Below are 57,671 nucleotides of genomic sequence, written 5' to 3'. Positions count from 1 at the left end.
AATTGATTTTAAATATTCTGATGCTGTTAAGCATTGTGATGATATTCAAACATTTAAACTTGCAGTTAAAACAATTGCAAGGAAACATAATCTGCACGCAACATTTATGCCTAAACCATTGTTTGGAGTAAATGGTTCTGGTATGCATGTTAATATGTCATTATTTAAAGATGGCGAAAATAGCTTCTTTGATACAAAAGGAGATATGCAGCTTAGTGATGTCGCTTATCAATTTACAGCCGGTGTCATTAAACATGCAACAAACTTTACAGCAGTTACAAATCCAACAGTTAATTCATTTAAGAGACTTGTACCGGGATATGAAGCTCCTTGTTACGTCGCGTGGTCTGGGACAAATCGAAGCCCGCTTATTCGAATTCCGTATTCAAGAGGTTTGAGTACAAGAATTGAAGTTAGAAGTGTTGATCCTGCAGCTAATCCATATATGGCCATGGCCGTATTACTTGCTTCTGGATTGGAAGGAGTTAGTAAGAAATTAACACCACCTACTTCTGTAGACCGTAATATTTATATGATGGATAAAGAAGAAAGAGAGAAAAATGGTATAAAAGATTTGCCAGCAACACTTATGGATGCGTTACAAGAACTTCAAAAAGACAAAGTTGTTACAGATGCATTAGGCGAACACTTATACGAACACTTTATTGAAGCGAAAGAAATTGAATGGGATATGTTCCGTACGACTGTACACCCTTGGGAAAGAGAACAATATCTATCAACATATTAAAGAAAAAAAGGCTTTCGTCATTTTATTGACGGAAGCCTTTTTATTTGTTAAGCGTACTATAGAATTTAAGTGCTGTGGGATAACTGAACTTCAGAATCAGCCACGTCCAGCTCCGACGTACAGGACGTACTAGTGCCGGTGACGCCACAGGACGTGGCGTTTTCACCGGCCAGCGCCTAGCGCCTAGTGGACTTTCCTCCCCGTGTCTACGATAAGTCAACATCGAATCGCTTACGCTCTTCGTGTATCCTTTATCTCACACGGGTCAGTCCAGTCCATACGGAGCTAAACAGGCGCTTGCGCCTTTGTTCTATTGAATATTACGGTATAAGCCGATTACCTTACCTAGTATTGTTACATTTTGATAGATGAGAGGATCCATTGTGGCATTTTCTGGCTGCAAGCGAATTTGATTTTTTTCTTTAAAGAATCTCTTTACAGTTGCCTCGTCTTCATCAGTCATTGCAACAACAATTTCTCCGTTTTGCGCAGTATTTTGCTGTTTCACAATAACCATATCCCCGTCTAAAATACCAGCTTCTATCATACTTTCACCGTCGATGATGAGAACGAATAAGTTATCATCAGGTCCGGCGCTGGAACTAGGTAATGGAACGAATTCTTCGATGTTTTCTACCGCAGTAATTGGTATCCCAGCAGTAACTTTACCAATAACTGGTGCATATCTTGCTTCTTCCCTAGGAATATGACTTTCTTCAGATAGGTCTAAAACCTCTATAGCTCTTGGTTTAGTAGGGTCTCTTCTAATGAAGCCTTTACTTTCAAGCCTCGCCAAATGCCCATGCACAGTTGAACTTGAAGCAAGTCCGACCGCTTCTGCAATCTCTCTAACCGATGGTGGATAACCTTTGCCATCTACCTCTTCTTTAATATACTCAAGTATTGTTTCCTGTCTTTTAGAAAGTTTATTCATCTATCAAACACCTCACGCATAGGATTTATTAATGATAGTTTACCACCTATTTTTGGAAAAAGCAAACATTCGTTCGAGAAAACTATTGACAAGATCGTATGTTCGTATATAATGGTTAATAGAGGTTAATACGAACAAAGGTTCTTATATTGAAAAAGAAAGGACTGATTAATATGTTTGGAAAAGTAACAAAGACAGATGTATTTTATTTAGTTGCTTTTACTTTGGCATTAGGTTTCTTATATTTCTCCATGATAACAAGTGCATAGCGTAAGGAGCGAAAACTTTTGAAAGCAATAATATATTGTCGTGTAAGTACAGACAAAAAAGTACAAGAGACATCATTAAAGAGACAGAAAGAGGAATTAATGGCCCTTGCAAACAAACATATGCTTACCGTTGTGGATTGTATTGAAGAACAAGAGAGCGGGTATGAGATAAATAGAGATGGTATTTTTCGAATGCTTGAATTTTTTTCTGAAAAGAAGGCAGAATGTTTGTTAATACAGGATGAAACAAGGTTAGGGCGGGGGAATACTAAAATAGCCTTGTTTCATCAGTTACAGAAATTAGATATTTCCATATATACAGGAATGCAAGGCGGAGAGATTGAGTTGTCTGAGTCAGATTCAATGGTCCTGCAAATAGTTGGTATTGTAGAAGAATATCAACGTAAAATCCATAATACAAAAATTAAACGTGGGATGAGAAAGGCAATAAGTGAAGGATTCGATCCAAGTGAAAACTTATCAAACCGAAATCATGCACCTGGTAGAGAACGAAAAGTATTTCCAATAGAAGAAGTTGTGCGAATGAGGCAAAATAACTTAACATTTGAGGAAATCACAACTACATTAAATGGATTAGGTCACCCGGTTTCCAAAGCAACTGTTCATCGGAGGTATCAGGAGTTTGAAAAACTTGAATCTAATACCCATGTAAAGTAATATTAAAAGGCAGGGACATTAAAAATTGTTCTTGTCTTTTTAAGTGTTTTCTAGGAGGTTTTAAAGATTATATCAAAAGAAAAATTAGAACGTATAAATGAACTTGCAAAGAAATCAAAAGAAGAAGAATTAACAGAACAAGAAAAAGCAGAGCAAAAAGAGCTTAGACAGGAATATTTAAAAAATGTACGAAAATCATTTAAAAATCAGTTTAAATCAATGACTGTAATGGATAAGGAAGGAAATGATGTTACCCCTGATAAAGTACGTGATTTGCAGGATAGAAACAAAAAACATTGAGAATAAACAATCTTAATTTATTACTTGTTACAGGATATGTTTCATTATAGAATAAAAAGGGATGTTAATAACTTTTAAGTGGAAAGGGGAATTTTTTTGTCACAAGATATCGAACAATTATCTATTAATACGATACGTACATTGGCAATTGATGCAATAGAAAATGCTAACTCTGGTCATCCAGGCCTACCGATGGGGGCCGCTCCAATGGCTTATACCTTATGGACTGATTTTATGAAACAAAACCCGAGTAACTCAAAGTGGTTTAATCGTGATCGTTTTGTGTTGTCTGCTGGACACGGTTCCATGCTATTATATGGGTTGCTACATTTATCAGGATATGATGTAACTATTGATGATCTAAAGTCTTTTCGTCAATGGAATTCAAGAACACCAGGACATCCAGAAGTCCATCATACAGATGGAGTAGAAGCAACAACTGGTCCATTAGGACAAGGACTTGGAATGTCAGTTGGAATGGCAATTGCTGAAGCACATCTTGCAGCAAAATATAACCAGGATGAGTTATCAATAATTGATCATAATACGTATGCTCTTGTTAGTGATGGCGATTTAATGGAAGGCATTTCGCACGAAGCAGCTTCCCTAGCTGGTCATTTAGGACTTGGAAAGTTGATTGCATTATACGATTCAAATGATATCTCTCTAGATGGTGATTTGAATAGAGCATTTTCAGATAATACAGAAGACCGCTTCAAGGCTTACGGGTGGCAAGTTATACATGTAGAGGATGGTAACGATTTAACAGCTATACGAAATGCAATTAATGAAGCAAAACAGAATACTGAACAGCCAACGTTAATTGAGATAAAAACTGTTATAGGTTACGGTTCACCAAATAAATCTGCTTCTGCAGCATCCCATGGTGCACCACTTGGTGAAGATGAAGTGAAACTAACAAAAGAGTATTATAAATGGTCACATGATGATTTCCAAGTTCCAGATGAAGTCTATGCAGACTTTAAAGAGAAGATTGGAAAAGATGGTGCTGATGCAGAGGATAAATGGAATAAGCTTTTTGACACATATAAAGAAAAGTATCCAGAGCTTGCAACTGAGTTAGAATTGGCAATAAATGATGAGTTACCTCAAGATTGGGATAAACATCTCCCTAGTTATGAGGCAGGGAAAGATTCAAGTGCAACTCGTGCTTCCTCCGGTGAAGTACTGAATGCAGTTGCAGATGCAGTTCCCTATTTCTTTGGAGGAAGTGCTGATTTAGCAGGTTCTAACAAGACTACAATTAAAGATGAAAATGATTTCTCCCGTAAAAACTATGCTGGGAAAAATGTGTGGTTTGGTGTACGTGAATTTGCCATGGCAGCTGCGGTAAATGGTATAGCATTACATGGTGGGCTGAAAGCTTATGTTGGGACATTCTTTGTATTTAGTGACTACATGCGTCCGGCAATTCGTCTTTCATCAATAATGAATGTACCTGTAACATATGTATTTACGCATGATTCAATTGCGGTTGGAGAAGATGGTCCAACCCATGAACCAATTGAACAGTTATCATCACTAAGAGCAATGCCAGGACTATCACTAATTCGTCCAGCTGATGGCAACGAGGTTCAAGCTGCTTGGCGCTTATCACTAGAGTCGAAAAACAAACCGACTGCACTTGTACTGACAAGACAAGGATTACCTACATTAGAAGGCACAAAAGAACATGCCTATGAAGGTGTAAAAAAGGGTGCATACGTAATAAGTAAAACAGAAAAACAAACACCTGATGCTTTATTATTAGCAACAGGATCTGAAGTGCAGCTGGCTATTAAAGCTAAAGATGCCCTTAAAGAAAAAGGTATTGATGTCAATGTTGTAAGTATGCCATCATGGGACCGTTTTAACGCACAAAGTGAAGCTTATAAGAATGATGTGCTTCCGCCTAATGTTAAAAAACGGTTAGCAATTGAAATGGCGTCACCATTTGGCTGGGAAAGATATGTTGGTGACCAAGGCTCAGTTTTAGGAATTGAAGGATTTGGTGCATCTGCAAAAGGCGATAAAGTTATTGAAGAATATGGTTTTACTGTTGAAAACGTTGTTGACCATGTTGAATCACTATTAAAATAAGTTTTGATATATTTAGGATGGCCCTTACTGGTAGGGTCATCTTAATTTAACAGTTAAGAAGGTATAAATAAATTCTTACTGCATAAGTGCAACTAAGGCAATTCGCCTAAGGTTTGGCGAATGACAAGTTTTCTAATTGTATAGGAAGTTATAAAATATAAGTACAGTGGATAACTGGACTTCCGAGTCAGCGACGTCCAGCTCCAGCGGCTAGCGCCTAGTGGACTTCCCTCCCCGTGTCTACGATAAGTCAACATCGAATCGCTTACGCTCTTCGTGTATCCTTTATCTCAGGGAAAAGGAAGATCGACTAAGACCGCCGCTTTGCGCGGCAACGTCGACCCACCCGCGATGCGCGGGCGCAGTCCATACGGCGCTGAACAGGCGCTTGTGCTTTTGTTCCCTTATCGACAAAACTAGTGCTTGTTTGCAACGCGGTATGACAAAATTTTAAACTAAAATGCGTATAATTGAAGGTAAATGAGGAGGGTTTTTGTTGAATCATTACTCTATTTACTGGATAAAAGAAGAATTTGCGCATCATTTTTTTCATAACAGTGAAGTATTGTACCGCTTTATAAAAGAATACCAAATGAACAAAAATAGAGAAGATCTTGAACGGCAATATGAGTATATTACGTTAGACTTCCCAAAATCATCACTAATCTCTCATATTACAAATAATCACCCAAATAACAGTAATATGAAAGTTGAAGGTGACCGACTTAAAATTTATAAAGATATCCAATATATTTCTTTACATATACAGAAAAAAAAGATAAACTTTCGAAGTGAAATGATACATGATGCCGAAGAATTATTATTTCCTGCTTTGCGGTTATTCCAACCGTACTTATTTATAGTGGGAAATGATTTAAGAAATTATGGTTGGATTTCTCCAGTTATACAAGGGAAGAAGAACAAGACAGGACAAGTATTGTATTCTTATCTTTGATTTACTATACTGTATGAGAGACAACACGAAGGAGGAAAGCTTGAATGGACATGATCTGGGTTATATTAATAGGTATTGGAGCATTAATTGCAGGTGTTGCTCTTGGATTTTTTATTGCAAGAAAATATATGATGAACTATTTAAAGAAGAATCCACCAATTAATGAACAAATGCTACGTACATTAATGATGCAAATGGGACAGAAACCATCACAGAAAAAAATTAATCAAATGATGCGTTCAATGAATAATCAAAACAATAAATAACACTTATTGATTATTTAAGTGGTAATGCATATAAATCCCTGTTACTAGAAGATAACAGGGTTTTTTTACTTCAAGGCAAGTGTTGGATAATTGTCAAATTCAATTGCTTTTGATTAGAGAAAGTTCTGTTAAAATGTATGCAGTATTCTAATTAGGAGGATTACCATGTCAGAAATAAATATATTCCTAGCGTTTGGAGCGGGATTCTTATCATTTATCTCTCCCTGCGTATTACCTTTGTATCCAGCTTTTCTATCTTACATAACAGGTATGAGTGTAAATGAGATTAAAGAAGACAACAAGATGCTTAATAGAAAAAGTTTATTACATACGATCTTCTTTTTACTTGGCTTCTCTGGTATTTTCATAATACTTGGTTTTTCCACTTCATTTGTATCAGAATTTTTAACAACGTACAAAGTTATTATAAGGCAAATTGGAGCTATCTTAATTATCTTTTTTGGCCTTGTTATTGTAGGTATCTTTAATTTTCAATTCCTTATGAAGGATAGGAAAATAACTTTTAAGAACCGACCAGCCGGTTTTTTTGGTTCATTTCTTATTGGTATGGCCTTTTCGTTAGGATGGACACCATGTATGGGTCCTATTTTAGCGATCGTAATATCACTTGCGGCCACCCAGCCTGACCTTGGTATGATCATGATGATAAGTTATATACTTGGTTTTTCATTGCCATTTATAATTCTTTCATTTTTTATTGGCAAATTAGGATGGATTAAGCGTCATAGTGTGAAAATAGTTAAAGTTGGGGGCTACATTATGATTTTTATGGGTATCGCCTTATTCTTTAACTGGATGACAAAATTGACAGCATTTTTAGCTGGTTGGTTTGGGTTTCAGGGTTTTTAGGTAAAGTGAGTAGATTTTTTGAAAGTTTTATATTACACTTTAATAAGATGAACTGTTAAGTAAATTTAAGAAAGTATCCACCAATATTCTTTATATTCAATTAAAAGGGGTATTAAATATATGTATAGACCAAATGATCTCATCTTGCGCACCACGACATCATTAATAGTTTTTATTCTATTAGGATTCTCCATGTATTTACTTCTAGTTGGTCATAATGCACCTGGTGGTGGATTTGTTGGTGGACTAATGACTGCATCAGCAATAGTACTGATGTATATGTCTTATGGATTAGAGGCACTTGAGAAAATCCTGCCTGTAAATTATCGAATTTTGATACCCAGTGGCTTATTACTTGCTGTTGGAACTGGTATCGGATCTTTCTTTTTTAATGAAACTTTTCTATCACATACATATGGTTACTTCCACTTTCCTATTTTTGGTAAAATAGAGCTTGCCACTGCAATGTTATTTGACATCGGAGTATATATAACTGTATTAGGAGTAACAATTACGATCATTCTATCAGTAGCGAATGATCGATAACGATTATTGGGGGTAATAATCTAATGGCAAGAATACTTATAGTTGATGATGCGAATTTTATGCGGGTTACTTTAGAAACAATTGTTAAAGAAGACAAACATGAGGTTATCGGCGGGGCAGAAAATGGTGAAGAGGCTATTAAACTGTACAAGGAAATGAAGCCAGATTTAGTTACAATGGATATTACAATGCCAGTTATGAATGGAATAGATGCCATTAAAGAAATTATGGAATATGATTCTGAAGCTAAAATCGTCGTATGTTCCGCTATGGGACAACAAAAAGTCGTAGTAGAAGCGATTGAAATTGGTGCTAAAGATTTTATTGTTAAGCCGTTTGATGAAAATCGGGTGTTAGATACAATAAGCAGGGTTCTACATGAATTCGAACATATAAGCTAGTTAATAAGAAAGAGTGATTCTTCATGTTTTGGTTAATAGCAAGTACAGTTGTTGCATGTTTTATGGCTGTTACGATGATATTTATACGGTTAAAGGCATCAAAACAGCCAGCTTCTGTGAAAAAGATTATCTTACCACCATTATTCATGAGTACTGGGGCATTAATGTTTATTTTTCCTGAATTTCAAGTTGATTGGGCGCAGGTTATTGAAGCATTCTCTGTTGGAGTTATTTTTTCTGTTTTTCTTATTAAAACATCCAAATTTGAAATCAGGGATCAAGATATTTATCTAATACCGTCAAAATCATTTATTTTTATTTTGTTTGGACTATTGTTTGCCCGAATAATTATGAAGCTTGCAATAGGTGCAACAATATCCTTTGGTGAGACCAGTGGAATGTTCTTCTTACTTGCATTTGGTATGATTGTGACATGGAGAATTGCTATGCTTTATAAGTTCAAAAAGCTGGAAAAACAGATTGTATACTCAGGAACTTAAAATCTAAAAACGCGTTTATACTTTAAGTATAAACGCGTTTTTTTATGCAGTTAAGAAAGTTAACTGCTAAGTTTCCTATTCAAATAAATACTCATACGGTGTAATATCTATATTCTTTTGTTGCATCTTTTTTCTTAAAAACTTATGATCTCGTTTTGGTGTAGCTAAAATATAACCTTCTATAAGTACATCCTGGCTGATCTTCTTTCTTTTTTTCTGTAATGCAATTTCTCCGATTTTACTGGCGATTTTTTGCCGTGCAATGTCCCTGAATAATTCAGGAACAGGGGATACAAGGTCTTCTAATAATTTTTTCTCTTCACTTTCCCACATATGACTTGTTTTTTCCATATAGTATTCTTCCCAATCCATGTTCGACTTGCCGTCTTCTTTTGGTAATCGCTTTAAAAACTTGCGAAACATAAAAAAGCCGCCAATACCCATTAAACATATTAGTAAAAAGCCCCACAATACAATTAAATAATCAACAATTACTGACATAATATCACCTGATTCTTTATTAGATAAGAAATCCATTTCCTCTATTTACAAGATATTCCATAAGAAACATTTATTTTTATCGTTATTTATAGTAACATGACAATAATTAGGTATATCACATTTTCCTTTTAAAAGAAATTTTTACAATCTACGTTAATTATACTATAATTTTATACAATTATAAAAGGATGAAATCATTCATATGTCTATCATATTTTAGTTTAATTTGTCATATTTATTAGTGTATAAAATTAATTTGTATAAAATTCCATAATAAGGAGTGAATGCCTTGGAGAATAAAGATAGTAACCAACAGGTAGAAAATAACAAAAATAAACAAAATCCCACCACTACTCCTGATCCTCAAGGTTTCTTTAATAATATTGCAGCGTTACCACCTTCTATACTTGAATGGATAGATAAAAACACAAATGGATTTATAGCTATATGGGATAAAAACGGAAGAATTATCTACATATCTAAATCAGTTGAACAATTGCTAGGTTATAAGGTAACAGATTTGCTTGGTACACAGTGGTATGAAAAAGTTTCTAATGAAGATGTAACATACATAAAAAATCATTTTGACACAAATCAGGACTCATCCCAACTTTTTAATATAATGATCCAAAACATTTATGGAAAAAATATATGGACTGAGAATTTGGTTTCTCAAATAAAAGATTCAAATGATAACATTTATTATGCTGCTGCAGTAAAAGATATTACTGATAAAAAAGAAGCAGAAGAAATGATGATTCGCTCGGAAAAGATGTCAGTTGCTGGTCAACTCGCTGCCGGTATCGCCCACGAGGTTCGAAATCCTTTGACTTCATTAAAGGGGTTTCTGCAGCTTCTGCAGGCTGGAGTGAATAGAAAAGAAGAATATTATAAGATCATGATTGATGAAATTGAGAAAATGGAAACTATCACCTCAGAACTACTTTTCATATCAAAACCCCTAACGGATAACAAGCAAATTGAAAAAGTACAAGAAATGGTTGTAGATGTTATTACGCTTTTACGACCCCAGGCCAAGCTCAAGAATATCGATATTCTCTTTGAACAAACGGGCAGTCAGACTGTTTATTGTGATCGTTCGCAAATAAAACAAGTACTAATAAATATCGTTAAAAATGCTATAGAAGCAATGGAAGAACCAGGTAATATCCAATTAAATGTTTTAACAAGTGAAGATAGTATTCTGTTGGATGTAATTGACGGAGGGCCTGGTATACCTGAAGAAATTATACATAAATTAAAAGAACCTTTTTTCACTACGAAGCAATCTGGTACAGGACTCGGGTTAATGATTACTACACAAATTCTTGAGAGGCATGATGGCAAGCTGGAGATACTGCAAAATGAGAATAAAGGAAGTACTTTTAGAATTATTTTACCAAAACAAAAAGAAGCAAAGTAATTTGAAATTATAACTATTATTCCAATTATATTTATTGTAGTATAAGTATTTATTATCACTTTTAATAATTTATTAATATATGGCATCGGGTAATAAACATTTGTTTTATATAATAATTTCATATAAGATATATTAGTAGAATAATATTTTTGTCAAAATCCCTTGAAGGATATGACAATTAAGGATGACAGAAAGGGGTATATCTTATATGGGAATTGATGCAAAAAAGCAGTTTGATTTGAATGGTAAAACGTATAATTACTATCAATTAAAAGCACTTGAAGATGCAGGACTCGGAAAAGTATCACGTCTGCCATTTTCGATACGGGTTCTTTTGGAATCACTTATTCGCCAAAGAGATGGTCATGTTATCAAAGATGATCACATCGAAGGGCTATCAAAATGGGGAACTAAGGATGGGGAAGGTGTAGATGTTCCTTTCAAACCATCACGTGTAATCCTCCAGGACTTTACTGGTGTTCCAGCAGTTGTTGACCTTGCTTCACTACGTAAGGCGATGGTGGACTTGGGTGGAGAGCCAAATAAAATTAATCCGGAGGTACCAGTTGATTTAGTTATTGATCACTCAGTACAAGTGGACCAATACGGTACACCGGGCGCACTTAAAGCAAATATGGATCTTGAATTTGAACGTAATGGTGAACGTTATGAATTTTTGCATTGGGCACAAAAGGCATTTGAAAATTATCGTGCTGTTCCACCAGCAACAGGTATCGTACACCAAGTAAACCTTGAGTACATTGCAAATGTTGTTCATGGCTTAGAAAATGATGATGGATCGTATGAAGCGTTTCCTGATACATTATTTGGTACAGACTCTCATACAACCATGATTAATGGTTTGGGAGTCCTTGGCTGGGGGGTAGGTGGTATTGAAGCAGAAGCAGGTATGCTTGGCCAGCCATCTTATTTTCCAGCTCCAGAAGTAATTGGTGTTAAATTTACTGGGAGCTTTCCACAAGGAACAACTGCTACTGACCTAGCGTTAAAGGTTACACAGGTTCTGCGTGAGAAGAAAGTAGTTGGAAAATTTGTAGAATACTTTGGACCTGGTCTAAAAGATATGCCACTTGCTGATCGTGCAACAATCTCAAACATGGCTCCTGAATACGGCGCAACATGCGGTTTCTTCCCAGTAGATGAAGAATCGTTAAGTTATATGAGACTAACAGGACGAAGTGAAGAACATATCGACTTAGTTGAAAAGTACAGTAAAGAAAATGATCTTTGGTATTCATCAGATCAAGAGGATCCTGAGTATTCTGAACTAGTGGAAATTAATTTATCTGAGTTGGAACCAAATCTTTCCGGACCAAAACGTCCTCAGGATTTAATTTCTTTGTCCAATATGAAAAAAGAGTTTAATAAAGCAATTACAGCACCAGAAGGTAACCAAGGTTTTGGTATGGACAAATCTGAGTTTGATAAAGAGGCAATTGTTAAGCATACTAACGATAAAGAGTCTGTTATGAAAACAGGTGCACTTGCTATTGCTGCAATTACATCGTGTACAAACACTTCTAATCCATATGTAATGTTAGGTGCAGGACTATTGGCGAAAAAGGCTGTCGAAAAAGGTTTAACTGTGCCTGAATATGTGAAGACATCACTTGCACCTGGCTCTAAAGTTGTTACGCGTTACTTAGAGGATTCAGGTTTAAATGAATATCTTGATAACTTAGGATTTAACTTAGTAGGTTATGGTTGCACAACTTGTATTGGTAACTCAGGACCGCTTCGTCCGGAAATCGAGGAAGCTATCTCGAAAAGTGATCTGACTGTTTCTTCGGTACTATCAGGTAACCGTAACTTTGAAGGACGTATCCATCCACTTGTAAAAGCAAACTATTTAGCATCTCCTCCATTAGTTGTTGCATATGCACTCGCAGGAACTGTTGATGTTGATTTAACAAAAGAGGCACTTGGAACAGATGCAGACGGTGAGCCAATCTACTTAGCTGATATATGGCCATCAATGGAAGAAATCAAAGACACTGTAGAAAGTGTTGTAAAACCTGAAATTTTCCGTAAAGAATATGAAAACGTATTTAATTCAAATGAAAAATGGAATCAAATCCAAACAACTGATGAGCCTTTATTCGAATGGGATAATGATTCAACGTACATTCAAAATCCACCATTCTTTGAAGGCCTAACTAAAGAAAAAGGGGCAGTGGAGCCATTAAACAAACTTCGAGCTATTGGTAAGTTTGGAGACTCTGTTACTACTGACCACATTTCACCAGCTGGTGCTATTGCAAAAGATATGCCAGCAGGAAAGTATCTGCAAGAAAAAGATGTATCACCAAGAAACTTTAACTCCTATGGTTCACGTCGTGGTAACCATGAAGTAATGATGCGTGGTACGTTTGCTAATATTCGTATACGTAACCTATTGGCACAAGGAACTGAAGGTGGTTACACAACCTATTGGCCAACTGAAGAAATTATGCCGATTTATGATGCTGCAATGAAATATCAGGAAAACGGTACAGATTTACTAGTAATAGGTGGCAAAGATTACGGTATGGGATCTTCACGTGATTGGGCTGCAAAAGGTACAGATTTACTTGGTATTAAAACTGTTATTGCAGAAAGTTTCGAGCGAATTCACCGTTCAAACCTTGTAATGATGGGTGTACTTCCATTACAGTTTGAAGCAGGTGAAAGTGCTGATAAACTAGGCTTAACTGGTAGAGAAACATTTGATGTGAAAATTGATGAGAACGTAAAACCTCATGATCTTGTTAAGGTTACAGCAGTTGCTGAAGATGGCAAGACTACTGAATTTAATGTAATTGCTCGTTTTGACAGTGATGTTGAAATTGATTATTACCGTCATGGTGGTATTCTTCAAATGGTCTTACGTAACAAACTTAAATAAAATTTTAAGAGCCAATGTATCGGACTAACGATACATTGGCTCTTTTACATTGATAGGAAATTAATAAGAAATTTAGAAATCAGTATAAACCAAGTTTTCTGATATGAAGTATTTATGAACAATATTCCAATATGCTTTACATATACATAAAATAGCAATACGATATGAGTATTGAAGGATATAGGCAGGGGATTCATAATGATAAAACAATTACTTGGAATAGCAGTATTAGTCACACTTAGTATCATTGTTATTTTTAGCTTTGTTGATGATAATACGAAAGAATCAAGTGGTTCAGGTACAACTGAGAGCAATGCTGAAGGAGCTGGTATTAAAGCTCCCGGACAGACTGGGATTAAACCTGGAAAAATGGCTCCAGATTTTGAACTGCAGACACTTTCAGGTGACACGTTCAAACTATCTGATTTACGCGGGAAGAAAGTTATTTTAAATTTTTGGGCATCATGGTGTAACCCATGTAAAAAAGAAATGCCTGAAATGCAAAAGTTTTATGAAGAACACAAAGATGAAGTAGAAGTTGTTGCTGTGAATCTTACAGGGAATGAAGTTGGTGTTGATGCAGCCAAAGAATATATTAAGAAACATAACTATACTTACCCAGTCCCTTTAGATAAGAAAATGGATGCCAGTGAAAAATATGGTGTTACTATCATCCCGACAACCTATTTTATTGGAACGGATGGCAAGATTCAACAGCCTCATAAATCTGGTCCGATGACATATGAGTATATGACTAAAATGTTAGACAAGTTAAAATAAATTATATATTTACTAAGAAATGGTAATACTACTTGTAAAAAGGAGTGGATTACTATTTCACTGAAGAAAAGACTCTCTTTTGATGAGCTGGTAAAAGAAAATAGAAGGCAGATTTTAGAAGACCGAACACGTTTAGAAGAAATTGAGGAAGGTTTTGAAATGAAGCACCGTTTGCTTAACAAAAAGAAAACGGAACAATAATGGCATTGGTCTCCTTAAATTAAGTGGTTCGGTTTTGGAGAAGCAATCAATAAGTTGAGCATTAAATTGTAACCCAATTTGATGCTCTTTTTAATATTGTATAATATCCGGTTTAAAGTAAAAATTAAGAAAAGATCACCGTAAAAGGTGGGATATAATTTTAATAAAAAGGAGTAGTCGAATGACTGATAAACATAACAACAAACCGAAACCTGATGATCGCAGTGATAACGTGGAAAAACTCCAGCACATGGTGCAGGATACACTCGAGAATATGGAAGAAGCCGATGAAACAATGGAATTTTCATCTGGTAAAGAAAAAGAAAATATAAAAGCAAAAAACGAACGGCGAGAACAAGCTGTTGAAGGAATGCGACAGGAAATCAGCGACGAATCAAGGTCATGATCAGATAAACCTCAAGCCATGAAATGGTTTGAGGTTTTCTATGGCCGTTAGGTAAAAACGCTTTCTTCTGCATAAGTGACACGCCATGCCATAAGGACTTGGCGATAAGTCAAGTTTCTAACTAAGCAAAGTATCCTATTTAAACATAGATTTGTGATAAAATGTTGGATGTAATGGTAATGAAAGGGTGGATATTTGTTGAATAAAGTACGTACACCAATAGAAGTAAGGTATCAGGAAACAGACCAAATGGGGGTTGTCTATCATGCAAACTATTTGGTTTGGTTTGAAATCGGTCGTACAAAGTTTATAAAAAACTTAGGGTTGTTATATTCAGATATCGAAGAACAAAATATTGTATCCCCGGTTGTAGACGCGCAAATCTCATTTAAAAAACCAATTCGTTATGGGGAAGATACTGCAGTAGAAACCTGGGTTGAAACATATGATGGAATTCGTACTGTTTATGCTTATAACATTATAAATCAAGATGGTGATATTGCTGTTAGCGGGACAACCAAACATGTTATTGTACATAAAGATACATTTCGTCCGATATCTTTAAGAAAAGCATTCCCTGAGTGGCATCAAGCATATATGAAACAAATAAATGGGGAATCCTAATGGCTTTCGGTTTAGCTAGAAAAGACCTAATAGAATGGAAATCAGAAGTAAGTAGTGGCCGCATTGCTTTTTTAACACATTACTGGATGGATGAACGATTTCCGGGATGCTATACTGTCACAAAAGTTGGCTGTAGCGATTTAGATAAATTAATTGCTTGGGGAAAGTTATACAATCTTCAGCCTAATTGGATTCATATGGACGAAAAATATCCCCATTTCGACTTATTTGGTGAGAAGCAAAAATCGATACTAACGAGTGAGAAGCAATGGAGTCATCTTAGAAAATTTAACTTATAACAATAACTAAAGAGAGTGACCCAAAAGTAATTTCTCAAAATCTAAAGCCCCACTAGTGTAAGTAAAATCAGTGTTAAACAAGTAACCCCGTACCATTCTTATAGCGGTACGGGGTTATTTATTTGGATTTTGTTAACTCAAATTATCCTTTTGAGTCGGTCTCTTACAAGTATTTAAATTCAGGTTCTTGTGCTTGTTTATTTAATTCTATTTTTAAATCTTTATCATCAAAATACCAAGCATCTTTACTCTCAATAAAAAACTTTATTCCTTCTGCATTGCATGAAGTGTGCACATCTTTTGGAGTGTCATAGCTAACCCCTAATGAGAATCCTGGTATAAACCCACCAAACCCATATCGGACATAAAATCGTAATTGTGTTTGATGATCTATTTCGAATTCCTTTTTATACCACTTTGCAGCTTCGTTAGTTATTTGTATATTCAATCCTTTCAACTCCTTGAAGAATTACGGATTACTATTCTTTCTTATCTGGTACTACATCAACCCCACCTGGGTGAAAAGGATGGCATTTACTTATACGCTTAATAGTTAAATAGCCTCCTTTAATAACACCAAACCTTTTAAAGGCTAACAATCCATATTCTGAGCATGTTGGAAGAAATCTGCAGGTTGGTGGCTTAAATGGGCTAATGGCTTTTTGATAAAATTTTATTAAACCAATGAAGATGTACTTCATATAGCTAGCCTTCATTCATTTCGTTTTGCAGTTTGTCATATGTCACTGATGCTATGGCATCATGCATATGGATAGATTCTTCATTGCGACATTTTACGCTGAACTTGGTGACAAAAGGCATTTCATATATATCAGCTGCAACCAAGCGCACCATATCTTCCACAAACCGTGGATTCTCGTATGCCTGCTCAGTAACCATTTTTTCATCGGGTCGCTTTAATACCGGATGCAGTCTGGAGCTTGCATTGCTTTCAGCTGCTTCTAGTAATGTTTCTTTCCAATCTAATAATCTTTCGTCAAAGTCATCAGCTAGTGATACAGTCATTTTAACAAGTCCACGTTGGTTGTGCGCACTATACTCACTTATTTCCTTGGAACAAGGACAGAGTGTTGTAATAAGTGATGCCAGTGAAGCTTGTATAGTATAGCCTTTAACGTCATCATATTTCACGTTGAGCGTAATGTCAGCGTGGTTCATTCCTGGGAGATTCGATTGTGGTCCCTTTCTTTCATAGAACCAGGGAAAACTGACCTCAACTTCAGCGTCCGATTGCTTTAAACGATCTGCTAAATCTTTCGTAAATGTTTTAAGTGTCAAAAGGTCAACTGTAAATCCCTTTTGATAATATGATTGAAGCTGTTCAGTGAACCGGCTCATATTTGTACCTTTACTTGCTTTATCTATACTTGAAGAAAATTTAAATGTTCCAATTGTAGTTTGTTCATTTGGTACTAAACTGCTCGTAACAGCAATAGGATGTTTAACATTCTCAATACCTACTTCATCGAGGTCAAATAAGAAGTCTTTTTTTGTATTCTGTAAATCTGCCATTTCTTTTTTTTCACTAGGCTTCGTTCTTGGGCCGGGCTGTACAGAACCAAATAGTTTATGTCGTTGAGTTTTGTTCGGTAACTGCTTTTTTGGGAATGATTTTATTTTATCCATATCGGTGACCCCTTTCTAAACTTACATAACCACAGTATACTTAAGCAAAAATTAATATTCAATTTTTTGGCTTAATGGTGGTCTACATCCATTTAATTTTTGGTTCTGTTTTATTCTTAATTCGTTTAATATTTTCACTGTGACGGTAAAATACAAAAGCAGCCAAACCAACAGTAACAATAATAAGACCTATATCTTGTAAAATAATGGAGATAACGACTGCGACGATTCCTGTAATCATTGAAGATAGTGAAACATACTTGGAAACATATAATGTTAAGATGAAAGATGTAACTATAATTGCAAATAAGAGAGGATTGATACCTAATAAAATTCCTCCGGATGTTGCAACTGCTTTCCCTCCTTTAAACTTAGCGAATAAGGGATAAGTGTGTCCTAAAACTGCAAATAACCCGATTGCTAACCGGTACACTTCGACATCGAAGAATAGTGGGACAAGTGTCGCAGCCGTCCCTTTTAAAATGTCTGCTATCGTAACAATGATTCCAGCTTTTATTCCTAGGATTCGAAATGTATTTGTTGCACCCAGGTTGCCGCTTCCATGCTCTCGGATATCAATTTTGTAGCCAAGCCTACCAACAATAAGCCCTGATGGGATGGAACCCAATAAATACGCAATAATTGCAAATACTATATATTCCACACTCTTACCTTCCTTCCTGTAAAAATTAAGCTATATATTATTTTACCATGAAGTAGTTATTCAAAGAACCTTTAATGAACTAAATTAGTTCGGTATAATGTTTATAAGTAAGTAGTTAGGGGTAAAAGTTATTGCTATAAAACTAAAATCAATGTGTAAAGGAAGAGGTCTGTGATTGAATTTAAAAATGTGAAAAAAGTATACCCAGATGGTACCAAGGCTATAAAAGACTTCTCATTGAAAGTAAATGAAGGAGAGTTGGTAACTTTAATAGGACCAAGCGGGTGTGGGAAAACGACAACTATGAAGATGATCAATCGACTTATTGAACCGACAGCAGGTAATATATACATAAATGAAAAAAATATTAACGATTACAATATTCATGAGCTGCGATGGAACATTGGATATGTGCTTCAGGAAATTGCCTTGTTTCCACATTTGACAATTGAGGAAAATATAGCTGTTGTTCCCGAAATGAAAAGATGGAAAAGAAAAAAAATTCAGGAAAGAAATAAAGAATTGCTTAATATGGTTGGACTTGACCCGTCCACATACCAGAGAAGAATGCCTAATGAACTTTCTGGTGGCGAACAGCAGCGGATTGGTGTTATCCGTGCGTTAGCTGCTGATCCTGATATTATTTTAATGGATGAGCCCTTTAGTGCGCTTGATCCAATCAGTCGTGAACAATTACAAAGTGATATCAGAAAACTGCAAAAGGAAATTAAAAAGACAATCGTTTTTGTCACGCATGATATTGATGAGGCTATGGCTCTTGGGGATAAAGTATGTCTTATGAAAAATGGTGGAATTGTACAGGTAGACACGCCACAGCAACTTATTTTAAGACCAGCAACTCAATATGTGAAAGACTTTATTGGTGAAAGAAAGTCCCCATGGCAAACTGCTATTGATGTTATAGCAGATCAATCCCTATCGATTGTCATATCAAAAAATGAGTTTGAAGAAAATAATTTTCCAAGTCGAGGGTTGTTAATTGTAAAGGATGAAAATGATATGTTTGTTGGGGCTGTGGAGGATGGCCAAGAGCGATCTGTTCAATATCTAGATAATGATATGCCGCTTTATAAAGCAGCAGAGATTTTAGAAACTAGTGACCAACTTGTGTTCCCTGTACTAAAAGAAGGCAAGTTAGTTGCTACACTTAGCTATAAGGATATTGTTTCATTTCTAAAAAGCAAAACTAAAATGGAAAACGGGGTGATCCACTAATGCAGGAATTTATCTCCGTTTTTCAAAGAAGACAGGATATATTACTAGAGACAATTTGGGAACACTTACAAATCTCACTAATGTCATTAATAATTGCAATAATTATTGCCGTCCCATTAGGGCTGATTCTGACTAGGTACAAACGCGTGGCAGAACCAATAATTGGTGTATCTGCTGTTATGCAGACGATACCAAGTTTAGCTGTTCTGGCATTTTTGATCCCTTTCTTTGGTATTGGAACAACCCCTGCAATCATTGCCTTAACAGCATACGGTTTACTGCCAATTTTACGAAACACATATACGGGTATTAAAGAAGTGAATCCAGCTTTAAAAGAGGCTGCAACTGGTATGGGTATGAACTCATTAAAACGATTAACAAAAGTAGAACTTCCAATTGCTATGCCTGTTATAATGGCTGGTGTTCGCACATCAATGGTACTAATTGTTGGCACAACCACTATTGCCGCATTAATTGGGGCTGGTGGGTTAGGAGAACTTATCCTATTGGGTATTGATCGAGGAGCAGATTTAAACCTCATATTATTAGGTGCAATTCCTGCTGCGTTATTGGCAATCGCCCTTGATTTTATATTGCGAGGCTTTGAACGTGTCTCTAAGCGAACAGGCTTTAAATCTTTTATTGCAATGTTAATTATAGCTGTATTAGTTGTTGCATCACCCTTATTGTTTACTTCAGCCAAGAAGGCTGATTTAACTATTGGAGCAAAACTTGGTTCAGAACCAGCAATATTGATAAATATGTACAAACTTCTTATTGAAGAAGAGACTGATTTAAATGTTAAACTTAAGCCAGGATTAGGCAAAACGTCATTTGTATTTAGTGCTTTAGAAAATGGCAGTATAGATATATACCCTGAATTTACTGGAACAGCTATCGTAACTCACTTGGAACAAAAAGCGAATAGTAATAAAAAACATGAAGTTTATGAGCAAGCAAGACTTGGAATGATGGAAGAGTTCGGTATGGTTATGCTGGAACCTATGAAGTTTAATAACACATACGCTGTTGCAACAACAAAAGAGATTGCTAATAAGCATAACCTAAAATCGATTGGTGATTTGAATAAAATAGAGAATGATATAACTGCTGGTTTCACACTAGAATTTAAAGACCGTTACGATGGGTATGTTGGAATGCAGGAAATTTATAACTTGGATATCGCAAATGTGAAAACAATGGAACCAGGAATTCGTCAGGATGCATTATCGAATGGTGAAGTTGATGTTATTGACGCTTACGCAACGAGCAGTTATATGATAGAGCAAGATTTGGTGACGCTGGACGATCCAGAAAATTTATTTCCGCCGTATCAGGGTGCACCTCTGTTACGTCAGGACACACTTGAGAAATATCCCAATCTAGAAAAAATATTAAATCAACTCGGTGGTAAAATAACCGATGATCAAATGCGTCAGATGAACTACCAGGTTGATTATGAAGATAAACCACCAGAAACTGTTGCTCGTGAGTATTTAGAGGAGCAAGGTTTAATTGATAAATAGAGGAGGTATAACACGTGGAATGGGAAAATCCGACTAATGATAAAATTAAGGATGTTTTGGACTCGGCAAAAATTATAGCAGTCGTGGGTCTCTCCGATAATCCTGATAGAACATCTTATCAAATTTCAAAAATAATGCAGGATAAAGGTTATAAAATTATTCCGGTTAATCCTAAAGTTGATAATGTGCTCGGTGAAAAAGCCTATAATTCTTTATCTGATGTAAAAGAGTCGATTGATATTATTAATGTGTTCAGGCGATCAGAATTTTTGCCTGCAATTGCAGAAGAGGCTGCAAATACAGACTGCAAAGTGTTCTGGGCGCAGCAAGGTCTCAGTAGCCAGGAAGCATATGATTATTTAACAGAACGGGACTTTATGGTTATAATGGATATGTGCATAAAGGTAGCACATTCCATTCTCGTTTAAGAAGATTGATATGAGAATGGCCTTGATTGGTCATTCTTTTTTTGCGCTCTACTTAAATTATAGTATACTTATTATCGTATCTTAAGTTAGTATAGTTTTATATAGTTGCTATTAAAGAAGTAATTTTACATTTACAAACGTTTGTTCTAATATAAAAATATTAACAATAACAATTTTATAGTTCGGAGAGGAGTCTACAGCTGAATGGTAAAGCAATCATTACAATACACAGATGATTCAATTCAAGTACTAGAAGGTCTTGAGGCTGTAAGAAAAAGACCTGGAATGTATATAGGCAGTACGGATCAACGCGGATTACATCACCTGGTTTTTGAGATAGTCGATAATGCTGTCGATGAAGCATTAGCAGGTTATGGTAATGTGATTAAAGTGACAGTACATAAGGATAACAGCATATCTGTCGAAGATAATGGCAGAGGGATTCCAACAGGTATGCACAATACAGGGAAACCAACGACAGAAGTTATCTTCACAGTATTGCACGCTGGAGGTAAGTTCGGACAAGGTGGCTACAAAACCAGTGGTGGCTTGCATGGTGTTGGGGCTTCCGTTGTAAATGCGCTTTCTGAATGGTTAGAAGTAACCATTTTTCGAGATGGACAAAAATATATTCAGCGCTTTGAGAATGGTGGTAAGCCGGCCGGTTCACTGGAGAAAAAAGGTACAACAAAAAAGAAAGGTACTATTATTCACTTTAAGCCCGATCCTAGCATTTTTTCCGTAACTGTTTATAATTTTGAAACAATAACGGAACGCTTACGCGAAGCAGCATTTCTTTTAAAGGGATTGAAGATTGAGCTATCAGATGAGCGGTACCAAGTAAAAGAAGAATATCAGTTTCCAGATGGACTTGAATCTTTTGTTTCTTATCTGAACGAAGAGAAGGATACACTTCATCCTGTTGTATCATTTGAAGGGGAACAGCAGAGAATTGAGGTTGATTTTGCATTTCAATTCAATGATGGTTTTGCAGAAAGTATGCTATCTTTTGTGAATCATGTACGAACGCAAGATGGCGGAACTCATGAATCCGGTGCACGAACAGGGATTACACGAATATTTAATGATTATGCCAGAAAGAATGCACTCCTTAAGGAGAAAGACAAAAATTTAGAAGGTACAGATATTCGTGAAGGTTTTACAGCTATTGTATCCGTGCGAATACCTGAAGAAAAACTACAATTTGAAGGTCAGACAAAAGGAAAACTTGGAACATCAGAAGCACGTTCAGCAGTTGATTCAGTTGTCTCTGAAAAATTATCCTACTTTTTAGAAGAAAACCCTGACGTTGCGAGCATGTTAGTTCGAAAGGCTGTTAAAGCAAAAGAAGCACGTGAAGCAGCCAGAAAAGCAAGGGAAGATGCAAGGTCTGGAAAAAAGAAAAAACGTAAAGATTCATTATTAAGTGGAAAGCTTACTCCTGCTCAATCCAGAAATCCAAAACAGAATGAGCTTTATTTAGTGGAGGGTGATTCTGCTGGGGGATCTGCAAAGCAAGGCAGGGACCGCAAATTCCAAGCAGTACTACCATTACGTGGTAAAGTTATTAATACAGAAAAGGCAAAACTAGAGGATGTATTTAAGAACGAAGAAATCTCTACAATTATCCATACTATCGGAGCTGGTGTTGGAGGAGATTTCGACTTAGAGGATGTTCAATACGATAAGATTATAATTATGACAGATGCCGATACAGATGGCGCACATATTCAGGTACTGCTATTGACCTTCTTTTACCGATATATGCGTTCTTTAGTTGAAGCAGGAAAGATTTTTATCGCTTTACCACCACTTTATAAAATCTCTAAAGGTAAAGGTAAAAAAGAAAAGACTGTTTATGCCTGGGATGATGATGAAATGAAAGAAGCCATAAAGGAATTTAAGAATGGCTATATTATTCAGCGATATAAAGGTCTGGGTGAAATGAATGCGGACCAGTTATGGGAAACGACGATGAACCCAGAGAGCAGAACTTTCATTCGTGTAACGATTGAAGATTTAGCTCGTGCCGAAAGAAGAGTTACTACATTAATGGGTGATAAAGTTGATCCACGAAGAAAATGGATCGAGGGTAATGTCCAATTCGGTATGGCAGAAGACGCTAGTATTTTAGAGAACGATAAAATTCATACTTAATATAAATCTGAAAGGTTGTTTTCTAAAAGTTTGTTGTTTTTGACACAAAAATCTATAAATTGCGACGTAATGCGGAAAAATTCTTGAGCGATGATCACCGCTCCGGAAATACACTTCGCGCACCTCAGGGCTCGCGCCAAGTCTCCTCACCAATTCATTCTTCACTGGCTTGTGAGGTCTTGGACTGTATCGCTGTCCCGCAGGAGTCTTCTTGTATTTCCTGCGCTATCGTGGGTCTGAGCGGAAATCAGTATTGTTGCAGTGTCTTAGTTTATATCATCCGCAAGGGTTCAAGAGCAATATATATGAAGAAGAGCCTTACAAAAAAAGATTACTGAAAGATATACAGACAATTTTGACAGAGATTAACAAGGGGGGATTGGTTTGTCACAACCTGAAAAATATTTAGACCTTCCACTCGAGGAAGTAATTGGTGATAGATTTGGAAGGTATAGTAAATATATAATTCAAGATCGTGCACTACCAGACGCGCGTGATGGTTTAAAACCTGTTCAGCGCAGAATATTATATGCAATGTACGAAGAGAAAAATACACATGATAAAAATTTTCGTAAGGCTGCCAAAACGGTTGGTACAGTAATCGGGAATTATCATCCACATGGTGACTCTTCCGTTTATGAAGCAATGGTTCGCTTAAGCCAGCAGTGGAAAGTTAGAAATGATTTAGTTGAAATGCATGGTAATAACGGTAGCATCGATGGTGATCCACCAGCAGCGATGCGTTATACAGAGGCAAGACTTTCCAGTATTGCTTCAGAGCTTCTCCGTGATATTGGCAAGGAAACAGTCGATTTTATACCAAACTTTGATGACACGATTTCAGAGCCTGTTGTATTACCAGCCAAGTTTCCGAATTTACTTGTAAATGGATCTACTGGAATTTCCTCAGGTTATGCAACAGATATACCACCTCACAACCTATCAGAGGTTATTGATGCAGTTATTATGAAAATTGATAAACCGACTGCTACTTTAGAAGATTTAATGTCATCTATAAAAGGACCAGACTTTCCAACCGGTGGCATTATACAAGGTATTGATGGAATCAAAAAAGCTTACGAAACAGGGAAAGGTAAAGTCGTTGTTCGCGGGAGAGCAAAAGTCGAGGATGTTCGCGGTAACCGCCAGCAGATTGTAATTGACGAAATTCCTTTTGAGGTTAATAAAGCTAATATGGTTAAAAAGATGGATGAATTACGAATTGATCGAAAAGTGGAAGGCATAGCTGAAGTACGTGATGAGACTGATCGTACGGGACTACGTGTAGTTATTGAATTGAAAAAAGATGCTAATAGTCAAGGTGTTTTAAATTATTTATATAAAAATACAGACTTACAGGTAACGTATCATTTCAACATGGTAGCAATTCAGGACAAGACTCCTAAGTTGTTATCACTGCCTCAGATTCTGGACGCATATATTGCACATCAAAAAGAAGTAGTAACAAGACAGACTATTTTTGATTTGAAAAAAGCAAATGATCGTGCACATATAGTTGAGGGCTTAATCAAAGCAATATCGATTCTAGACAAACTTATCGCAACAATTCGTGCATCAAAAGATAAATCAGATGCAAAAAAACGTATAATATCAGCATATGACTTTTCGGAGGCACAAGCTGAAGCAATTGTTATGCTGCAATTGTATCGTTTAACAAATACTGATATAACGTCTCTTGAAAAGGAAGCGGAAGAACTACGGAAGGCAATCGAAGAACTGGAGTCAATACTCGCCAGTGATAAGAAACTCTTCCAAACAATCAAGAAGGACCTAAAACAGTTAAAGAAATCATTTGCCGATAGCAGGAAAACAGTTATTGAAGATAAAATTGAAGAATTGACCTTTAATATTGAAGTAACTGTTGCAAGTGAAGATGTTTTAGTATCAACTACGAGGGATGGTTATGTAAAACGGACAAGTATCCGTTCGTATGGCGCCTCAAATGGAGAAGACTTTGCAATGAAGGAAGAAGATTACCTAGTTGGTTTAACTGAACTAAACACAACAGATAACTTACTTCTATTTACAAATAAAGGGAAGTACATTTATATTCCTGTACATGCCTTACCTGATATCAGATGGAAAGATCTTGGACAGCATATTTCTAATATCGTGAGCATTGACAAAGATGAACGCATTATTCAGGGTGTACCTGTACGCGAATTTAACGATGAAAATTATCTTGTTTTCTTCACTAAGAATGGTATGGTAAAACGAAGTGAATTGGCATTATATAATGCTCAGCGGCACTCAAAAGCGCTTATAGCTCTAAATCTTAAAGGTGATGATGAAGTAATTAATGTATTTCAGACAGATGGGAATTCTGACGTATTTGTTGCTTCGAATAAAGGTTTTGGTTTATGGTATCATGAGTCAGAGATATCTGTAGTTGGCCAGCGTGCAGCAGGCGTTAAAGCAATTAAGCTAAAAGAAAATGAGTATGTTGTAAATGGTCAAGTATTCGATGATTTGTCAGAGCCATCGATTGTTGTCGTAACACAACGTGGTGCCTGTAAACGAATGAAGCTTCGTGAGTTTGAGAAATCCAGTCGTGCTAAACGAGGATTAATCATGCTTCGTGAATTAAAAAGTAAACCACATCGTGTAAAAGGATTATTTATAGTCGATGAAAATGATACGATATGTTTTAGAACTGCTAAAGGCAATACACATAGCTTATACCCGTTAGAGTTATCCACAAGTGATCGCTACAGTAATGGGTCATTCGTTATAGACAGTGATAATGAAGGTGAAGTAAGTGAAGTCTGGAAGGAAGCTATTTACAGTAAACCATTTGATGAATCAGCCGAATAATTTATGAGAAAGGCTTGGGTTTCTACAAGCCTTTTTTCATTCTAATAGCTGTTGTTAAACTAAACACCACTTGTTTTCAGATAATTAGTGGACACAGGAGCTGCTATTTCGGGTTAAAGGGATATGCGGACACATGTGCCCTTATTTAACATATATCCAAGTGAAATAGGGGTAATTCTAGCAAATAAGGTATCTGGTGTCCGCTTAAACCCTAATATTGCTTGTTTTCCGTTAAATATGGCCCCTCATGTCCATTAAAGTACTTATAGGCAATGCTTTGTTATCGGCCGTTATTGGTTAGATTGGTTTTTAAATTAATTTAAGTGAATCTATCAATTTTTTAACTAGTAATTTTTTATGTTTGATTACATTTTCTTCCTCGGTAAAAGCATCTCATTTTTCTAATAACTTATTGGTAATACTAGTTATTAAATCCTATGATGCGCAGCCATTTTGGCCTGCTTGAAACCGCCTTCTGTTTCTAAATCATTCTAATTCCCCTTTCTATATTCAGAAAAATATGATAAGGTAAAATTAAATTTATGGAAGGAGGGTTTATAACGGATTTAAGAAATAAAATAATCCAAGAAGCATTATTAATGTTTGAAAAACATGGCTATCACGGTGTTACAGTTAATCAAATCGTGGAAAACGTAGGGACCTCCAAAGGTGGATTCTATCATCACTTTACATCAAAAGATGAATTATTATTTGTTATTCACGATACATTCATAACCTATGTTTTGGAAAAAGCTACAATTGCGAATGAAACGTATAAGTCACCAACGAAAAAGCTGCAAGCAATAATAAAGGATTTTGTTAAAGTATTCGATCTTTATAAACCACACATCTCTGTTTTCTATCAGGAGAATATTTACTTAAAACCAGAATATGAAATACTTATTAAGAAAAAACGTGATCAGTTTAAACAGATAATTATAAGAGCCATAAGGGAAGGTAAGGCATGCGGCGAATTTCGCAAGGATTTACCTGTAGAAATTACCGGAATGGCGATACTCGGAATGGTGAATTGGGCATATAAGTGGTATAAACAATCAGGTCCAAAATCGATTGATGAAATTGGCGATATATTCGTTGATTTAATCTTACATGCAGTATTAACTGTCGAATCTTTATCGGAAAGTAAATACGTAGATCAATTAATTGAAAAGCCTTTTTTTACCAATTAAAAGAAACCGCTTTCTTTTTTTATTGAAGCGAACAGACCAACCAGTCGGTCTTGTTCTTATAATAATAGGAGGTTTGACATGAATTTTGAATTAACAAAAGAACAAATGATGATCAAGAAAATGGTTCAGGATTTCGCTGATAATGTAATAAGACCTAGGGCAGTCGAAATTGATAAACAAGCTAAATTCCCAGAAGATATATTTAAACAAATGGGTGAGCTTGGATTAATGGGGATACCATTTCCTGAACAATATGGCGGTTCAGATGGGGACACGTTATCTTATGCACTAGCTGTTGAAGAAATTGGTAAAGTATGTGGAAGCACTGGACTAAGTTATGCAGCAACAGTTTCGTTAGGTGCAAGTCCTATTTATTATTTTGGAACAGAAGAACAAAAAGAGAAATATTTAACGCCAATTACACAGGGAAAAACACTTGCAGCCTTTGGATTAACGGAACCAAACGCTGGTTCTGATGCCGGTGGAACTAAGACTACTGCGGTTGCAGATGGCGATGATTTTGTAATTAACGGTGAGAAATGTTTTATTACTAATGCTAACTATTCAAATACAATAACCGTTACAGCTGTTACTGGTAAAGATGACAGAGGTAAAAATATTATCAGTGCAATAATTGTACCGACGAATACTGAAGGTGTAACAATAAATAGTAACTATGACAAAATGGGGGTACGTGGTTCAGATACAGCTGAAATTGTATTGGATAATGTACGTGTACCACAGAAAAATTTACTGGGAGATCCCGATAAAGGGTTTAAGCAGTTTTTGCACACCTTAGATGGTGGACGAATTTCAATAGCCGCACTAGGCTTAGGAATTGCTCAAGCATCTTTAAATAAGGCTCTGGAGTATGCCAAAGAAAGAACACAGTTCGGTAAATCAATTTCCAGTTTTCAGGCAATACAATTTAAGCTTGCTGACATGGCAATGGAAACTGAACTGGCTCGGAATATGGTTCACAAGGCCGCATGGCTGAAGGATAATAATAAGCCATTCTCGAAGGAAGCAGCATATGCAAAACTTTATGCTACCGAGACAGCATTCAAAAACGCAAACCAGGCAATACAAATTCATGGTGGATATGGCTATATGCGCGAATATGAAGTTGAAAGATATTTGCGTGATGCAAAATTATTGGAAATCGGGGAAGGAACATCTGAGATACAACGTATGGTAATTGCTAGACAGTTAGGATGCTGATAATACCTATGAGGGGAGAAAATTCATGTCTTTACTAAACTTAACAGTTGGAGAGCTATTGGAAAAGCAAGTGAATTTATATCCAGATCAAGAAGCAGTTGTCTACCCGGAACTAAATTTAAGAAAAACATATAAAGAATTTAATGAAATCGCCAATAAAGCTGCAAAAGGCTTGATGTCACTAGGAATTGAAAAAGGGGAAAACGTAGCTATTTGGTCCGATAATAAACCGGAATGGATCACCAGCCAATTTGCTACAGGAAAAATGGGTGCGGTTCTTGTTACAGTCAATACAAGCTATCAGGCGAAAGAGCTTGAATATCTATTAAAACAATCTGAATCAACAACACTTATTTTAGCAGAATCATATAAAGGAACATCTTATGTCGATGTGTTGAAGCAGGTATGCCCTGAGTTTGAGGATGCAAAAAAGGGAGAGTTACATTCTGAGAATGTACCGTTTTTAAAAAATGTCGTTATAATCAGCGATGATAACTATTCCAATGCCTATACGTGGGACGAAATGATCGAAAATGGAAATCAAATTTCCGACGAAAAACTTGATGAACGAAAAAAGACCTTACACCATCATGATGTTATCAATATGCAATACACATCGGGTACAACTGGATTCCCAAAAGGCGTCATGCTGACCCACTCTAATATCGTTAATAACGGGAATCAAATTGCTGACTGTATGAAATTAACTAATAAAGACCGGCTATGTATTCCAGTTCCGTTTTTCCATTGCTTTGGGTGTGTGTTAGGCGTTCTGGCGGCCGTATCCAAGGGCACAACAATGGTAATCGTGGAGCAATTTGAAGCCGAAAAAGTTATGAAAGCTGTTTCAGATGAAAAATGCACCGGATTGCATGGAGTGCCAACTATGTTTATTGCAGAATTGAATCATCCTAATTTTTCAAAGTATGATTTTTCTCATTTACGTACAGGTATTATGGCGGGGTCAACATGCCCAATTGAAGTAATGAACGATGTAATGAATAAAATGGGTGCGAAAGAAATCACAATCGCTTATGGACAAACCGAATCATCACCTGTGATTACCCAAACAAAGACAGATGATCCTGCCGAACTTAAAGCGAGTACAGTAGGAAAGGTTCATCCAAATGTTGAGGTGAAAATTATAGTACCAGGTACAAATGATGAGCAGGTTCAAGGTGTTCCCGGTGAATTATGCACCAGAGGCTATCATGTGATGAAGGGGTATTATAATAATGAGGAAGCAACAAACAATGCAATCGATAGTGATGGCTGGTTACATACCGGTGATCTTGCTGTCATGGATGAAAATGGGTATTTGAAAATTACCGGCCGCATGAAAGATATGATTATACGTGGCGGTGAAAATATATATCCACGTGAAATTGAGGAATTTCTTTATCAGCATCCAGAAGTTCTTGATGTTCAGGTTGTTGGCATTCCAGATAAAAAATATGGTGAAGAGGTAATGGCATGGGTAATATTAAGAGATGGCGCGAAGGCAACTGAAGATGATATTAGAGCCTTTTGCGAAGGCAATATATCAAGGCATAAGATACCAAGGCACATAGCATTTGTAGATGAATATCCAATGACTGCGAGCGGTAAAATACAAAAATTTAAGCTAAAAGAATATGCAGTCGAACAAATTCGGCAATAGGAGAGAGCTTATGATAAAAAAAGTACTTATAGCAAATCGCGGGGAGATAGCAGCTCGTATTATTCGGACTTGCAAGAAGCTGGATATACAAACAGTAGCTGTTTACTCAGAAGCAGATCAAAAAGCACCTTTTGTGTCAATGGCTGATGATAGCTTTTTACTTGGACCTCCACGTGTTAATGAAAGTTACTTAAACATCGATAAAATAATTTCAATTGCAAAAGAATCAAAAGTTGATGCGATTCATCCAGGCTATGGATTTCTGAGCGAGAGTGGAGAATTTGCTGAGAAATCCCAACACGCAGGTATTCAGTTTATCGGACCAACAAGCAAAGTTATGGAAAAAATGGGCAGTAAGATTGAAGCAAGAAATGCCATGAAATGGGCAGGTGTCCCTGTTGTTCCAGGAACTGATGGCGCTATTGCATCTGCGGAAGATGGGATTGAAATTGCGAAAGATATCGGCTACCCAATCATGCTAAAGGCTTCTGCAGGCGGTGGTGGAATCGGCATGCAGGTTGTACAAACAGATGAAGAGCTTATGAAAGCATTTGAAAGTAATTCAAAACGTGCTCAAACATTTTTTGGTGATGGTGCTATGTTCTTAGAGAAGAAACTGGAGAATGCCAGACATATAGAAATACAGCTTCTAGCAGATAACCATGGAAATGTAATCCATTTATTTGAGAGAGAATGTTCCATTCAGCGCAGGAATCAGAAAGTAATAGAAGAAGCTCCTTCATCGTTTATATCTGACAGAACTCGTAAATTAATGGGGGAAGCTGCAGTAAAAGCGGCAAAGTCCTTAGGATATACCAATGCTGGTACAATTGAATTTTTAGTGGATGAAGAGGAGAACTTTTATTTTCTGGAAATGAATACGAGAATTCAGGTTGAACATCCAGTAACAGAAGAAATAACTGGCCAAGATATTGTTGAACACCAAATTGCGATAGCAAACGGAGAAGAACTCTCGATTAAACAATCCGATTTACAAATTGATGGTCACGCAATTGAAGTACGAATCTATGCAGAGGATCCAGTTACATTCTTTCCATCACCAGGACATATTTCCGTATTTCAGATGCCTGACGGGAAGTACTGTCGTAATGAGGTTGCCGTAGCAGAAAATTATGATGTAACTCCATATTATGATCCTATGATTGGAAAATTAATAGTGAAAGGATCAACTAGAGATGAAGCTATCTCATTATTAAAAGAAGCATTATTAACATACAAAGTAGAAGGTATAAAAACGAATATACCTATGTTGCTGGCTATTATTGATAATGAAGAATTTAAAAAAGGAAACACGACGACAGGGTTTGTCCAAGAATATTATTTACCACAAGTTAAGACAAAATAAGGAGGAATTTATCATGAACGAAGTTAAAGCATCAATGGCAGGAAGTGTATGGAAAATAACAGTTAATGCTGGTGAAAAAGTTGAAGAAGGGCAAGATATCGTTATTCTGGAATCAATGAAAATGGAGATTCCAATTGCTGCTGAAGCGGGTGGAACAATAAAGGAATTGAAAGTTTCAGAGGGAGATTTCGTCAATGAAGGCGACGTAATTGCCATTATAGAGTAACAACTAACTTTGATCGCAGTTAAGATAGTCTAAATACTTTCTTACTGCATAAGTGTTTGCCACTAAAGCATGCACTCCAAAGTACAAGGGGTTTTAAGAAAGCAAAGTATGCTTTCATAAAGAATCCCTTTAACGAATGCAAAGTTTTCTAAGAATAGATAGGAGGGTTGCGATTGAACTTTCCAAACAAAGTTAAAATAAATGAAGTAGGTCCACGTGATGGGTTGCAGAATGAGGCTGAACTGGTTCCGGCAGCTGCAAAAATTGACTGGATTAATATGTTGTCTGAAACCGGGGCTTCCTATATTGAAGTTTCATCCTTTGTACATCCAGACTGGATTCCACAACTAAAGGATGCAACTGAAGTAGCAAAAAAAATTAAACGGAATCCTGATGTTACCTATGCCGCTTTGGTCCCTAATAATAAGGGACTTGATCGTGCTTTGGAAGTAAACGTCGATGAAATTTGTCTGTTTCTATCAGCGAGTGAGACACATAATAAAAACAATATAAACAAAACTATTGACCAAACTTTACCAATTATAGAAAATGTCTCCAGTAAAGCTAAAGAGTCTAATAAACAAGTTAGAGGATATGTGTCTACTGTTTTTGGCTGCCCTTATGAAGGTGATATTGATGTTGAAAAAGTAATATCTATTTGTGATAGATTGTTCACAATGGGTGTAGACGAGATTTCTATTGGTGATACGATTGGTGTAGCTGACCCCGTTCAAGTGGATAAAGTGTTAACAAAACTATTAAAATATTTTCCGAAAGATAAATTGGCAATGCATTTTCATGATACAAGAGGGACCGCACTCGCAAACGTTTTAGTATCATTAAATCACGGTATAACAAATTTCGATAGTGCTGTAGGTGGTCTTGGAGGTTGCCCTTATGCTAAAGGCGCTTCGGGAAACCTTGCCACAGATGATTTATTATATATGTTACATCGGATGGGAATTGAAACTGGCATGAATATTGATAAAGTGATTGAATCGGCATTATATATTGAAAATTATGTTTCGAGTCTTTCCAGTCATCAAATGAAAATAATAAATAGTGAACGATAGGAAGGGAGAATAGTAATAGTGGCAGCGCTTATAGATTATAAATTAGTAGAAGATCATATTGCAGTCTTAAGTCTTAATAGGCCTGAAGCTATGAATGCGATGTCAAAGGCACTACTCGATGAACTGAATGAGTATGTTCACCAAATAAACACGAATGATGAAATAAGGTGCACAATTATAACCGGATCAAAAGAAAAGTCTTTTTGCGCCGGAGCTGATCTTAAAGAACGAAAAGAAATGTCTGAAGATCAAGTGATTGGCGCAGTTAAATATATTGGTGAAACTGTAACAAACATTGAAAATATGAAAATGCCAGTTATCGCCGCTATCAACGGAATTGCTTTTGGAGGTGGTCTCGAACTAACATTAGGCTGTGATTTACGTATTTCAGCTGATCACTCTAAGTTAGGGCTTACAGAGACATCACTAGCCATAATACCGGGTGCTGGTGGAACACAGCGTCTTACACGATTAATAGGGCTAGGTAAGGCAAAACGACTAATTTTTACCGCTAAGTCTTTAACAGCTGATGAAGCGCTAGAACTTGGATTGGTAGAACAAGTCGTGGAATCACATGCATTACTAGATGCGGCTACGGAAATGGCAAAACAAATCACTAAAAATGGACCTATTGCGCTCAGACAAGCAAAAACGGCAATCAATAAAGGCATTCAAACCGATATGACAACTGGTTTGGCTATTGAACATTTATGTTATAAAGAAACAATACCTACCGAGGATCGAATAGAAGGTTTACAAGCATTTAAGGAAAAACGAAAACCTGTCTATCAAGGTAAATAGAAGCAGGGAGGGTACTAAATGTCATATATCGAAGAATTCAAACAAAGAGTTGAAGAAATTAAAAAAGGTGGCCAGGAAAAGTACCACCAGAAAAATGAAGAAAAAGGCAAGTTATTCGTTCGTAAACGTCTGGAGTTATTATTCGATGATCAGATAGATGTTGAAGATGCATTTTTTGCAAATTGTATGGATGATTCTTTACCATCTGATGGAGTTGTAACTGGAATTGGCCAAATTGGCGGTCAGGCTGTCTGTGTGATGGCAAATGACTCTACAGTAAAAGCTGGTTCCTGGGGCAAACGGACTGTCGAAAAAATAATCCGTATACAGGAAACAGCAGAGAAGTTGGAGATACCAATGCTTTATCTTGTAGACTCTGCTGGTGCAAGAATAACTGACCAAATAGAAATGTTCCCTGGTCGTCGTGGCGCCGGTCGAATTTTCCATAACCAAATAAAGCTGTCTGGCCGCGTACCACAGGTTTGTCTTTTATTCGGACCTTCTGCAGCAGGCGGTGCATACATTCCGGCATTTTGTGATATCGTAGTTATGGTTGAAGGAAACGCATCAATGTATTTAGGGTCACCACGTATGGCAGAAAAAGTCATCGGTGAAAAAGTAAGCCTGGAGGAAATGGGTGGAGCACAAATGCATTGTTCTGTTTCAGGCTGTGGCGATGTATTGGTTAAATCTGAAGAAGAAGCAATTGAATACACAAAAAAATATCTTGGCTATTTCCCAGCGAACTTCAGAAAAAAGCCTAACGTTGCTGATTCCAAAGAGATTAAAGTATTTGAAAAGTCGATTACAGATTTAATTCCCGAAAATCAAAATGCTCCATTTAACATGTACGATTTTATCAACAGGATTATTGACGAGGATAGTTTTTGTGAAGTTAAAAAGAAATTTGCACCAGAATTAATCACGGGACTTGCACGAATAAATGGCAAATCAGTAGGAATTATTGCAAATCAGCCTAGGATGAAAGGTGGCGTCTTATTCCCGGATTCAGCGGATAAGGCAGCTAAATTTATTCAATTGTGCGATGCATTTAATATTCCATTATTATTCCTGATGGATATTCCTGGGTTTATGATTGGTACAAAAGTGGAACGTGCAGGTATTATTCGACATGGTGCAAAAATGCTTGCAGCAATGAGTGAAGCAACTGTACCTAAAATCTCAGTAGTCGTGCGTAAAGCTTATGGTGCGGGATTATATGCAATGGCTGGTCCTGCATTTGACCCAGATTGCTGCATAGCATTGCCAACCGCTCAGATTGCAGTTATGGGACCTGAAGCAGCTGTGAATGCTGTATATGCGAATAAAATTGCTGAATTGCCAGAAGAAGATAGACCTGCATTTATAAAAGAAAAGCAGGAAGAATATAAAGACAATATTGATATTTATCGATTAGCGTCAGAGATGGTTGTTGATGCAATCGTAGATCCGGATAAGTTAAGGAATGAACTTATTAAACGCTACAACCTGTATGAGGAAAAAAATATAACGTTCACCGAAAGAAAACATGGCGTTTATCCAGTATAACTAGTTTATTTACGAGAAGGCTTTGGTAAAGTTACCAAAGCCTTCAATTACGTATTATAACAAAGTCATAATATATTAAAATACCTAAAAGCTAACCATAGTTTGTTATAATATTATTATGTAAACTACATATTACAATAAACACTATTTATTTCAATTTTCCCTTTATAAATGATATTCTAAATTAGAATGTTCTAGAAGGAAAGAGGGGATACTTCGTAATGGATAATAGACTTTTTCGTGATGCTATGGGTAAATTTGCAACAGGTATCACTATAGTAACAACCGAATACAATGGTGAAATCATGGGAATGACTGTAAATGCATTTATGTCTGTTTCATTGGATCCAAAATTGATTGCTATTTCAATTGATGAAAAAGCTCGAATGTATGATAAATTACAAGTTACTAAGAAATTTGGGTTAAGTATATTAACCGAGGACCAGAAGGATTTATCTATGATTTTTGCAAAACAAATCAATAATGACAGGGAGATAGCATATTTGAGACAAGACAATATTCCTGTTCTAGACGCTTCCATAGCAACGCTCTCATGCCATGTTAAAGAAACAGCTAATGCTGGTGACCATATGATATTCATTGCTGAAGTAACTGACGTAAAAATGAATGGTGGAGATCCTATATTATTTTATGGTGGTCAATATCATACGCTGGATTAACTCAAAGCCAACCGTATTGAACTGGTTGGTTCTTTTACATAATTAAGAAAGGGTGCCATATGAAAATAAAAGATTTTATGATCACAGATATAATTAGCATTACGAAAGATAAAACGATAAAACAATTATTAGAGACTTTAGTTACCAATAAAATCGGTGGGGTACCTGTAGTTGATGAGGAAAATCGTTTAATTGGTATGATAAGCGATGGAGATGTTATTCGTTGTATTCAACCTAAAGGTAGAACAGTATATGATATGTTTACAATTGTGCTAGTAAGTGAGGAAGAAGACTTAAGAGATAAAATTGAATATAATATTAATAACAAAGTGGACACAATTATGAATAAAAGACATACGCATACAGTGCACCCTAATGATAATCTGGAAGAAGCCCTAACTATTTTATCCAAATATCATTTTAAGAAAATCCCAGTTGTTGACGAAGATTCTAAAGTTGTGGGGGTTATTAGCAGAGGGGATATCATTCGGTCTATTTCCACAAAGATTATTTCACCTATCAATAAGGAAAAGTCCTAGATATTCACTAAAGTACGTCTCACGTTCTTTCGATGAAACGTTTACTCTTATAAATAAATTTAAATATAGAGGGTAGAAATAACGTCAGAAATTCAGTATAATAGTTGCTAGAATTGTTAATTGGAAGGGATTTTCTTCATGATCATAACAGAACAAAACCAAGCTCAAACTAATCTTCAGCACTTAGCTGCACTATATCAGGCAATGGTTGAAAATGATGACTTAAAACATGCTAATAAAATTCTGGATGTCTATGAAAAACTTAACAGACAAGAATTAATGATCAGCTTTGCTGGTCATTTTTCTGCTGGAAAATCATCAATGATCAATAGTCTATTAGGGAAGTCTATATTGCCGAAAAGCCCTATTCCAACAAGCGCAAATGTTGTTAAAATAAAATCAGGTAAAGGAATTGCCCGTGTTTATTTTCATGATACCTTGCCAGTGGAATATGAAGAACCTTATGATATTGAAATGATTAAGGAGTATGCAAAGGATAAAGCAAGCATCAAAGAAATAGAGATTAGTACAAAGGAAAATATTCTTCCAGATGAATGCGTTATTATCGATACACCAGGTATAGATGCAGCAGATGATGCCGATCGAATTATGACAGAGTCGTCATTACACCTTGTAGATGCATTGTTCTATGTTATGGATTATAACCATGTTCAATCAGAAGTTAATTTGCAATTTTTGAAAAAAGTGCAAGATAATAATATTCCGTTTTATATTATTATAAACCAGATTGATAAACATGATGAAAGTGAATTAACCTTTGAAACCTTCAAACAAAAAATTAAACAAACGTTTGATCAATGGAATATATTTCCAGAAGTAACCTATTATACTTCCTTAATAGATAGTAATGCAGCATACAATGAATTCCCAGTAATCAAAGATAAACTTAATACACTGATGACATCTGATAAGGAATTTACCTTAAATACAGAACGATCGGTTATACAGGTTATTGATGAACACAAACGTTATTTGGATAGCATTTATGAGGAAAGCCTGGCAGAAGTTTCACCAAGTGAAAGTGACAAATTTGAAACTTTATCAATACAATTAGAGAATATTAATAGTATTGTTTCAAACCTCAAAAGCAAACCTAAGGAAATGGAAAGAGATTTTTTAGCTAATCTAAATGCAACCCTAAAAAATGCGTATTTGTTGCCCTCGGATTTACGGGATAAAGCAGAACTATTTTTAGAATCACAAATAAAAGATTTTAAAGTAGGATTTTTTGCCTCTAAAAAGAAAACGGAAGAAGAGAGAGAAACACGTTTAAACAAGTTTTATAATCACTTACTGGAACGTATCGATGCTGCAATTCAGTGGAAACTTCGTGACAAGTTCCTGAATCTGCTGAAGCAGTACAATATACATGACCAAAATCTTGTACAACAAATTCAGCAATTTTCGATTGATTATGATAAAGAGGCGCTTCTATCTTTACAAAATCCTGGAGCAACAGTTAATGGCGACTATATATTAAATTACACAAATGATGTTAGTGCTGATATTAAGAAAAGGTTTAAAATGGAAGCATTGAAATTATGGGATTTAATTTACAATAGTTTTATAGATGAGATAAATGATGAAATTGTAAAGAATGAAAAGGAACAAGAACAGCTTTATCATCTTTATGAACAACAAGAAAGACAGGAAGAACTTAAAACAGATTTGCGTGAAAAATATCAGTTGGTTGATACAGCCTTGGATAACCCAAATCCAAGTGACCAAATATGGCATCAAATAAATGATGCAATTAAGCTAAGATACAAAGCGATCAAACAGACAACCGAAGACTTTAATTCCAAGGCTATACCACAAACAGAAGTTGTTAATGAAACGCAAGAACAGACACAAAATAAAACTGTTTCGATAGATAATGTACTAACAAATATCGAAAACACGATTGCAACAATTGATGAACTCCCAGGTTTTCAGTCCATCATTGACGATTTAACTAGAAAACAAGTTCGTTTAAATAATCGCACGTATACAATAGCTCTATTTGGTGCGTTTAGTGCAGGCAAGTCATCATTTGCTAACGCATTAATAGGCGAAAATATATTGCCCGTTTCACCTAATCCAACCACAGCGGTGATTAATCGTATTAACCCAGTAAATGAAGCGTATGGCCACGGAACTGTTGTTGTTAAATTTAAAGATGAGCAGACACTTGTTGATGATATAAGATCATTAACCAGGCATTTTTCTCCCGAAGCGGTTAAAGTTGAAGATCTGGTTGATTGGATTATGAAGAATAATATTCATCAGAGTGAACAGCTTCATCAAACACATCAGACATATCTCAATGCGATTATCAATGGATTTAGTTACAATATGGATGCTATAGCACAAGAAGTGATAATTGACATAGGTGAGTTTTCAAGCTATGTAACCGATGAAACAAAAGCATGCTATATTGAATCGGTTGACCTTTATTATGATTGCTCATTAACGAGAGATGGTATCACCTTGGTTGACACCCCTGGAGCAGATTCGGTAAATGCACGCCATACAAACGTATCATTTGATTATATTAAGCATGCAGATGCCATTTTATATGTTACGTATTACAATCATGCATTAGCAAGAGCGGATAAAGACTTTTTAATGCAATTGGGAAGAGTGAAGGATGTCTTCCAACTTGATAAAATGTTCTTTATCATGAATGCCGCTGACCTTGCTGAAGATAACTCGGAACTTAAGATGGTAATGAATTACATTGAAGAGCAGCTAACACAATTAGGAATTCGTTTCCCAAGGTTATATCCGATTTCAAGTAAACAATCACTTCGGGAAAAGCTAAATAATGAAGTGCCAAATAAACAAATGAGAAATTTTGAGGAAACGTTTAACAACTTTATCCATTATGAATTAGCAGCACTCACGATCCAGTCAGTCGGCAGGGATATTTATCGTGCATCACAATCTATTAAAAATTATATAGATTCTTTACAATTAAATGCAACGGAAAAAGAAAATTATCGCGAGGATTTATATTCAAAACGAGCATCTTTAGAACAATTGGTAGATAAGATTGATAATAATATCTATGTACAAAAAATTAATCAAAAAATAGAGAAACAATTATTTTATGTTCTGGAACGTGAATCAATTCGTTTTCATGATATGTTTAAAGAAACGTTTAACCCAACTACTATCACCGAATCCGGCAGGAAAGCCCAAGTACAATTGGAACAAAGCCTAAGTAATCTGCTGGATTATGCTGGGTATGAGTTAATGCAGGAGTTACGAGCAGTCTCCCTTCGAGTAGAATCATTTATCACAGAGATGAAAAAAGATATACAGCTTGATTATTCTACCAAAAGCAACCTGATAGATAATAACTTCCTGCTTCCAGATTTCGACGATACTGAGCTTGAAACACCTGCCTATAATCAGGCTTTTACAGAACTCGATGTACAGACGTTTCATAAAGAGTTGAAAAGGTTTAATGGGACCAAAGCATTCTTTGTAAAAAATGAAAAAGAACAAATGAAGGAAGACATATTTAATCGCTTATCTCCATTTGTAAAAAGATATATTGAAGAAAGTCATCAGAAAATGAGCGATGTTTATACTGAACAATGGAATGTTATACTTGATTATATGAAAGAGGAAATAAAACGTATCGTAAGAACACACATTGATAATTACTTATCAATGGTAACGGATCAGCCTGTGGATATAGATACATTGCAAGATAAGAATCGTATTGTAAATTCAATAGTAGCTGTACAGGAGAAAATGGAGGCGTGACACTATGTCAAAACAAAGCAATGTATTGCTAGTTGACGGAATGGCATTACTTTTTCGTGGATTTTTTGCCACATCATTTCGGGGAAACTTTATGAAAAACAGTAAAGGCGTACCAACAAATGGTATCTATCAATTTTTACGCTATTTTTTAGACGCAGTAGATAAGTTTGAACCGACACATGTAGTTTGCTGCTGGGATATGGGCAGTAAAACATTTCGAACAGAATTATTTGATGGATATAAAGCGAATAGATCGGCTCCGCCAGAGGAGTTAATTCCTCAGTTCGATCTTATAAAAGAAGTAGCAGAGGCATTTAATTTGCCGAATATCGGACTGGAAAATTTCGAAGCGGATGATTGTATTGGAACACTGGCAAACCAATATGCATCTGAGAATGATGTTATAATTCTTACTGGCGATCAGGATATACTCCAGCTTGTAGATGACGGCATCAGTGTTGCGATCATGAAAAAAGGGCAAGGAAACTATGATGTATTCAGTCATGAAACATTCTACGAGAAAAAAGGTATTCGACCAAAGCAAATGATTGATCTTAAAGGATTAATGGGAGATACGTCTGATAATTACCCTGGAGTTAAAGGAATAGGTGAAAAAACTGCCTTAAAATTGATACAGGAATATGAAACCATTGAAAATATACTGGATAATATTGATAGGTTGCCAAAAGGAGTACAAACAAAAATAAGTGAGAATTTAGATATGCTTCACCTATCACGAGATTTAGCTGAAATCAGGTGTGATGTACCTATTGAATGTTCCTTAGAGCGAGCAAAATGGAGTTATGATAAGAAAAAAATAGAAGAAAAGTTTACGGATTTGGAATTTAATAATTTAATTAGCGTAGTTGAAATGCAAAGCATGCTTTGCATTTTTTTATTTTCAGTTAATAAACAAATATGTCTGCCGGATGCGCAGCCACCACCTATGAGGTTTTGCGGACACCAGGGACCTTATTTAACACAAACGCCCTCTATTAACCATGATATATGTAAAATAAGGGCTTCTGTGTCTGGATAACTTCGAAAATGTCACTTTTATATAGAAATAGCGTCTCCTGTGTCCACTAAAAAATTAAAGTTTTAGATCAAAAGAATAAATCCTTTCATACTGCATAAGTACAACTAAGGCTTATCTATATTAGGGCTTGCCGATATGCAAAGTTTTCTAAGCTTTTGGCGCATAGCCGTTACTATTAATACAATCAGACGGTATATACATATAGGCGCAAGGGTATAATTTATATCGGTTAAAACATACCCATGGGTGTACTGGTATATACCCATTGGAATGTTTGCAGTTAATGGTTGCAGGGCATATACTAATAGGTGTATAGGTATGTTAGAATGGTGGTTGAAAGAGAAAAATTATGCTTAGAAGGAGGCATTTAAATGTTTAACTATACCGTTGAGACATCTAAGAGTATTGACGATGCTGTTGAATCACTTGAATTAAAATTAAAAGAGGATAGTTTTGGGGTACTTTGGGATTTTGACGTAAAAAAAACCTTAGAGAGTAAGGGACTAGATTATGAACCGAATTATCGTATTTTGGAAGTGTGTAACCCTAAAGCTGCAAAAGAACTACTTGAAAAAAATCACATGGTTGGTTATTTTCTTCCTTGCAAAATTACGATCTATGAATCTGAAGGTAAGACTTTTATAGGTATGCCCCGACCATCAGAGTTGATTAAACTTACTAAAGATAATTCACTTTATGATTTTGCCTATGATATTGAGAATACATTGATAAAGGTTATGGACGCTGCAAAATAGAGCAATTTAAAAAGGAACTCATATAAGGCTATATGAGTTCCTCTTTTTATCTCGTGGACATAATTCTTCCTTCTATAATTATTGCAAAGAGTATAGTTCCTATGGCAAGGTGTAACACTGCCATGGAAAGTAATACAAAAGAAAGTATCGTTGCAATACCTGCAATTACTTGTAAAATTACTACGACAAGAGCAACCATTATCCGATTCTTTAATGGGTGGTTATGTTCTTTGAATATCTGAACAGCTAAAAATATAATGTAACCTGTTACAATAAAGGCTAGAGCACGGTGAGATGTTTGTAATAATTCGGGCAGTGAGGCAGGTAATACACTGTCATTACATCCAAGCCATCCACATGCAAGACCGTAATGCTGGTGCTTTATATATGCTCCTAATCCGATCGTCATAAATAATAATATACTGAGTATATTTATTTAAATGTTTTATCAAAGGGCTTCCTATTTTACCCTTTGGTTGATCACTTCGCCAGAACCAGATTAAAATCGCCATAAATATCATCGCGATAAGTAAATGAATTGTAATGATTATTGATGGAAGGTGATAAAAAACAACAATTGCTCCCATAATTAATTGCAGAATTAATAAGTCGAGCATCCAATTAGCAACTTTAACTTTGAAAAAGCTCTCATTTTCTTTTCTTATTTTGATAAATAAAATGATAGTCATGAAGAACAAAATAGCCCCAATAACACGATGACCAAATTCTATCAGTGTATCCCCTTGTAACCCTGGAATTATTTGACCGTTACATAATGGCCATTCAGGACCGCAGCCCATTCCGGATTCTGATGAAGCGACATAGCCGCCGAAGACAATTAATAGATACGTTAGTAACACTGTAATAAATGTAAACTTCTGTTTAGACATTACAACACCCCTTCATTTATACGAAAACATTCATAGTTTAGCAGAAAAAGGATAAAACGATTGTGCTCTGTATCACTTAAAGGACTTTTTGAAAAAATTCTAGGAATTTAAGCATACTTTCTTACTGGCATAAGTGTAATTAAGGCTTATCTAGAACATTAAGGCGTGCGATAAGCCAAGTTTTCTAATAAAATAAAGAAAAGAATAATTTTAGGAGGAACATGATGCCGAATGTATTTGTTTATGGAACGTTAAGAAAGGGAGAGCGAAATCACCATTTTTTAGATGGTGCTGCATGTATTTTTGAGCAATGCCGAACTAACGGATCTTTATATGATACGAATAATGGTTATCCGGCCATGAAAGAAAATAAATCGGATTGGATATATGGTGAATTATACGAGGTAACAGAATCACAGTTGAAAGCAATTGATAGTTTAGAAGGTTTTGAGGAAGGTTACTGGGATAATCTATACAATCGAACTACTGTTCCTGTATACAACGATTCAGGTGAAGAAATAAGGGCAATCATTTATACTGCTGGTCAAGCATTACATAAGTTCACTAAACGAATTCCTTCTGGAGATTGGCTAGTATACAATTATTTAAAACAAGATGAAATATTATATTTTGCCTATGGTTCTTGTATGGATGACGAACGATTTAAGCTGGCAGGTGCAGATCAATACTTTGCAAATTTAAAAGGTAGAGGAATCTTAAATGGCTTCGAATTTAAATTCTCAAGAAGTACACATGATGGTGGTAAGGCAGATTTGGTTGAAAATAGTAAGGAAAAAGTGGAGGGAAAAGTCTATCAAATACCACATGAGGCAATAGAATACTTGTATAAACGGGAAGGTGTTTATGCAAATGCCTATCGCCCTGCTATAGTGCCAGTTACAATTAACAGATTGATATATCATGCCATTACATTTATTGGTATGGAGAAATCAGCTGAAATGAAGCCGACTGAGTTGTATGCAACTGAAATTATTCGAGGCGGGTGCGGTCTGTTAAGCTATGAATATCTCCAAAGAATTCAGCAGAAAATCGATCGTTTTAATTAGAATTGGATTCCATGTCATGATAAAATTTGAATAGGAGATAGTAATAACAGGAAGGGTGATTTAAATAGTCTATTCACAGCAGGAACTAATCGAATGGAAAAATAAGTACCCTATACTAAAAGATATAATTGACTTAAAACCGGTAGTTTGGATGAATCCAAATTTACAAAACAAAGGAAGTTCAAGTATTTTTTCGTTAACAAGAGATGACATGGATAAAGCGGAGTTACTATGGAAGCGTTTTGCTCCATTTATAGTAAAAGAGTTTCCTGAAACAAAGCAGTCGAAAGGAATTCTGGAATCACCTTTACAAAGGATATCTCATATGGAAAGAGAAATTTCAAATTCTTTTAAAGGTGAGTTCTATTTAAAATGCGATAATGACCTGCCTATTGCTGGTTCAATTAAAGCAAGAGGTGGAATATATGAAGTATTACAGCATGCAGAATCACTGGCTATTGAAGCAGGATTGTTAACTGGTGGTGAGAATTATGAAATATTATCATCCAAGAAATTTAAAGAGTTTTTTAGTCAGTATTCAATTGGAGTCGGGTCTACAGGCAATTTAGGATTAAGTATTGGTATAATCAGTGCAAAGCTTGGATTCAATGTGTTTGTTTATATGTCAGCGGATGCAAAGCAATGGAAAAAGAACTTGCTTCGCCAAAAAGGAGCAACTGTACACGAATTCACAGGTGATTTTAGTGAAGCTATAAGTGCAGGAAGACAAAAGACAATTACAGACCCCAAAGCTTATTTTGTCGATGATGAGGATTCTAAGCATTTATTTTTAGGCTATAGTGTTGCAGCATTAAGGCTGGAGAAACAACTTGAGGAAAGAAATATAAAAGTAAATGAGAAACATCCGTTGTTCGTATACCTCCCATGTGGTGTCGGCGGGGCACCAGGCGGTATTACGTTTGGACTAAAACAAGTTTTCGGGGATCATGTACATTGTTTCTTTGTAGAACCGACTCATTCGCCGTCAGTATTGATCGGTTTACTTACTAGGAAAATGAGTAATGTGAGTGTTCAGGATTTTGGAATTGATAATCGGACAGAAGCAGATGGTTTAGCAGTAGGACGTCCATCTAGCTTTGCCACAGCAATAAGTGATCGATTAGTTAGTGGTATTTATTCAATTGAAGACAATGAATTATATAAATTGCTAGCAATACTAGCTGATTCTGAAGGAATATTTTTAGAACCATCTGCAACCGCTGGACTTGTTGGACCACAACGTATTCATAATTATGCCAACGATAAGAAGCTAGATGTTCAGAATGCAACACATATTTCATGGGCAACGGGTGGAGCACTCGTACCGGAAGAAGATATGAAGGATTTTTATGAAAAGGGAAAAAGATTATTATAGGAAGGTTGTCTTAACTTATGAGGGTAGCACAAAACATATCAGAACTAATTGGAGAAACACCTGTAGTTCGATTAAACAATATTGTACCAGAAGAAGCGGCAGATATTTATATAAAGCTGGAATCACAAAATCCCAGCAAAAGTGTAAAGGATCGTGCAGCTTATAATATGATAAAAGCTGCGGAAGATAAAGGGATAATTAAACCCGGTGATACAATCATCGAACCAACTAGCGGGAATACAGGAATAGGATTAGCGATGAATGCAGCAGCGAAAGGTTATCAAGCAATTTTAGTAATGCCTGACAATAGTACTCAGGAACGAAGAAATATTTTAAAAGCGTTTGGTGCGAAAGTTGTGCTAACACCAAGTAAAGATAAAATGCCAGGTGCAATTGAAAAAGCGAAAGAACTGCAGCAGGAAATTCCGGGAAGTTTTATACCACAGCAGTTTGAAAACAGCGATAATCCAGATATACATCGCTCAACCACTGCATTAGAAATTTTTGAACAGATGGATGGGGAATTGGATGCGTTTGTTGCTACGGCTGGAACTGGTGGCACTGTAACGGGTACTGGAGAAGTGTTGAAGGATAAAATCCCTAACCTTGAAATTACCGTCGCAGAACCAAAGGGATCGCCAGTTTTATCAGGTGGAAAACCTGGTAAACACAAATTAGTTGGAACAAGCCCTGGTTTTATCCCAGATATCTTAAATACGTCTATTTATGATGATATAATGCTGATTGATGATAAAGATGCAGTTGATATGTTTAAAAAACTACCCCAAACGGAAGGGATATTTATTGGATTGTCTGGAGCAGCTGCAGTCTATTCTGCAATTGAAGTAGCAAAACGTCTTGGTAAAGGGAAAAAAGTTTTATGCATGGCACCTGATACTGGGGAACGGTATCTTAGTATGAATCTGTTTGAAAATAAATAGTCCGATTTTAGAAGGAGAATACGTTTTGGAATATCTGATAAGGTTATTTGAGGAGAACCAGGATCTAGAACAGGCTATACCAATGAAGCGATATATGAAAGATAAATTCCCTTTTCTCGGTATTAAAACACCCGAGAGGAGAGCTATAATGAAAAAGTTTTACAATGAAAGCGGAATTTTAAAAGAGCCATTTCAAAAAGAATTTGTATTAATGTTATGGAAGAAGGAAGAGCGGGAATTTCAGAATGCCGCTCTTGACTATATTGACAGATCGTTAAAAAAACTTGAAAAAGATGATATCTACTTTATCGAACATTTAATTACAACAAAGTCATGGTGGGATACGGTAGATATGCTTGCTCAGAAACCTGTAGGAGAGATTGCCAGAAACAACCCTGATGTAATTTCTGAGACTATTGAAGGATGGGCATATGGGGATAATTTATGGCTTCGACGAACAGCAATTCTTTTTCAATTAAAGTACAAAAGCGAAACAGATGATAAATTATTGTATCGGTACATTAAACAAAATAAGGATAGCAAGGAATTTTTTATTCAAAAAGCAATTGGATGGGCCTTGAGAGAATATTCTAAGACAAATCCCAAGTCAGTAAAGCAATTTATTTCTGAAAATAAGCTGGCAAAACTAAGTGTTCGAGAAGGAAGCAAATATTTAAAGCAAACTACATAATTATTAGTAAAAAAGCTGGTGTTCCAGCAGTAAACTCTTGGAAGCCCCCAGTAAACCCAATAATCATGCAAAAGAGATGAACCAATAAATAGCATCATCTGCCAATCAAGATGTCTCATGGCATACTCCTTTCCACCTAACTTATTATACTTTCAAATAAACTTGTCTAAGAACAATCATTTTAAACAAGGCTCCTGTAACAGGCCAAATATACGGTGCATATATTATCTAGAATGTTCTACTTAAGATAGGAGGAAAAGTATGTTTTTTAATGATCCTTACAATATAAATGGATACCAGTATGTAAATAACCCCTATTATATGCAGCCACGTGGTCCATATAATCGATACTATTATGATTATTACAACCGTCAACAGCCAATTAGAGGTCAGGCAACCTGGACAGAGGGAGGTCAGGAAACTAAATGTGGTATTCCTTGGTCTCAAAACCGTTATATGACAGCAGCGGTTGGTAAAAATTCCCCGTATGAATGTCGTCAAACAATAAAAGTAAGAAACCCACAAACAGGGAGGGAACTTTTGTTAACTGTGGTGGATGAGGTTTCTGGTTATCCGCAAAACAAAATTAACCTTCATCGAAGAGCTTTTGAAGCACTAGGAGCAAACACAGCACAAGGAGTTATTGATGTTGAAATTATTGCTAACCCAGAATTAGAGCAGCAGAAATGGGGGAAATATTTACTGGAACTTACTCAATTAGCATATCCTGACTACAATATAAGAGAATACAACTTCATACGAGAAACTCAAGTATCTCCTACACAAACGCAGGAAACATATGAATATACTTTGCAATCACAACAGGAAAGAATTAAAGTTCGGGGAAATGTTGTTTATAATCCGAATACAGATAGAATTGTTTCTTTTGATATTAGTGAAGTATGAAAATTTTATTCGTAATATCTGCTTAGCGAACAGTATGAATTCTGTTCGCTTTATTGTGGCCATTTTTTCATACATTAGAAAGCTTGGCTTATCACCAATACTCAGTTGCACTTATGCAGTAAGAAAGAATTATAATTTCTTAACGGCACGGCTAAAATTAAATGCTTGATACCACAAGGTCCAAGTACCCTCTCAGTACTATTATAACGTTTTGTTTAATTTCTCCTGTTTATGTTTCTTCTTAAAGAAGTCGCATCAAAAGGATTAGCGAATTGGTTGCTTTTATTTGTTCTAATACCAATATATTTTTTCACCAGGGTCAGATATGAAACCTTCTTTTGCCTCATCACCATTAATTGTATTTCTTTTATCTGTCATTAAATCACCTCCTAATTTTAGAGTGCTTAAAAAGCATGGAAAAAATTAATACGAATTCTTATAGTAACTAATAAAAAAATTAAAAATAGGGATAATAAGAATTAATATACTTTACGGATGGAGGCATAAAATGAAAAAGCGAAATAAGTTTGAGAAACAAATTAAAAATGTAGAAGAGGAGACAGACAGTCCAGCCATATTAAATGATGTAATAGAAAGTGGATTTGAACAGTATCCAGGGCAGAATGAAAATCAGAAGGAAGATAGTCTGCTTTCGCCTCTTGAAGAGGCCGTGCAACATAATATAGATGGGAAAACGTGGATTACAACAGATGATGAATAGATAAAGGCATATATCTAATGTGCTTAAAGTTAGTCAAGCTATACCTTGACGGATTTCACTTATGAACTTATAATATTTTCAACGAAAAGATAATAAATGACGAAGCATTTAGTTGAAAATAGTATATACCGTTTAATTTATGGTTAGATCAAACTCAGATCGATCGGAAAAATTTCTTCCGTCCTTTGAAGGATGGGAGGTTTTTTAATACCTAAAATAAAACACTTAATTTTCCCACTGTTTTAACAATATAAGAAGGGGGGATCTATTTGGCAAAAGAGCGTATTGTCGTCAAAATCGGAAGCAGTTCATTAACTAATTCGCACGGTGGTCTTTCGAAAGAGAAAATTGCGGAGCACGTTGCAGCACTATCTAAACTGAAGCGAGAAGGCAATGAAGTAATACTCATAACTTCAGGAGCTGTTGCAGCAGGTTTTACTGTATTGGGATATCAAACAAGGCCAGTAACAATACAAGGTAAACAAGCTGCGGCAGCTGTCGGACAGGGACTCCTTATGCAAAGCTATTTTGAACAATTTCAAAAGGAAGATATCGTATCCGCACAACTATTATTGACACGTCATGATTTCTCACAACAAGAACAATACAATAATGCTTATTCGACACTTTCTGAACTTTTAAAACGTGGCATACTGCCGATTATTAATGAAAACGATTCAGTTATTGTCGATGAATTAACATTTGGAGATAATGATGTACTATCCGCTTTAGTCAGTGGTCTTATACATGCAGATTTACTAATTATTTTAACTGATATAAATGGTCTTTATGATGGGGATCCACGTCAGAATCCAAGAGCAAAAAAGTATAACTTTCTAGCAAAAATTACAGATGATCTTCTTGCTATTGCTGGTAATACAGGTTCAAAAGTAGGAACAGGTGGGATGCGTTCCAAATTGGAAGCTGCAAAAACAGCACTATTAGTTGGAGTTAAGGTTTTTATTGGAAAAGGCGATGGAATCAACAAACTACTTGATATTATCTCTGGTGAAGGCGACGGAACATATGTAGGATATATTCCAAATACATTATTAAAAAATAAAAAACAGTGGATAGGTATCCATTCAAACATTGCCGGACAAATTGGTATCGATTCAGGTGCTGAGTCTGCAATCATTCATCATGGTAAAAGCTTACTGCCGGCAGGTGTAAAAACATTAGAAGGATCATTTAAATCAGGTGATGTTGTTGAAGTATTAAATGAAAAAGGAGAGCTTATCGGTAAGGGGCAAACAAACTATACAGTTGATGAGCTTTTTCAGATAAAGGGCCTTTCCAGCAAAGAAGCTAAAGTAATAACGATGCAAAACAGACCAGAAGTTATTCACCGGAACAATTGGGTATCAGTGACAAAGGAGAGTGGGATAAAATGAATGAACTTAATGATAAAGGGCGAAAAGCTAGTGATCTGGCAACAACTATTGCACAGTGCACAACAAAGCAAAAAAATGATGCATTAAAACTGATAGCTAAACAACTGTTAGACGAGACAGCGTTTATTTTATCAGAGAATAACAAGGATTTAGAAGCAGGTAAAAATAATGGTATGAATGATAATTTACTTGATCGCCTAAAACTGACTAAGGAACGAATTCATGATATGGCGGAAGGAGTCCAGCAAGTAGCAGCCTTATCTGATCCAATTGGCGAGGTAGTAGAGGGATGGGATAACCCAAATGGGCTCCACTTTGAAAAAATACGTGTACCTCTTGGCGTTGTCGGGATGATTTTTGAAGCAAGACCTAATGTCACTGTAGACGCGTCAAGCCTTTGTTTAAAAACTGGCAACGCGGTTTTATTACGTGGCAGTTCATCAGCGATTAATTCAAACAAGGCTATTGTAAGTGTTATTCACCGGGCACTTGAGAAGAGTGAGTTACCAACTGAATCAGTTCAATTGTTAGAAGATACGAGTAGAGAAACGGCAGCAAAAATGTTCAAGCTCACAGAATATTTAGATGTACTCATACCACGGGGTGGTGCAAACTTAATTAAAACAGTGGTTGATAATGCTTCAGTACCTGTGCTTGAAACTGGTGTAGGAAACTGCCATGTCTTTATTGATGAAAGTGCTGGCAAAAATATGGCAGTAGAAATTGCAGTAAATGCAAAAACACAGCGTCCATCTGTTTGTAATGCAGCAGAAACAATTTTGGTTCATCAAAATTGGGCTGAACAGCACTTTGAGAAGCTAACTAAGGCACTTAGGGAAAATGACGTCGAAATCAGAGCAGATGAAAAGGCTAGACAACTAGACAGCAGTTTGCTCCCAGCCACCAATGAAGATTTTGAAACAGAATATCTTAACTTAACAGTTGCGCTACGTATTGTGGGTAGTTTGGATGAGGCAATTGGACATATTCAAACCTTTGGGTCAAAACATTCCGAAGCAATAATTACAGAAAACAAAGATAGTGTGGAAGCTTTTTTTAACAAAATAGATGCAGCTGCACTCTATCATAACGCTTCTACACGGTTCACCGATGGTTTTGAGTTCGGTTTTGGTGCAGAGATTGGTATTAGTACGCAGAAATTACATGCCCGTGGTCCAATGGGATTACCCGCCCTTACATCAACGAAATATATTGTTCGGGGATCAGGTCAAATAAAAGCATAAGAGCAACTAAGGCTATACTCATAAATTTTCACAATAAGCCAAGTTTTAATGGGTGAAATTTGTGTTTATTCAATCTCCGGTATATAATTAAACAGAACACATGTTCTTGTAATTATATATAGGGGGAAAGTAATTAATGGGTGAGAGGACTAAGAAGTTACTAAAAAGGACACTAACTGACCAGGAAGTAATTAAGTTATATGTAAAAGGTAAAAGTACAACTGAAATTGGAAAATGCGCTAATGTATCTTCCAGGTATGTAAGAATGGTACTGCATAAGCATAATGTAGAAATGCGTTCATTTGAAAGCGAAAGTATTCCATGAATGAAGATTATTTTAAAACGTGGTCTAATAATATGGCCTATATATTGGGTTTTTTCATTGCGGACGACACAGTTGCCCGTGATATGCAGTCTATTAGTTTTGCACAAAAGTAAATGTATATTCTAGAGGATATAAGGAAGGAAATTGGATCTGAACAGCCTATTTATAAAAATATGAAGACAGGTGTTCATTTTCTTACATTAAATAGTAAAATAATGAAAGAAGACATAATGACTATCCATGGGGTTATGCCGAATAAATCCAGTCAAATTAAATTTCCAGAAGTCCCAAAGGAATATATGAGTCATTTTATTAGAGGTTATTTTGATGGAGATGGATATATAAATTATCATAGGTATTTTATTACTTTTGTTGGAGGATCAGAGGTATTTATGGTTTCACTAAGAAACGAAATTAACAATTTAGGTTTTGAAACTAATTTTACAATGCACGATACTTATTATCGAGGGATTAAGGTACATAAAAATGCGATAAGGCAAAGGCTTGCTTAAACAAAAAGAACTAAAAGGGAACAGGAACAAACATTAAGATGTGAATCATCTTATTTTTTTAAAGATTATCGAGTTAACATAATATATATTCAATTCGTTGTAATTCCAAGTTATTCGGTTGAAGGTGGAATTATTGTATCGGACCTTTAATTTATCAGATGTGACCTCGTTCATTACGTTCATATTACCAATGAACTATAATTAGTAGTAATTTTGTCCATTTCTGAAAATAAAATACGCTACTTGACCTATTTGTTTAAGGTTTCTTTTCAACAATCGATTCACCATATATTATAAGTCTGATCGACCTCAAAGTGTAACCGGAATTTATCTTTAATAAATCCAGCGTCGGGTTATGTATTGGCCTATACAATCAAAAATCAGTTCAGGAACAATTGGATATTTATGTTAAAATATAAATAGATTGTGAAGAAATGTACTTAAACTAACGCAGCAGAATAGTTGAATAGCCATTTTACATCTTTCCTGTAGTAGTCTGGTATTAGAAAGTATCCATAATGTTAGGGGAATTAATATGCTAAAGACATTATCTCTTATCGGAGACAGAATAACTAACAAGAATATTATTTGGGGAGTAGGTGGTTCACTTCTACTTAATTTTTACAACTTAATTGATAAACCAAATGATATAGATATTTTAGTGGATGAAATGAATGCTACCAAATTGAATAAAATGATGACGTCTATTGGGAAACCGAAAGAAGTAATACGTTCTAACCCTTTTCGTACAACGTATTTCTCTAAATATAGTATTGAAGATATTGATATCGATATAATGGCTGGATTTGCTATACAACATAATGAAGGGGTTTATAAATTATCAATTCAACAGGGATCCATTGTTGCCCATAAAAAAATTAATGGGGTGGATATTCCTTTATATTCGCTTGAAGATTGGTATATCTTATACTGGTTAATTCCAAACAAACAAGAAAAAGCGATTCTTATTGAGAACTATTTCAAAACTAATGGAATAAAACATCCACAAATGTTAGAAGAAGCACTGAAACAATCTTTACCACTGGAAGTGAAAGAAAGGGTAATAAGTTTATTAAGCTAACAGGCGCAAGAGTTTAACAAGGGATCGTCGTTTACGGCGATCCTAATTTTGTATTTGAAGAATCATTGGAATTTTATGTTAAAATAAAATGTGAACAGATGTACTTAAATTAACGGTGCAGAAGAGTTGAAGAACAAGATTTGAATATAATGCCTTTTGAATAAATGGTCGTATTACTTATAAAGGGGGAGATTTATTTGAAAAATTATAAATTATTAGCAATCGCTTTTTTAACTTCACTTCTATTATTTATGGTTGGATGCACTGAAAACACAGAAATGAAAGCACAAGATGAAAACATACAGACAATTGAAACTGTATTACAGAATGCTCTTACGGGTCCAGATGATGAATTAAAGGAAATATTTAATAGTGAAGAATCTAGCATCGAAGATTTACTGCAATATGATAAAGCCCATTTTGAAGATTATTTTGCAAATGAAACATCCTATAGGGAATTTGTAAATAACAATAATGGTTCTGGAATACTGATTGAAGCAATGAAATATGATTACAACTTTAAAGTGAAAAATATCGAATACGAGAAAACAGAATCTGAAGAGATAATTTATGATTTCACCTTAGAATTACAGTACCAAAAAGAAGGCAGCGAATCATCAGAAGTTGAAACGGTTACTGGTCAAGCGAATTTAAATAAAGAACATAAAATTGAAGATATGTTAATTCGCATAGGTGACTTTTTGGGTTCCTTGAGTAATTAAAGTAATTTCATTAACGGGTGCTTTAGCTGAACAAGGAGTTGTAGATTTGGCAGCTCCTATTACTTATTGAAGTAAAGACGCAGGATAATTTAATATGGGTTAGAAATAAATATACCTTCTTAATCCGAATATTTTAATGAGGAGGAATACCTTATGGAGGAAGAAAAGTGGGGACAACCCAAATGGTTTTGGTGGTCAATAGGGTTGTTTTTGTTTTTAGAATACTGTTACCTTTTTGTGATGGTTTTAATGGACACAAAACCAATAACTCTTTTAATGAATAGCCAACCAGTTTCTTTTATTATTTTCCCGTTGTTCTTTGCCATAGTATTACTATTTTTACCGAAAAAATTTAGATTTGACATAAACACAATTTTTTATTTGCTTGTTCCATTTTTGTTATATCTGCCTAATTGGTCACTTATTTCCATTTACTTTAATGAGTTATTTAAATAAAAAATCACAACTTGTTCTTAAACAAATGGGTGCTTTCCTTGAATAAGGAATTGCACTTCTTGTTCAACTATAGAAGGAGAAAAGTTTAATAAGGACATATGGTTTTTTAGGGGAGGAATAAAAATGAAATACATTAATGAAAGTATCGAAGGGTACAAGGGAAAGAAAATACCTTATACTTTATACGGCAAAAGTGAAAACTCACAGGATTTAGTGATATTACTTCCAGGTGCAGGTTATACGGTTAACAGTCCAGTTTTTCACTATTCTACTGGTATATTTTTTAATAAATATAAAGATATCTTAGAAGTTAATTATCCTTATAATGATGGGTTTTACAACAATTTCACTCGCAATGAATTATATGAAGCGGTTAAAAGTGATTCAAAATTAGTCATAGATAAGGTACTAAACACTAACTCGTATACGAATTTTTATATTGTTGGTAAATCAATAGGGACAATTGCAATGAGTTCTGAATTGAAAAGAAATTGTTTCAGAGATGCTAAAACTATTTGGTTAACACCTATATTAGATTTAGATGAAGTTTTCACATCTATGGTAGATAGTAAAAATAAAGGTTTGTGCTTTATTGGTGATAAAGACCGTTTCTATACAGAGGAAAGGTTTAATAAAATAAGAACAAACAAAAATATTATTTCTAAATTAATTCCTGGGGTTAATCATAGTCTCGAATACGACGAAGACATAACTAATTCAATAGATGTTTTAAAAGGTATAGTAGCCGATATAGAAAAATTTTAAATTACCTTTTACTTAATTACTTGTGAAGAGCTGTACTTAAGCTAACGGGTGCTTTACTTGAATAAGGAAAAGGCATTTCTGTTCAACTATAGCAGAAGGATGTTTCAATAACCTTCAATAGGTAGATTGTCAATAAAAGTCCCAATAGAATGTTATAATATATACTGAAGGAACTTTAAATATCTAAGAGATATCTTCAATCATTTACACAAAATGGGGATGAGTAATTGATTAATTTATTTAAAAATAGAAATTTTCTACTTTTGTTTTTTGGAAGACTTATTACAAATATAGGAGATAGCATCTATTTTGTGGCTGCAATGTGGTTTGTGTTTGAGCTAGGTCAATCATCTTTTTATACTGGCTTAGCAGGATTTTTAATCTTACTTCCTCAGTCCTTTCAATTTCTTGTAGGTCCACTTATTGAACGTTGGGATAAGAAAAAAATATTAACCCTTACACAAGGCGTTCAAGCAATACTACTTTTAATTGTCTCCATTATGATTACATATGATTTATTAACTATTTATATATTTTTACTTCTAATATTTATTATATCAGTGACAAATCAGATTTCAGAACCAGCAGAATTTGCAATTATTCCCGAAATACTACCACAAAATGACCTTTTGAAAGGAAATTCCATATTAGCCTTTGCTTATCAAGGAGCTGATTTATCTTTTAATGCATTAGCAGGTGTATTAATTGCTCTGGTAGGAGTTAATATTCTCTTTTATGTTGACACTCTTACTTTCATTATTGGTTGTTTATTATTTTTGGGATTAAATGTATCAAATGAAAATATAAAAAGAGAAATAAATCATCCTAAAGATAGAGTTTATTTTCGAGAACTTAAAGACGGGTTTCGATATGTTTTAGGATTTCCATTATCGCCATTTATTTTAGGGATAGTAGTGGTCAATTTTGTTATTGGAGCAATGATGGCAAATTTACCTGCTTATGCTGACTGGCGAGGAGGACCAGAGGTATATGGGTTATTCTTGACTGCTTTATTTGGTGGTAATTTAGTGGGGGCATTAACAAGTTTCTTTCTAGGAAGATTTCCAATTGGAAAATTAATGATTGCTTCCTATTTACTGACTTTTATTTTTTGGATAAGTTCAGTATCTACTCCTAATAATCTAATTAGTATTTTACTTTTTGGTGCTTCCTGGATTCCTATAGGAGCAACAGGAGTACTTATGATGACAGCTATCCAAACTATTGTACCTACGAATTTTTTAGCAAGAATAATGGCAGTAATCACAAGCATAGCCACTTCATTGATGCCATTAGGCTCGATACTTGGAGGATTAATTGGTACAAAATTCTCCCAATCAATAGTTTTCATAATGCTAGGAATTTGCTTTTTATTTGTATCTGTTACCTATTTTATAAATCCTTCATCTAGAAACGCTTCTCTAAGTTCAAAATAAAAAACTCTATGAAAGTTTATGGACTTGTTCCACTAAAAGACGCTTAATTTAAATACCTGAAAATATAGATTGCGAAATAATATACTTAAAGTAACGGGTGCAATACTTCAATAAGAAATAAGGGGGTTCTTATGAGATTTTTTCTTGGGATTATTATGGTTATAGGTTTGCTGTTAACAGGGTGCGTAGACAATCAGACTGTGTCTGTTGAAGGAAAAATACACGGGGTAAACCATGACAATAATACGGTAGTAGTCTATGTAGGGGATACATTGACAGAAAAACAAAGAGAAACAGCGGATTTTGACGAAAACGAAAAAAACATTGAAGCGTTTCTAGTGCAGGCAGAGGAAGATACAGTAGTAAAAGGTGAAGTCGATTCGTTTAATGATTTGAAAATGGAACAAAAAGTATCCATTAAGATTAAAGGGGATTATGAAAAAGAACTGGTTACGATTGGTACTCTTTTTGATAACCATGAAAAACTGCCCGCCTATGATACAGAGCAGGTGACAGTCGTTCCCTATTCAAAAGAAGAAATCGTGGAGGAAATGACAGTGGATAAAGGAGGATACGGGGAATATGGGCTATATATTTACAATTTCAAATCTGACGAAAGCGGACAATACAGCCCCCCAGATTCGACTGAAATTATTCAATTTCAAAAAGTGGTAATGACGCATGCGAGTGGCGTTATGACCCCCAAAGAGTAAAGACTTTTTTTTGAAAACTAAACGCTGGATTTTCAGTTTAACAGTAATTTCTAAATTGCTTATTAAAGTAACGGGTGCAAAAGTGAAACAAGGAGTTGTCGATGAGGCAGTTCCTAATGATTTAGAAATAAAATGGCTAAGAAAAGCATAGGAGGTAGAAATGAAAAGAAAGAGAAGTTGGTCACAAGGTGTTTTGGTAGGACTCATTACTGGTCTATTTGCTTTTGCAGCAAGCATGTTCGTTCCAAATTCTAGTTATAGGGAAATTATAATTGGCTTAATTGCTGGTTTAGGTGCTTATATCGGCGCAAAATTAGCTGACAAATTCACCCGCAATGATAATGACTAAAAACTAGAA

At 35.5% G+C, this 57,671-nt stretch carries 60 protein-coding genes and 1 pseudogene (1 of these 61 running past the window's edge); 53 read left to right on the top strand and 8 right to left on the bottom strand.

Going from position 1 to position 57,671, the window contains the following annotated elements; all coding sequences use genetic code 11:
* Positions 1–748, top strand: the 3' portion of a protein-coding gene (gene glnA, locus BMY13_RS12125) for a type I glutamate--ammonia ligase (protein WP_092492863.1). Its footprint begins 590 nt before the window's first position; the window shows 748 of its 1,338 coding nt (coding positions 591–1,338); its start codon lies off the left edge, out of view; its stop codon occupies positions 746–748.
* A 310-nt stretch (positions 749–1,058) separates the two neighbouring features.
* Here glnA and lexA read toward each other — a convergent pair whose 3' ends face one another.
* On the bottom strand, positions 1,059–1,682 hold the full coding sequence (gene lexA / locus BMY13_RS12120) for a transcriptional repressor LexA (RefSeq protein ID WP_092492862.1): 624 nt from the start codon (positions 1,680–1,682) through the stop codon (positions 1,059–1,061).
* Between the two features lie 287 nt (positions 1,683–1,969).
* Here lexA and BMY13_RS12115 point away from each other — a divergent pair, with 287 nt between their 5' ends.
* The 9 genes from BMY13_RS12115 (at position 1,970) to BMY13_RS12075 (ending at position 8,567) form a co-directional block, all read left to right on the top strand.
* A complete protein-coding gene (locus BMY13_RS12115; protein ID WP_092504924.1) occupies positions 1,970–2,629 on the top strand; it encodes a YneB family resolvase-like protein in 660 nt (219 codons plus the stop codon).
* A gap of 66 nt (positions 2,630–2,695) precedes the next feature.
* Entirely contained in the window at positions 2,696–2,929 is a 234-nt protein-coding gene (locus BMY13_RS12110; protein ID WP_092492860.1) for a DUF896 domain-containing protein, read from the top strand.
* A 96-nt stretch (positions 2,930–3,025) separates the two neighbouring features.
* Positions 3,026–5,029 carry a transketolase gene (gene tkt, locus BMY13_RS12105; RefSeq protein WP_092492859.1) on the top strand — a complete coding sequence of 668 codons (2,004 nt, stop codon included), beginning with the start codon at positions 3,026–3,028 and terminating at the stop codon, positions 5,027–5,029.
* A 496-nt stretch (positions 5,030–5,525) separates the two neighbouring features.
* A complete protein-coding gene (gene sirA / locus BMY13_RS12100; RefSeq protein WP_175476796.1) occupies positions 5,526–5,984 on the top strand; it encodes a sporulation inhibitor of replication protein SirA in 459 nt (152 codons plus the stop codon).
* A 44-nt stretch (positions 5,985–6,028) separates the two neighbouring features.
* Complete coding sequence (locus BMY13_RS12095; RefSeq protein WP_092492857.1) at positions 6,029–6,250, top strand: YneF family protein; 222 nt, start codon at positions 6,029–6,031, stop codon at positions 6,248–6,250.
* A 165-nt stretch (positions 6,251–6,415) separates the two neighbouring features.
* Complete coding sequence (locus BMY13_RS12090; RefSeq protein ID WP_092504919.1) at positions 6,416–7,120, top strand: cytochrome c biogenesis CcdA family protein; 705 nt, start codon at positions 6,416–6,418, stop codon at positions 7,118–7,120.
* 120 nt (positions 7,121–7,240) lie between these two features.
* Positions 7,241–7,666: a Na(+)/H(+) antiporter subunit B gene (locus tag BMY13_RS12085; protein WP_092492855.1), complete on the top strand. Its 426-nt coding sequence runs from the start codon at positions 7,241–7,243 to the stop codon at positions 7,664–7,666.
* 23 nt (positions 7,667–7,689) lie between these two features.
* Complete coding sequence (locus BMY13_RS12080) at positions 7,690–8,067, top strand: response regulator (RefSeq protein WP_092492854.1); 378 nt, start codon at positions 7,690–7,692, stop codon at positions 8,065–8,067.
* A 23-nt stretch (positions 8,068–8,090) separates the two neighbouring features.
* Complete coding sequence (locus tag BMY13_RS12075; RefSeq protein ID WP_092504916.1) at positions 8,091–8,567, top strand: CcdC family protein; 477 nt, start codon at positions 8,091–8,093, stop codon at positions 8,565–8,567.
* 75 nt (positions 8,568–8,642) lie between these two features.
* On the opposite strand, the gene BMY13_RS12070 is transcribed toward BMY13_RS12075, so the two are convergent.
* Positions 8,643–9,068, bottom strand: a complete 426-nt coding sequence (locus BMY13_RS12070; RefSeq protein WP_092493239.1) for a DUF2621 family protein — start codon at positions 9,066–9,068, stop codon at positions 8,643–8,645.
* A gap of 289 nt (positions 9,069–9,357) precedes the next feature.
* On the opposite strand from BMY13_RS12070, the gene BMY13_RS12065 reads away from it, so the two are divergent.
* The 7 genes from BMY13_RS12065 to BMY13_RS12035 all read left to right on the top strand — a co-directional run bounded on the left by BMY13_RS12065 (position 9,358) and on the right by BMY13_RS12035 (position 15,706).
* Positions 9,358–10,491, top strand: a complete 1,134-nt coding sequence (locus BMY13_RS12065) for an ATP-binding protein (protein ID WP_175476795.1) — start codon at positions 9,358–9,360, stop codon at positions 10,489–10,491.
* Between the two features lie 208 nt (positions 10,492–10,699).
* Positions 10,700–13,396: an aconitate hydratase AcnA gene (gene acnA / locus BMY13_RS12060; protein ID WP_092492852.1), complete on the top strand. Its 2,697-nt coding sequence runs from the start codon at positions 10,700–10,702 to the stop codon at positions 13,394–13,396.
* A gap of 198 nt (positions 13,397–13,594) precedes the next feature.
* On the top strand, positions 13,595–14,176 hold the full coding sequence (locus BMY13_RS12055; protein ID WP_092492851.1) for a TlpA family protein disulfide reductase: 582 nt from the start codon (positions 13,595–13,597) through the stop codon (positions 14,174–14,176).
* A complete protein-coding gene (locus tag BMY13_RS19950; RefSeq protein ID WP_342729147.1) occupies positions 14,177–14,377 on the top strand; it encodes an FbpB family small basic protein in 201 nt (66 codons plus the stop codon). It abuts the gene before it with no gap.
* Positions 14,378–14,558: 181 nt separating this feature from the next.
* Positions 14,559–14,783: a small acid-soluble spore protein Tlp gene (gene tlp / locus BMY13_RS12045; RefSeq protein ID WP_092492850.1), complete on the top strand. Its 225-nt coding sequence runs from the start codon at positions 14,559–14,561 to the stop codon at positions 14,781–14,783.
* A gap of 198 nt (positions 14,784–14,981) precedes the next feature.
* Positions 14,982–15,407 carry an acyl-CoA thioesterase gene (locus BMY13_RS12040; RefSeq protein WP_092492849.1) on the top strand — a complete coding sequence of 142 codons (426 nt, stop codon included), beginning with the start codon at positions 14,982–14,984 and terminating at the stop codon, positions 15,405–15,407.
* Positions 15,407–15,706, top strand: coding sequence for a hypothetical protein (locus BMY13_RS12035; protein ID WP_092492848.1), 300 nt, complete (start codon positions 15,407–15,409; stop codon positions 15,704–15,706). Before BMY13_RS12040 ends, BMY13_RS12035 begins: the two co-directional genes overlap by 1 nt.
* Positions 15,707–15,869: 163 nt before the next feature.
* Here BMY13_RS12035 and BMY13_RS12030 read toward each other — a convergent pair whose 3' ends face one another.
* The 4 genes from BMY13_RS12030 to plsY form a co-directional block, all read right to left on the bottom strand.
* The gene (locus tag BMY13_RS12030; RefSeq protein WP_092492847.1) at positions 15,870–16,154 is read right to left on the bottom strand and encodes a HesB/YadR/YfhF family protein; all 285 of its coding nucleotides are present in this window, start codon (positions 16,152–16,154) and stop codon (positions 15,870–15,872) included.
* A gap of 31 nt (positions 16,155–16,185) precedes the next feature.
* Positions 16,186–16,407: a membrane protein insertion efficiency factor YidD gene (yidD, locus tag BMY13_RS12025; protein WP_092492846.1), complete on the bottom strand. Its 222-nt coding sequence runs from the start codon at positions 16,405–16,407 to the stop codon at positions 16,186–16,188.
* 4 nt (positions 16,408–16,411) lie between these two features.
* Positions 16,412–17,353 (bottom strand): GTP cyclohydrolase FolE2, encoded by a 942-nt coding sequence (folE2, locus tag BMY13_RS12020; protein ID WP_092504914.1) that lies wholly within the window; start codon positions 17,351–17,353, stop codon positions 16,412–16,414.
* An 82-nt stretch (positions 17,354–17,435) separates the two neighbouring features.
* Positions 17,436–18,017, bottom strand: a complete 582-nt coding sequence (plsY, locus tag BMY13_RS12015; RefSeq protein WP_092504912.1) for a glycerol-3-phosphate 1-O-acyltransferase PlsY — start codon at positions 18,015–18,017, stop codon at positions 17,436–17,438.
* Between the two features lie 171 nt (positions 18,018–18,188).
* Here plsY and BMY13_RS12010 point away from each other — a divergent pair, with 171 nt between their 5' ends.
* The 18 genes and pseudogenes from BMY13_RS12010 to BMY13_RS11925 all read left to right on the top strand — a co-directional run bounded on the left by BMY13_RS12010 (position 18,189) and on the right by BMY13_RS11925 (position 42,074).
* Positions 18,189–19,253: an ABC transporter ATP-binding protein gene (locus tag BMY13_RS12010; protein WP_092492843.1), complete on the top strand. Its 1,065-nt coding sequence runs from the start codon at positions 18,189–18,191 to the stop codon at positions 19,251–19,253.
* Complete coding sequence (locus BMY13_RS12005) at positions 19,253–20,779, top strand: ABC transporter permease/substrate-binding protein (RefSeq protein ID WP_092492842.1); 1,527 nt, start codon at positions 19,253–19,255, stop codon at positions 20,777–20,779. Before BMY13_RS12010 ends, BMY13_RS12005 begins: the two co-directional genes overlap by 1 nt.
* Before the next feature lie 14 nt (positions 20,780–20,793).
* Positions 20,794–21,207 carry a CoA-binding protein gene (locus tag BMY13_RS12000; protein ID WP_092492841.1) on the top strand — a complete coding sequence of 138 codons (414 nt, stop codon included), beginning with the start codon at positions 20,794–20,796 and terminating at the stop codon, positions 21,205–21,207.
* 204 nt (positions 21,208–21,411) lie between these two features.
* A complete protein-coding gene (gene parE, locus BMY13_RS11995) occupies positions 21,412–23,364 on the top strand; it encodes a DNA topoisomerase IV subunit B (protein ID WP_092492840.1) in 1,953 nt (650 codons plus the stop codon).
* Positions 23,365–23,748: 384 nt separating this feature from the next.
* Positions 23,749–26,199: a DNA topoisomerase IV subunit A gene (gene parC, locus BMY13_RS11990; RefSeq protein WP_092492839.1), complete on the top strand. Its 2,451-nt coding sequence runs from the start codon at positions 23,749–23,751 to the stop codon at positions 26,197–26,199.
* A 542-nt stretch (positions 26,200–26,741) separates the two neighbouring features.
* On the top strand, positions 26,742–27,389 hold the full coding sequence (locus tag BMY13_RS11985; protein WP_092504910.1) for a TetR/AcrR family transcriptional regulator: 648 nt from the start codon (positions 26,742–26,744) through the stop codon (positions 27,387–27,389).
* Between the two features lie 78 nt (positions 27,390–27,467).
* A complete protein-coding gene (locus BMY13_RS11980) occupies positions 27,468–28,610 on the top strand; it encodes an acyl-CoA dehydrogenase family protein (protein ID WP_092492837.1) in 1,143 nt (380 codons plus the stop codon).
* A gap of 25 nt (positions 28,611–28,635) precedes the next feature.
* The gene (locus BMY13_RS11975) at positions 28,636–30,270 is read left to right on the top strand and encodes an AMP-binding protein (protein WP_092504908.1); all 1,635 of its coding nucleotides are present in this window, start codon (positions 28,636–28,638) and stop codon (positions 30,268–30,270) included.
* Between the two features lie 10 nt (positions 30,271–30,280).
* Positions 30,281–31,636, top strand: a complete 1,356-nt coding sequence (locus BMY13_RS11970) for an acetyl-CoA carboxylase biotin carboxylase subunit (protein WP_092492835.1) — start codon at positions 30,281–30,283, stop codon at positions 31,634–31,636.
* A 13-nt stretch (positions 31,637–31,649) separates the two neighbouring features.
* Positions 31,650–31,862, top strand: a complete 213-nt coding sequence (locus BMY13_RS11965; protein WP_092492834.1) for an acetyl-CoA carboxylase biotin carboxyl carrier protein subunit — start codon at positions 31,650–31,652, stop codon at positions 31,860–31,862.
* A 173-nt stretch (positions 31,863–32,035) separates the two neighbouring features.
* The gene (locus tag BMY13_RS11960; protein ID WP_092492833.1) at positions 32,036–32,935 is read left to right on the top strand and encodes a hydroxymethylglutaryl-CoA lyase; all 900 of its coding nucleotides are present in this window, start codon (positions 32,036–32,038) and stop codon (positions 32,933–32,935) included.
* An 18-nt stretch (positions 32,936–32,953) separates the two neighbouring features.
* On the top strand, positions 32,954–33,736 hold the full coding sequence (locus BMY13_RS11955) for an enoyl-CoA hydratase (RefSeq protein WP_092504905.1): 783 nt from the start codon (positions 32,954–32,956) through the stop codon (positions 33,734–33,736).
* 18 nt (positions 33,737–33,754) lie between these two features.
* Positions 33,755–35,284, top strand: coding sequence for an acyl-CoA carboxylase subunit beta (locus tag BMY13_RS11950; RefSeq protein ID WP_092504903.1), 1,530 nt, complete (start codon positions 33,755–33,757; stop codon positions 35,282–35,284).
* 221 nt (positions 35,285–35,505) lie between these two features.
* Positions 35,506–35,964 (top strand): flavin reductase family protein, encoded by a 459-nt coding sequence (locus tag BMY13_RS11945; RefSeq protein WP_092504901.1) that lies wholly within the window; start codon positions 35,506–35,508, stop codon positions 35,962–35,964.
* Positions 35,965–36,023: 59 nt separating this feature from the next.
* A complete protein-coding gene (locus BMY13_RS11940; RefSeq protein WP_092492829.1) occupies positions 36,024–36,503 on the top strand; it encodes a CBS domain-containing protein in 480 nt (159 codons plus the stop codon).
* Between the two features lie 138 nt (positions 36,504–36,641).
* The gene (locus BMY13_RS11935; protein WP_092504899.1) at positions 36,642–40,280 is read left to right on the top strand and encodes a dynamin family protein; all 3,639 of its coding nucleotides are present in this window, start codon (positions 36,642–36,644) and stop codon (positions 40,278–40,280) included.
* Between the two features lie 4 nt (positions 40,281–40,284).
* Positions 40,285–41,148: pseudogene (locus tag BMY13_RS11930) on the top strand (5'-3' exonuclease); the annotation flags it as partial.
* Positions 41,149–41,690: 542 nt separating this feature from the next.
* A complete protein-coding gene (locus BMY13_RS11925) occupies positions 41,691–42,074 on the top strand; it encodes a DUF302 domain-containing protein (RefSeq protein ID WP_092504895.1) in 384 nt (127 codons plus the stop codon).
* A 46-nt stretch (positions 42,075–42,120) separates the two neighbouring features.
* On the opposite strand, the gene BMY13_RS20070 is transcribed toward BMY13_RS11925, so the two are convergent.
* Entirely contained in the window at positions 42,121–42,483 is a 363-nt protein-coding gene (locus BMY13_RS20070; protein WP_092504893.1) for a COX15/CtaA family protein, read from the bottom strand.
* Positions 42,413–42,964: a COX15/CtaA family protein gene (locus tag BMY13_RS11915; protein ID WP_092504891.1), complete on the bottom strand. Its 552-nt coding sequence runs from the start codon at positions 42,962–42,964 to the stop codon at positions 42,413–42,415. Before BMY13_RS11915 ends, BMY13_RS20070 begins: the two co-directional genes overlap by 71 nt.
* A 224-nt stretch (positions 42,965–43,188) precedes the next feature.
* Here BMY13_RS11915 and BMY13_RS11910 point away from each other — a divergent pair, with 224 nt between their 5' ends.
* The 18 genes from BMY13_RS11910 to BMY13_RS11835 all read left to right on the top strand — a co-directional run bounded on the left by BMY13_RS11910 (position 43,189) and on the right by BMY13_RS11835 (position 57,662).
* A complete protein-coding gene (locus BMY13_RS11910) occupies positions 43,189–44,031 on the top strand; it encodes a gamma-glutamylcyclotransferase family protein (protein WP_175476794.1) in 843 nt (280 codons plus the stop codon).
* Positions 44,032–44,095: 64 nt separating this feature from the next.
* Entirely contained in the window at positions 44,096–45,406 is a 1,311-nt protein-coding gene (locus tag BMY13_RS11905; RefSeq protein ID WP_092504887.1) for a D-serine ammonia-lyase, read from the top strand.
* A gap of 17 nt (positions 45,407–45,423) precedes the next feature.
* The gene (gene cysK, locus BMY13_RS11900; protein WP_092504885.1) at positions 45,424–46,347 is read left to right on the top strand and encodes a cysteine synthase A; all 924 of its coding nucleotides are present in this window, start codon (positions 45,424–45,426) and stop codon (positions 46,345–46,347) included.
* Positions 46,348–46,372: 25 nt separating this feature from the next.
* A complete protein-coding gene (locus BMY13_RS11895) occupies positions 46,373–47,038 on the top strand; it encodes a DNA alkylation repair protein (protein ID WP_281243706.1) in 666 nt (221 codons plus the stop codon).
* A 261-nt stretch (positions 47,039–47,299) separates the two neighbouring features.
* A complete protein-coding gene (locus BMY13_RS11890) occupies positions 47,300–47,944 on the top strand; it encodes a DUF3889 domain-containing protein (RefSeq protein ID WP_092492822.1) in 645 nt (214 codons plus the stop codon).
* 508 nt (positions 47,945–48,452) lie between these two features.
* Positions 48,453–48,665: a hypothetical protein gene (locus tag BMY13_RS11885; protein WP_092492821.1), complete on the top strand. Its 213-nt coding sequence runs from the start codon at positions 48,453–48,455 to the stop codon at positions 48,663–48,665.
* Between the two features lie 269 nt (positions 48,666–48,934).
* Entirely contained in the window at positions 48,935–50,059 is a 1,125-nt protein-coding gene (gene proB / locus BMY13_RS11880) for a glutamate 5-kinase (RefSeq protein WP_092504883.1), read from the top strand.
* Complete coding sequence (locus BMY13_RS11875) at positions 50,056–51,303, top strand: glutamate-5-semialdehyde dehydrogenase (protein WP_092504881.1); 1,248 nt, start codon at positions 50,056–50,058, stop codon at positions 51,301–51,303. Before proB ends, BMY13_RS11875 begins: the two co-directional genes overlap by 4 nt.
* Positions 51,304–51,439: 136 nt before the next feature.
* On the top strand, positions 51,440–51,628 hold the full coding sequence (locus tag BMY13_RS19770) for a helix-turn-helix domain-containing protein (protein ID WP_245736100.1): 189 nt from the start codon (positions 51,440–51,442) through the stop codon (positions 51,626–51,628).
* Between the two features lie 113 nt (positions 51,629–51,741).
* Positions 51,742–52,140, top strand: coding sequence for an LAGLIDADG family homing endonuclease (locus tag BMY13_RS19765; protein ID WP_245736099.1), 399 nt, complete (start codon positions 51,742–51,744; stop codon positions 52,138–52,140).
* A 535-nt stretch (positions 52,141–52,675) separates the two neighbouring features.
* On the top strand, positions 52,676–53,221 hold the full coding sequence (locus BMY13_RS11865) for a nucleotidyltransferase family protein (RefSeq protein ID WP_175476793.1): 546 nt from the start codon (positions 52,676–52,678) through the stop codon (positions 53,219–53,221).
* Between the two features lie 197 nt (positions 53,222–53,418).
* Positions 53,419–53,943, top strand: a complete 525-nt coding sequence (locus BMY13_RS11860; protein WP_092492813.1) for a hypothetical protein — start codon at positions 53,419–53,421, stop codon at positions 53,941–53,943.
* Between the two features lie 153 nt (positions 53,944–54,096).
* The gene (locus BMY13_RS11855) at positions 54,097–54,399 is read left to right on the top strand and encodes a hypothetical protein (RefSeq protein WP_092492812.1); all 303 of its coding nucleotides are present in this window, start codon (positions 54,097–54,099) and stop codon (positions 54,397–54,399) included.
* Between the two features lie 123 nt (positions 54,400–54,522).
* On the top strand, positions 54,523–55,164 hold the full coding sequence (locus BMY13_RS11850) for an alpha/beta hydrolase (RefSeq protein ID WP_092492811.1): 642 nt from the start codon (positions 54,523–54,525) through the stop codon (positions 55,162–55,164).
* Positions 55,165–55,391: 227 nt separating this feature from the next.
* Positions 55,392–56,600 carry an MFS transporter gene (locus tag BMY13_RS11845; RefSeq protein WP_092504879.1) on the top strand — a complete coding sequence of 403 codons (1,209 nt, stop codon included), beginning with the start codon at positions 55,392–55,394 and terminating at the stop codon, positions 56,598–56,600.
* A gap of 131 nt (positions 56,601–56,731) precedes the next feature.
* Positions 56,732–57,313 carry a hypothetical protein gene (locus tag BMY13_RS11840; RefSeq protein ID WP_092504877.1) on the top strand — a complete coding sequence of 194 codons (582 nt, stop codon included), beginning with the start codon at positions 56,732–56,734 and terminating at the stop codon, positions 57,311–57,313.
* 10 nt (positions 57,314–57,323) lie between these two features.
* Entirely contained in the window at positions 57,324–57,464 is a 141-nt protein-coding gene (locus BMY13_RS19520) for a hypothetical protein (RefSeq protein WP_175476792.1), read from the top strand.
* A gap of 9 nt (positions 57,465–57,473) precedes the next feature.
* Positions 57,474–57,662 (top strand): hypothetical protein, encoded by a 189-nt coding sequence (locus BMY13_RS11835; protein ID WP_092492808.1) that lies wholly within the window; start codon positions 57,474–57,476, stop codon positions 57,660–57,662.
* The last annotated feature ends 9 nt before the right edge of the window (positions 57,663–57,671 follow it).

The organism is Virgibacillus subterraneus (assembly GCF_900110695.1).
GTDB classification, from domain to species: Bacteria; Bacillota; Bacilli; order Bacillales; family Amphibacillaceae; genus Lentibacillus; species Lentibacillus subterraneus.
Note: the sequence above shows the minus strand (reverse complement) of the source record. Positions and strands in the feature narration are given on the sequence as shown.

What these genes read in the sequence shown, in the direction of transcription:
- BMY13_RS12085 (WP_092492855.1), top strand. Translation starts at nt 7,241, where the DNA reads ATGTATAGACCAAATGATCTCATCTTGCGCACCACGACATCATTAATA.
- BMY13_RS11875 (WP_092504881.1), top strand. Translation starts at nt 50,056, where the DNA reads ATGAATGAACTTAATGATAAAGGGCGAAAAGCTAGTGATCTGGCAACA.
- BMY13_RS11950 (WP_092504903.1), top strand. Translation starts at nt 33,755, where the DNA reads ATGTCATATATCGAAGAATTCAAACAAAGAGTTGAAGAAATTAAAAAA.
- BMY13_RS12090 (WP_092504919.1), top strand. Translation starts at nt 6,416, where the DNA reads ATGTCAGAAATAAATATATTCCTAGCGTTTGGAGCGGGATTCTTATCA.
- BMY13_RS12080 (WP_092492854.1), top strand. Translation starts at nt 7,690, where the DNA reads ATGGCAAGAATACTTATAGTTGATGATGCGAATTTTATGCGGGTTACT.
- BMY13_RS11970 (WP_092492835.1), top strand. Translation starts at nt 30,281, where the DNA reads ATGATAAAAAAAGTACTTATAGCAAATCGCGGGGAGATAGCAGCTCGT.
- parE (WP_092492840.1), top strand. Translation starts at nt 21,412, where the DNA reads ATGGTAAAGCAATCATTACAATACACAGATGATTCAATTCAAGTACTA.
- BMY13_RS11985 (WP_092504910.1), top strand. Translation starts at nt 26,742, where the DNA reads ATGGAAGGAGGGTTTATAACGGATTTAAGAAATAAAATAATCCAAGAA.
- BMY13_RS11855 (WP_092492812.1), top strand. Translation starts at nt 54,097, where the DNA reads ATGGAGGAAGAAAAGTGGGGACAACCCAAATGGTTTTGGTGGTCAATA.
- BMY13_RS20070 (WP_092504893.1), bottom strand. Translation starts at nt 42,483, where the DNA reads ATGACGATCGGATTAGGAGCATATATAAAGCACCAGCATTACGGTCTT.
- BMY13_RS11850 (WP_092492811.1), top strand. Translation starts at nt 54,523, where the DNA reads ATGAAATACATTAATGAAAGTATCGAAGGGTACAAGGGAAAGAAAATA.
- BMY13_RS11945 (WP_092504901.1), top strand. Translation starts at nt 35,506, where the DNA reads ATGGATAATAGACTTTTTCGTGATGCTATGGGTAAATTTGCAACAGGT.
- BMY13_RS11910 (WP_175476794.1), top strand. Translation starts at nt 43,189, where the DNA reads ATGCCGAATGTATTTGTTTATGGAACGTTAAGAAAGGGAGAGCGAAAT.
- BMY13_RS11885 (WP_092492821.1), top strand. Translation starts at nt 48,453, where the DNA reads ATGAAAAAGCGAAATAAGTTTGAGAAACAAATTAAAAATGTAGAAGAG.
- folE2 (WP_092504914.1), bottom strand. Translation starts at nt 17,353, where the DNA reads ATGGATAAAATAAAATCATTCCCAAAAAAGCAGTTACCGAACAAAACT.
- BMY13_RS11835 (WP_092492808.1), top strand. Translation starts at nt 57,474, where the DNA reads ATGAAAAGAAAGAGAAGTTGGTCACAAGGTGTTTTGGTAGGACTCATT.
- BMY13_RS12095 (WP_092492857.1), top strand. Translation starts at nt 6,029, where the DNA reads ATGGACATGATCTGGGTTATATTAATAGGTATTGGAGCATTAATTGCA.
- BMY13_RS19770 (WP_245736100.1), top strand. Translation starts at nt 51,440, where the DNA reads ATGGGTGAGAGGACTAAGAAGTTACTAAAAAGGACACTAACTGACCAG.
- BMY13_RS11940 (WP_092492829.1), top strand. Translation starts at nt 36,024, where the DNA reads ATGAAAATAAAAGATTTTATGATCACAGATATAATTAGCATTACGAAA.
- BMY13_RS12035 (WP_092492848.1), top strand. Translation starts at nt 15,407, where the DNA reads ATGGCTTTCGGTTTAGCTAGAAAAGACCTAATAGAATGGAAATCAGAA.
- BMY13_RS12075 (WP_092504916.1), top strand. Translation starts at nt 8,091, where the DNA reads ATGTTTTGGTTAATAGCAAGTACAGTTGTTGCATGTTTTATGGCTGTT.
- BMY13_RS11965 (WP_092492834.1), top strand. Translation starts at nt 31,650, where the DNA reads ATGAACGAAGTTAAAGCATCAATGGCAGGAAGTGTATGGAAAATAACA.
- acnA (WP_092492852.1), top strand. Translation starts at nt 10,700, where the DNA reads ATGGGAATTGATGCAAAAAAGCAGTTTGATTTGAATGGTAAAACGTAT.
- BMY13_RS12005 (WP_092492842.1), top strand. Translation starts at nt 19,253, where the DNA reads ATGCAGGAATTTATCTCCGTTTTTCAAAGAAGACAGGATATATTACTA.
- BMY13_RS11975 (WP_092504908.1), top strand. Translation starts at nt 28,636, where the DNA reads ATGTCTTTACTAAACTTAACAGTTGGAGAGCTATTGGAAAAGCAAGTG.
- BMY13_RS11865 (WP_175476793.1), top strand. Translation starts at nt 52,676, where the DNA reads ATGCTAAAGACATTATCTCTTATCGGAGACAGAATAACTAACAAGAAT.
- BMY13_RS12070 (WP_092493239.1), bottom strand. Translation starts at nt 9,068, where the DNA reads ATGTCAGTAATTGTTGATTATTTAATTGTATTGTGGGGCTTTTTACTA.
- BMY13_RS12055 (WP_092492851.1), top strand. Translation starts at nt 13,595, where the DNA reads ATGATAAAACAATTACTTGGAATAGCAGTATTAGTCACACTTAGTATC.
- cysK (WP_092504885.1), top strand. Translation starts at nt 45,424, where the DNA reads ATGAGGGTAGCACAAAACATATCAGAACTAATTGGAGAAACACCTGTA.
- BMY13_RS11935 (WP_092504899.1), top strand. Translation starts at nt 36,642, where the DNA reads ATGATCATAACAGAACAAAACCAAGCTCAAACTAATCTTCAGCACTTA.
- BMY13_RS11915 (WP_092504891.1), bottom strand. Translation starts at nt 42,964, where the DNA reads ATGTCTAAACAGAAGTTTACATTTATTACAGTGTTACTAACGTATCTA.
- tlp (WP_092492850.1), top strand. Translation starts at nt 14,559, where the DNA reads ATGACTGATAAACATAACAACAAACCGAAACCTGATGATCGCAGTGAT.
- BMY13_RS19765 (WP_245736099.1), top strand. Translation starts at nt 51,742, where the DNA reads ATGTATATTCTAGAGGATATAAGGAAGGAAATTGGATCTGAACAGCCT.
- BMY13_RS11925 (WP_092504895.1), top strand. Translation starts at nt 41,691, where the DNA reads ATGTTTAACTATACCGTTGAGACATCTAAGAGTATTGACGATGCTGTT.
- BMY13_RS11840 (WP_092504877.1), top strand. Translation starts at nt 56,732, where the DNA reads ATGAGATTTTTTCTTGGGATTATTATGGTTATAGGTTTGCTGTTAACA.
- BMY13_RS11980 (WP_092492837.1), top strand. Translation starts at nt 27,468, where the DNA reads ATGAATTTTGAATTAACAAAAGAACAAATGATGATCAAGAAAATGGTT.
- lexA (WP_092492862.1), bottom strand. Translation starts at nt 1,682, where the DNA reads ATGAATAAACTTTCTAAAAGACAGGAAACAATACTTGAGTATATTAAA.
- yidD (WP_092492846.1), bottom strand. Translation starts at nt 16,407, where the DNA reads ATGAAGTACATCTTCATTGGTTTAATAAAATTTTATCAAAAAGCCATT.
- BMY13_RS11890 (WP_092492822.1), top strand. Translation starts at nt 47,300, where the DNA reads ATGTTTTTTAATGATCCTTACAATATAAATGGATACCAGTATGTAAAT.